This window comes from Solirubrobacter phytolaccae (assembly GCF_027587195.1).
Classification (GTDB): Bacteria; Actinomycetota; Thermoleophilia; order Solirubrobacterales; family Solirubrobacteraceae; genus Solirubrobacter; species Solirubrobacter phytolaccae.
Map to the genome: position 1 here is coordinate 1 of NZ_JAPDDP010000071.1, position 42,755 is coordinate 42,755.

Annotated in this window: 44 protein-coding genes, 1 tRNA gene and 1 pseudogene; 30 read left to right on the plus strand and 16 right to left on the minus strand. The window is 70.3% G+C overall.

Going from position 1 to position 42,755, the window contains the following annotated elements:
- Positions 1-427 (minus strand): annotated as a pseudogene (locus tag OJ997_RS28145) (hypothetical protein); the annotation flags it as partial.
- 40 nt (positions 428-467) lie between these two features.
- Between OJ997_RS28145 and OJ997_RS28150 the strand changes: the two are divergent.
- From OJ997_RS28150 to OJ997_RS28200, 11 genes are all read left to right on the plus strand, one after another.
- Entirely contained in the window at positions 468-1,163 is a 696-nt protein-coding gene (locus tag OJ997_RS28150; RefSeq protein WP_270028645.1) for a flagellar hook-basal body protein, read from the plus strand.
- Positions 1,164-1,199: 36 nt separating this feature from the next.
- Positions 1,200-1,940, plus strand: a complete 741-nt coding sequence (locus tag OJ997_RS28155) for a flagellar hook-basal body protein (protein ID WP_270028646.1) — start codon at positions 1,200-1,202, stop codon at positions 1,938-1,940.
- The gene (locus OJ997_RS28160; protein WP_270028647.1) at positions 1,937-2,197 is read left to right on the plus strand and encodes a hypothetical protein; all 261 of its coding nucleotides are present in this window, start codon (positions 1,937-1,939) and stop codon (positions 2,195-2,197) included. The genes OJ997_RS28155 and OJ997_RS28160 overlap by 4 nt, the downstream gene beginning before the upstream one ends.
- Entirely contained in the window at positions 2,194-2,703 is a 510-nt protein-coding gene (gene flgN, locus OJ997_RS28165; RefSeq protein WP_270028648.1) for a flagellar export chaperone FlgN, read from the plus strand. The genes OJ997_RS28160 and flgN overlap by 4 nt, the downstream gene beginning before the upstream one ends.
- 40 nt (positions 2,704-2,743) lie before the next feature.
- Positions 2,744-4,069 carry a flagellar hook-associated protein FlgK gene (gene flgK / locus OJ997_RS28170; protein WP_270028650.1) on the plus strand — a complete coding sequence of 442 codons (1,326 nt, stop codon included), beginning with the start codon at positions 2,744-2,746 and terminating at the stop codon, positions 4,067-4,069.
- On the plus strand, positions 4,069-4,980 hold the full coding sequence (flgL, locus tag OJ997_RS28175) for a flagellar hook-associated protein FlgL (RefSeq protein WP_270028651.1): 912 nt from the start codon (positions 4,069-4,071) through the stop codon (positions 4,978-4,980). The genes flgK and flgL overlap by 1 nt, the downstream gene beginning before the upstream one ends.
- A gap of 80 nt (positions 4,981-5,060) precedes the next feature.
- The gene (gene fliW / locus OJ997_RS28180) at positions 5,061-5,498 is read left to right on the plus strand and encodes a flagellar assembly protein FliW (protein ID WP_270028653.1); all 438 of its coding nucleotides are present in this window, start codon (positions 5,061-5,063) and stop codon (positions 5,496-5,498) included.
- Positions 5,499-5,541: 43 nt separating this feature from the next.
- Positions 5,542-5,760 (plus strand): carbon storage regulator CsrA, encoded by a 219-nt coding sequence (gene csrA, locus OJ997_RS28185; protein ID WP_270028654.1) that lies wholly within the window; start codon positions 5,542-5,544, stop codon positions 5,758-5,760.
- Between the two features lie 30 nt (positions 5,761-5,790).
- A complete protein-coding gene (locus OJ997_RS28190) occupies positions 5,791-6,465 on the plus strand; it encodes a hypothetical protein (RefSeq protein WP_270028655.1) in 675 nt (224 codons plus the stop codon).
- A gap of 7 nt (positions 6,466-6,472) precedes the next feature.
- On the plus strand, positions 6,473-7,411 hold the full coding sequence (uvsE, locus tag OJ997_RS28195; protein WP_270028656.1) for a UV DNA damage repair endonuclease UvsE: 939 nt from the start codon (positions 6,473-6,475) through the stop codon (positions 7,409-7,411).
- 41 nt (positions 7,412-7,452) lie between these two features.
- Entirely contained in the window at positions 7,453-8,976 is a 1,524-nt protein-coding gene (locus OJ997_RS28200; RefSeq protein ID WP_270028657.1) for a protein kinase domain-containing protein, read from the plus strand.
- 17 nt (positions 8,977-8,993) lie between these two features.
- Here the strand turns inward: OJ997_RS28200 and OJ997_RS28205 are convergent, their stop codons facing one another.
- The 8 genes from OJ997_RS28205 to OJ997_RS28240 are packed head-to-tail and all read right to left on the minus strand — an operon-like array spanning position 8,994 to position 18,770.
- Positions 8,994-9,989, minus strand: coding sequence for a D-alanine--D-alanine ligase family protein (locus tag OJ997_RS28205; protein ID WP_270028659.1), 996 nt, complete (start codon positions 9,987-9,989; stop codon positions 8,994-8,996).
- Entirely contained in the window at positions 9,986-11,788 is a 1,803-nt protein-coding gene (locus OJ997_RS28210) for a Stk1 family PASTA domain-containing Ser/Thr kinase (RefSeq protein ID WP_270028661.1), read from the minus strand. Before OJ997_RS28210 ends, OJ997_RS28205 begins: the two co-directional genes overlap by 4 nt.
- Positions 11,789-11,790: 2 nt before the next feature.
- Positions 11,791-13,179, minus strand: a complete 1,389-nt coding sequence (locus OJ997_RS28215; protein ID WP_270028663.1) for a peptidoglycan D,D-transpeptidase FtsI family protein — start codon at positions 13,177-13,179, stop codon at positions 11,791-11,793.
- Positions 13,176-14,474 (minus strand): FtsW/RodA/SpoVE family cell cycle protein, encoded by a 1,299-nt coding sequence (locus OJ997_RS28220; protein WP_270028664.1) that lies wholly within the window; start codon positions 14,472-14,474, stop codon positions 13,176-13,178. The genes OJ997_RS28215 and OJ997_RS28220 overlap by 4 nt, the downstream gene beginning before the upstream one ends.
- A gap of 1 nt (position 14,475) precedes the next feature.
- On the minus strand, positions 14,476-15,810 hold the full coding sequence (locus OJ997_RS28225) for a Stp1/IreP family PP2C-type Ser/Thr phosphatase (RefSeq protein WP_270028665.1): 1,335 nt from the start codon (positions 15,808-15,810) through the stop codon (positions 14,476-14,478).
- The gene (locus tag OJ997_RS28230; RefSeq protein ID WP_270028667.1) at positions 15,810-16,301 is read right to left on the minus strand and encodes an FHA domain-containing protein; all 492 of its coding nucleotides are present in this window, start codon (positions 16,299-16,301) and stop codon (positions 15,810-15,812) included. Before OJ997_RS28230 ends, OJ997_RS28225 begins: the two co-directional genes overlap by 1 nt.
- A gap of 3 nt (positions 16,302-16,304) precedes the next feature.
- Positions 16,305-17,063: an FHA domain-containing protein gene (locus tag OJ997_RS28235; protein ID WP_270028668.1), complete on the minus strand. Its 759-nt coding sequence runs from the start codon at positions 17,061-17,063 to the stop codon at positions 16,305-16,307.
- Between the two features lie 57 nt (positions 17,064-17,120).
- Entirely contained in the window at positions 17,121-18,770 is a 1,650-nt protein-coding gene (locus OJ997_RS28240; RefSeq protein WP_270028669.1) for a serine/threonine-protein kinase, read from the minus strand.
- 87 nt (positions 18,771-18,857) lie between these two features.
- On the opposite strand from OJ997_RS28240, the gene OJ997_RS28245 reads away from it, so the two are divergent.
- The 5 genes from OJ997_RS28245 (at position 18,858) to OJ997_RS28265 (ending at position 23,736) form a co-directional block, all read left to right on the plus strand.
- Positions 18,858-20,018: a hypothetical protein gene (locus OJ997_RS28245; RefSeq protein ID WP_270028670.1), complete on the plus strand. Its 1,161-nt coding sequence runs from the start codon at positions 18,858-18,860 to the stop codon at positions 20,016-20,018.
- 10 nt (positions 20,019-20,028) lie between these two features.
- Positions 20,029-20,556 (plus strand): DUF4446 family protein, encoded by a 528-nt coding sequence (locus OJ997_RS28250; protein ID WP_270028671.1) that lies wholly within the window; start codon positions 20,029-20,031, stop codon positions 20,554-20,556.
- 154 nt (positions 20,557-20,710) lie between these two features.
- A complete protein-coding gene (gene pheA / locus OJ997_RS28255; RefSeq protein ID WP_270028672.1) occupies positions 20,711-21,553 on the plus strand; it encodes a prephenate dehydratase in 843 nt (280 codons plus the stop codon).
- A 146-nt stretch (positions 21,554-21,699) separates the two neighbouring features.
- Positions 21,700-22,194, plus strand: coding sequence for an HNH endonuclease (locus OJ997_RS28260; RefSeq protein WP_270028673.1), 495 nt, complete (start codon positions 21,700-21,702; stop codon positions 22,192-22,194).
- Positions 22,195-22,239: 45 nt separating this feature from the next.
- The gene (locus OJ997_RS28265) at positions 22,240-23,736 is read left to right on the plus strand and encodes a M48 family metallopeptidase (protein ID WP_270028674.1); all 1,497 of its coding nucleotides are present in this window, start codon (positions 22,240-22,242) and stop codon (positions 23,734-23,736) included.
- Between the two features lie 269 nt (positions 23,737-24,005).
- Here OJ997_RS28265 and gyrA read toward each other — a convergent pair whose 3' ends face one another.
- The 6 genes from gyrA to dnaA form a co-directional block, all read right to left on the minus strand.
- Complete coding sequence (gene gyrA, locus OJ997_RS28270; RefSeq protein WP_270028675.1) at positions 24,006-26,594, minus strand: DNA gyrase subunit A; 2,589 nt, start codon at positions 26,592-26,594, stop codon at positions 24,006-24,008.
- Between the two features lie 14 nt (positions 26,595-26,608).
- Positions 26,609-28,996 (minus strand): DNA topoisomerase (ATP-hydrolyzing) subunit B, encoded by a 2,388-nt coding sequence (gene gyrB / locus OJ997_RS28275; protein ID WP_270028676.1) that lies wholly within the window; start codon positions 28,994-28,996, stop codon positions 26,609-26,611.
- 180 nt (positions 28,997-29,176) lie between these two features.
- Positions 29,177-29,473 (minus strand): DciA family protein, encoded by a 297-nt coding sequence (locus tag OJ997_RS28280; RefSeq protein WP_270028678.1) that lies wholly within the window; start codon positions 29,471-29,473, stop codon positions 29,177-29,179.
- On the minus strand, positions 29,470-30,570 hold the full coding sequence (recF, locus tag OJ997_RS28285; RefSeq protein WP_270028679.1) for a DNA replication/repair protein RecF: 1,101 nt from the start codon (positions 30,568-30,570) through the stop codon (positions 29,470-29,472). The genes OJ997_RS28280 and recF overlap by 4 nt, the downstream gene beginning before the upstream one ends.
- Positions 30,567-31,664 (minus strand): DNA polymerase III subunit beta, encoded by a 1,098-nt coding sequence (dnaN, locus tag OJ997_RS28290; RefSeq protein WP_270028680.1) that lies wholly within the window; start codon positions 31,662-31,664, stop codon positions 30,567-30,569. The genes recF and dnaN overlap by 4 nt, the downstream gene beginning before the upstream one ends.
- A 153-nt stretch (positions 31,665-31,817) precedes the next feature.
- The gene (gene dnaA, locus OJ997_RS28295; RefSeq protein ID WP_270028681.1) at positions 31,818-33,155 is read right to left on the minus strand and encodes a chromosomal replication initiator protein DnaA; all 1,338 of its coding nucleotides are present in this window, start codon (positions 33,153-33,155) and stop codon (positions 31,818-31,820) included.
- A 305-nt stretch (positions 33,156-33,460) separates the two neighbouring features.
- On the opposite strand from dnaA, the gene rpmH reads away from it, so the two are divergent.
- From rpmH to OJ997_RS28365, 14 genes are all read left to right on the plus strand, one after another.
- Positions 33,461-33,604: a 50S ribosomal protein L34 gene (rpmH, locus tag OJ997_RS28300; protein ID WP_270028682.1), complete on the plus strand. Its 144-nt coding sequence runs from the start codon at positions 33,461-33,463 to the stop codon at positions 33,602-33,604.
- A 10-nt stretch (positions 33,605-33,614) separates the two neighbouring features.
- Positions 33,615-33,998 carry a ribonuclease P protein component gene (gene rnpA / locus OJ997_RS28305; protein WP_270028683.1) on the plus strand — a complete coding sequence of 128 codons (384 nt, stop codon included), beginning with the start codon at positions 33,615-33,617 and terminating at the stop codon, positions 33,996-33,998.
- Entirely contained in the window at positions 33,995-34,228 is a 234-nt protein-coding gene (yidD, locus tag OJ997_RS28310; protein ID WP_270028684.1) for a membrane protein insertion efficiency factor YidD, read from the plus strand. The genes rnpA and yidD overlap by 4 nt, the downstream gene beginning before the upstream one ends.
- A 3-nt stretch (positions 34,229-34,231) precedes the next feature.
- Positions 34,232-35,143 carry a YidC/Oxa1 family membrane protein insertase gene (locus OJ997_RS28315; RefSeq protein WP_270028685.1) on the plus strand — a complete coding sequence of 304 codons (912 nt, stop codon included), beginning with the start codon at positions 34,232-34,234 and terminating at the stop codon, positions 35,141-35,143.
- The gene (locus OJ997_RS28320; RefSeq protein ID WP_270028686.1) at positions 35,140-35,601 is read left to right on the plus strand and encodes a Jag family protein; all 462 of its coding nucleotides are present in this window, start codon (positions 35,140-35,142) and stop codon (positions 35,599-35,601) included. The genes OJ997_RS28315 and OJ997_RS28320 overlap by 4 nt, the downstream gene beginning before the upstream one ends.
- A 12-nt stretch (positions 35,602-35,613) precedes the next feature.
- Positions 35,614-36,279: a 16S rRNA (guanine(527)-N(7))-methyltransferase RsmG gene (rsmG, locus tag OJ997_RS28325; RefSeq protein WP_270028688.1), complete on the plus strand. Its 666-nt coding sequence runs from the start codon at positions 35,614-35,616 to the stop codon at positions 36,277-36,279.
- 99 nt (positions 36,280-36,378) lie between these two features.
- On the plus strand, positions 36,379-37,134 hold the full coding sequence (locus OJ997_RS28330) for a ParA family protein (protein WP_270028689.1): 756 nt from the start codon (positions 36,379-36,381) through the stop codon (positions 37,132-37,134).
- Positions 37,127-37,993 (plus strand): ParB/RepB/Spo0J family partition protein, encoded by an 867-nt coding sequence (locus OJ997_RS28335; RefSeq protein WP_270028691.1) that lies wholly within the window; start codon positions 37,127-37,129, stop codon positions 37,991-37,993. The genes OJ997_RS28330 and OJ997_RS28335 overlap by 8 nt, the downstream gene beginning before the upstream one ends.
- Positions 37,994-38,023: 30 nt before the next feature.
- Positions 38,024-38,097, plus strand: a tRNA-Ile gene (locus OJ997_RS28340).
- Between the two features lie 47 nt (positions 38,098-38,144).
- Positions 38,145-38,792 carry a transporter substrate-binding domain-containing protein gene (locus tag OJ997_RS28345; protein WP_270028692.1) on the plus strand — a complete coding sequence of 216 codons (648 nt, stop codon included), beginning with the start codon at positions 38,145-38,147 and terminating at the stop codon, positions 38,790-38,792.
- Between the two features lie 7 nt (positions 38,793-38,799).
- Positions 38,800-39,747, plus strand: coding sequence for a glycoside hydrolase family 113 protein (locus OJ997_RS28350; protein ID WP_270028693.1), 948 nt, complete (start codon positions 38,800-38,802; stop codon positions 39,745-39,747).
- 87 nt (positions 39,748-39,834) lie between these two features.
- Positions 39,835-39,972 (plus strand): hypothetical protein, encoded by a 138-nt coding sequence (locus OJ997_RS28355; RefSeq protein WP_270028694.1) that lies wholly within the window; start codon positions 39,835-39,837, stop codon positions 39,970-39,972.
- Between the two features lie 9 nt (positions 39,973-39,981).
- The gene (locus OJ997_RS28360) at positions 39,982-41,685 is read left to right on the plus strand and encodes an ABC transporter ATP-binding protein (RefSeq protein ID WP_270028695.1); all 1,704 of its coding nucleotides are present in this window, start codon (positions 39,982-39,984) and stop codon (positions 41,683-41,685) included.
- A complete protein-coding gene (locus OJ997_RS28365; protein ID WP_270028696.1) occupies positions 41,682-42,434 on the plus strand; it encodes a serine/threonine-protein kinase in 753 nt (250 codons plus the stop codon). The genes OJ997_RS28360 and OJ997_RS28365 overlap by 4 nt, the downstream gene beginning before the upstream one ends.
- Positions 42,435-42,445: 11 nt before the next feature.
- Here OJ997_RS28365 and OJ997_RS28370 read toward each other — a convergent pair.
- Positions 42,446-42,755 (minus strand): hypothetical protein (locus OJ997_RS28370; protein WP_270028698.1); only part of this gene is annotated, 310 nt, incomplete at its 5' end.

Below are 42,755 nucleotides of genomic sequence, written 5' to 3' on the forward strand. Positions count from 1 at the left end.
CCGGCTGAGCGGGCGTCGCGGCAGCGCCAGGCTGAGCCGGCGTCCCCGGCTTCGCGGGCGCCCCGGCGCCGCCAGGCTGCGCGGGCGCACCCGGCAACTTGATCGGCGGCGCGTACACCCCCGACGGGACCGGCGGCTTCGGCACCGGCGGTCGCGCCGGCGCCGCTTCGCCGCCCGCCTGCGACTGCTCGGGCTCGATCTGCATCCACACGCGCTCGGCGGTGACCTCCTTGACGCGGAGCCGCAGGGTCGCCCCCGCGGGGATCTCCGGCGGCAGCTGGGCGGTGATCGGCATGCCGGCGATGACGATCACCGCGTGGGTCTGCCCACGCGAGGCGACGCGAGCCATCATCGACGCGCCCTCCCGGATCGGCACCTCCGGGAGCTGAGCGCGCAGCAGGGCGGCGGTGACAGCGATCGGATCCATGACTCAAGGATGCCGGTCCGGGCGCCGATGGGAGTCCCGTATGGATCGCGGCCTCTATCTCGCAGCCTCAGGCATGCTCGCCGAGCAGATCCGCCAGGACCAGATCGCGAACGACCTCGCGAACGCGTCGACCGCCGGCTACAAGGCCGAGCGCACCACGCAGCAGTCCTTCGGCGAGATGCTCCTCACCAACTCCGTCACCGGCCAGCGCGTGGGCAACGTCACCACCGCCGTGGCCGTCACGAACACCGTCACCGACTGGACGCCGGGGATCATGAAGGACACGGGCGAGCCGCTCGACTTCGCGATCAACGGCGACGGCTTCTTCGCCGTCCAGACCAACGACGGCACGCGCTACACGCGCAACGGCCAGTTCGCCTCCGACGGCGAAGGTCGGCTGACCACGCTCCAGGGCGATCTCGTCCTCGGCCGCAACAACCAGCCGATCACGCTCGGCGCCGACGGCAAGGTCGATCCGCGCCTGCTCAGCGTCGTGAACCTCAACAACCCGGAGAAGGTCGGCAACTCCTATGTGACCGGCACCCCCGGGAACGTCCCCGGCCAGGTCGCGGGCTCCGTCCGCTCGGGTTCGCTCGAAGCCTCGAGCGCCGATCCGACCCAGTCGATGGTGGACATGATGGCGTCACTGCGCGCCTACGAGTCCGGCCAAAAAGTGATCCAGACCATTGACGAGACGCTCGGCAAGGCCGCCGGCGCCGTCGGTTCCCTGACCTAGTTCAAGTCGTCCGCCCGAAAGCCGATCTAGATATCAATGCTCGAAGGACTCCGAACCGCCGCGGCGGGCATGAAGGCGCAGCAGTTCAAGCTCGACGCCGTCTCGAACGACCTCGCCAACGCCAACACCACTGGCTACAAGCGTCTGCGCGTCGGGTTCTCGGACCTGCTGTACGAGCAGGGCGGGCGCCCCACGATCTCCAACGAGGCGCAGCTCGGCACGGGCTCTCGCGCCGTCCAGGGCGGTCGCACCTTCGAGCAGGGCAACCTGACCCGAACCGACAAGCCCACGGACGTCGCGCTCCAGGGCCCCGGCTTCATGAAGGTCAAGCTCGCCGACGGCCGTGACGCGCTGACGCGCGACGGCAACTTCCACATCGACTCCAGCCGCCGCCTCGTCACGAGCTTCGGCGGGATGCTCAACCCGAGCATCACGGTCCCGGAAGGCACGACAGAGTCCGACATCTCGATCGCCCGCGACGGCACCGTGGCTGCCAAGGGCCAGGCCCTCGGCCGCATCCAGCTCGTCAACGTGCGCTCGCCGCAGAACCTCGAGTCGGTCGGCGACAACGCCTTCACCACCAACGCGCGCTCCGGCAACGCCGTCGCCGCGCCCGCCACGACGACGCTCGAGCAGGGCACGCTGGAAGCCTCCAACACGGACATGGCGCAGGCCATGACCGACATGATCGAGGCGCAGCGCACCTACCAGCTGACGTCGAAGGCGATCCAGACCGCCGACCAGATGATGGAGATCGCGAACGGGGTCAAGCGATGAGCGCGATCAACTCGATCTCCACGACTTCGCTGCCGGCGGACATCCGCGCCGCAGGCACGGACGCGGTCAAGGACTACAAGTCGGCCGTCGGCTTCGAGCAGATGCTCGCCGGACAGCTCGTCAAGAGCATGGTGAGCGAGAGCTCGCTCGGTGAAGGTCCGTACGCGTCGACGATGCAGGACACGCTGACCAGCGCATTGACCGGTGGTCAAGGTCTGGGCCTCGCCCGTCAGATCTACAAGGAGATGCAGTCGTGAGCACGGTTCTCGAGGCCGAGCTGCTGGTCCACCTGGATCAGCAGATCAACTCGGCGCGCCAGCTGCTCAAGCTCGTGCTCGCCCAGGGCGGTGCCATTCGCGAGCGCGACACCGAGGCCGTCCTTGCGCGGCTCGCCGACATCCAGTCCGAGATGGTCCGTCGCAACGGACTCGAGCAGGAGCGCACCAAGCTGCTCCAGCGTGCCGGCATCGCGCTCGGCATGCCCGCCACGAACGTGACGCTCGAGCGCCTGTGCAGCCTGATCACCCCGCCCGCCGCCACCGCGGCGATGCAGCGCTCCGCCGAACTTCGTGGCCTGCTCGCCGAGATCGCTCGCGAGCACGGCATCAACCGCGCCCTGATGCGCCAGGAGCTCACGTTCCTGTCACACCTGACCCGCCTGATCGGCCAAGAGGCCGAGCCGGGCTACAGCGCGCCCAACGGCGCACGCCCCAACGCCGCACCAGCACCTTCTGCCTACCGCGCTCTGGACCTCCAGGCCTGACCCCACCTGAATCCTGATGCCCATCTCATCTTTCTACGGCATGCAGACATCGCTGAAGGGCCTACTGGCTCATCAGCGCATGCTCGACACGACCGGCCACAACATCGCGAACGCGTCGACCCAGGGCTACTCGCGCCAGGAGGTCACCCTCCAGGCGTCGCGCGCCATGCAGCTGACGGTCGCGACCCCGACCGGCGGTGTCGGCGCCCAGCTCGGCTCCGGCGTGGACGTGACCGGCTTCCGTCGCATCCGCGACCAGTTCCTGGACTCGCAGTACCGCGCGCAGAACACGAACCTGAACGAGTGGACCGCGAAGGCCGACGCCCTCGACACGGCTGAGCTCTCGCTCTCCGAGCCGGGCACGGACGGCATCAACGCGCAGCTCGCGACGTTCTGGAACGCCTGGTCGGACCTGGCCGGCGCCGCCAACGACTCGTCGGCGAAGCAGTCGCTGATCCAGAAGTCCAACGGCCTCGCCGACTCGATCCAGTCCGTGCGCGGGCAGATGCTCGCCGCGCAGCAGGGCGCCCAGGGCCAGTACGACGCCATCGCCGGCGCCGGTGGCGAGGTCGAGAAGATCGCGGCCGAGCTCGCGGGCCTGAACAACGTGATCGCGCGCTCCATGACGATCGGCGAGACGCCGAACGACCTCCTGGACCGTCGCGACGTGCTGATCGACCAGCTCTCGGGCTACGGCCAGGTCTCGGTCGAGAACCTCGACAACGGCTCCATGAACGTCTCGTTCGTCGACCGCGGCACGGGCACCTCGTACCCGGTCGTGACCGACCGCACGGCGTCCTGGTCCGGCCCGCCCGTCGGCGGCTGGGACCCGGGTGGAGAGATGGGTGGCCTGCTGGCCGTCGGCAAGTCGCCGGGCGGCACGATCGACGGCTACCTGAACCAGCTCGACACGATCACCTCCTCGCTCGTGAGCACGGTCAACGCCGCGTACGGCGGCGAGTTCTTCAGCGTCGGCACGCCCGCGGGCGCCACGATCAAGGTCGCGGACGCGCTGCAGGCCAACCCGACGTCGGTCACCTCCGGCAGCGGCGCGGCCGGCTCCAACGACATCGCCCTCAAGATCTCCCAGCTGCGCGGCAACGCGTCGATCGACGGCGCCTACAAGTCCTTCGTCGCCAAGGTCGGTGGCGACCTCAACGAGTCCCAGCGCATGCAGGGCAACGCGTTGATCCTCGCCGACTCGGTCGAGAACCGCCGCCAGAGCGTCGCCGGCGTCTCCATGGATGAGGAGATGTCGAACCTCGTCCGCTTCCAGCGCGCCTACCAGGCGTCGGCGCGCGCCATGTCCACGATGGACGAGATGCTCGACGTCCTGATCAATCGCACCGGAAAGGTTGGCCTCTGATGCGCGTCACGACTTCGATGGTTCAGCGCAACGTCCTTGCTGATCTCAACACGCTGTCGGAGAAGCTCTCCAAAACCCAGAGCAAGGCGTCCTCCGGCAAGGAGATCACGCGCCCTTCGGACGATCCGTTCAACGCGGCCCGCGCCATGGGCCTGCGCCAGACGCAGGACGCGAACAAGCAGTACACGCGCAACATCAACGACGCGCAGGGCTGGCAGGACGCGACCGAGTCCGCCCTGGCCTCGATGACCGACCTGGTCGGGCGCGCCAACACGCTCGTCCTGCAGGGCGCGACCGACACGGCCGACGCCGAGTCGCGGCTCGCGATCGCCGCGGAGCTCGACCAGATCATCCAGGGCATCAAGGAATCGGCGAACGCCACCTACGGCGACACCTACCTGATGGGTGGCACCGCCACCGACATCCCGCCGTACAAGCTCGGCGCCGACGACACCTTCCAGGGCAACGAGGCCGGCCTCGACCCCTCGATCCCGGGCATCGTGCGCGAGATCGGCCCCGGCGTGACGATGACGATCAACCTCGTCGGCCGCGAGGTGCTGGGCGACGGCGGTGCCGACGGCAAGCTCCTGAGCACGCTGCGCCAGATCTCGACGAACCTGAAGGCCAACGACGGCCCCGCGCTGCTGGCCGACACCGGCGCGCTGAAGGCGCAGCAGGACACGCTGCTCAACGTCCGCGCCCGCAACGGCTCGATGACGAACCGGCTCACCGCCGCCGCCACGCGCCTGGACCAGATCCAGGGCGCCGTGACCGAGCAGCTCTCCAACACGGAGGACGCCGACATCGTCAAGACGATCATCGACTTCAACTCGCAGTCGGCCGCCTACCAGGCCTCCCTGCGCGCCGGCGCGAACATCGTGCAGACGTCGCTAATGGATTTCCTGCGCTAGGCCGATAGGTCCCTAGAAGCGATCCGCTCCATCCCTCCCTCCTCCGTTCCATTCCCTCCCTCCAGGACCCCTCTTCGCCCATGAGCATCACCATCGACTCTTCGCGCTTCGGCACGCTCGAGATCGCGTCCTCGGACGTCATCGAGTTCCCGACGGGCCTGATCGGCCTCGGCGGCAAGTCCTACGCGCTCGTCGCCCCTTCCGAGGACGGCGCCTTCGCCTGGCTGCACTCGCTCGACGATGCGGAGCTCGCGCTCCCCGTCGCGAACCCCTGGCACTTCTTCAGCGACTATGAAGTCGACCTCTCGGACGAGGCGGCCAAGCCGATCTCCGCCGATCCCGCCGACGTCGCCGTCTGGGTGACCGTCCGCGCCGGGGCCGAGCTCGCCGACTTCTACGCCAACCTGCGTGCCCCGATCCTCGTCGCCGAGGGCAAGGGCCACCAGATCATCAACGAGGCCGCTGACGCTCCCGTCCGCGCCCCGCTGTTCCCCGCCGCTGTCGCGGCGGCTGCCTAAGACCGCAAGTCAAACCCGCCGCAGCTGAATCCAAGGAGGAACCATGCTGCTCATCACCCGCCGTGTCGGCGAGAAGATCATGGTCGGCGACGATGTCGTCGTGCACGTGATGGAGATCGTCGGAAACACCGTTCGCGTGGGCATCCAGGCCCCGCGCAGCACCCCGGTCTACCGCGAGGAGATCTGGCACGCCGTTCGTGAGGAGAACCGCGCCGCGGCCCACGCCGCGCCCGTCGAGTTCCCAACTCCGTCCAAGGCATAGCTCGAAGAGCGATACGGGTACGGTCTTGGCATGAAGCTTGCCAAGACCGCCCGCAACCTCGCGGTTGCTGACATCGCTCTCGCCTTCGCTCGCGATCGCGTTGCGGCGATGGTCCCGGGCGTCGAGCCGCGCAAGAAGCGGCGTCCGGGCGCCAAGACCCTCCTGCTCGGCGGTGGCGTGGCCGCCGCCGTCGCAGCCCTGTTCTTCAAGCGCGACAGCGTCAAGGGCCTCCTGCCCGGCGGATCGAGCGACACCGCTCCCGCCCCGGAGCCCGACGCGTACACCCCGCCGCCGGTGTCCAACTACGACGCCTCCGGTCCCGTCGCCAACACCGCGACCTCCGTGCCGGTCCCGCCGGCCTTCGAAGAGCCGGCGATCGACGAGGCCGCCGAGGAAGCCGCCGCCGCGGCCGAGGCCGCCAACATCGGCGGCAGCGTGTCCGACTACGCCGGCCCGGAAGGCGAAATCGCCGACGAGGCGTTCGCGCCGCTGGCCGAGGCCGGCGAGGGCGAGTCCGAAGGTGAGGAGCAGGCCGAGGACGAGCTGCGGATCGCCGCCGAGTCCGACGAGGGCACGTCTGACGCGCAGCACCAGATCGAGGACGCGATCGAGGCGGCCGACAACCCGACCGAGCAGATCGAGCCGGTCAAGCCGGGCGACGACTCGGAGTGGAACACGTGGTCCGGGCGGTCCGTCAACCCGTAAGGGGGACGTGAAGCTCGGATTCGCGGTCAAAGTCCTGGGTGAAGGCGGGCTGCCGAGCCACGACGCGCGGCGCTGGCAGTCCGGTCCTCACCTGCGCCACTCGCTGGAGCACCTCACCGCGATCCTGGAGTACCTCGGGCGCCACGACATCCGGATGTACCGGATCACCTCGGACCTGGCGCCCTACGCGACGCATCCCGACCTGCCCCAGTTCCACCGGCAGGTCGAGGAGTGCGCGGACGAGCTGGCGCGGGTCGGCGCCCTCGCCCGCGAGCTCGACATCCGCCTCTCCAGCCACCCGGGGCAGTACATCGTCCTGAACTCGGAGAACGACCGGGTCGTCGAGGGGGCCGCCCGCGACCTCGAGGTGCAGGCCGCGCTGCTCGACGCGATGGGCTGCGGGCCCGAGGCGGTCGTCGTGCTCCACGTCGGCGGTGGCCAGGGCGACGCGCTCGGGCGCTTCGAGGCCGGCTTCGAGCGCCTCTCGGACCGCGCGCAGGCGCGGCTGGTGATCGAGAACGACGACCGCACGTTCGGCCTGCGAGACGTGCTCGGCCTGCACGAGCGCACCGGCCTGCGCGTGGTCTGGGACATCCTGCACCACCACTGCCACGACCCGGACGGCATCCCGGACCGCGAGGCGCTGGAGCTCGCGCTCGCGACCTGGCCGGACGACGTCACGCCCAAGATCCACTACTCCACGCCCAAGACGGCGATGGAGGAGCGCAAGAAGAAGGTCGGCCGCAAGACCGTGACCGAGTGGGTGCTGCCGCAGCTGCGCGCCCACGCGGACCTGATCGACCCGATCGCGTTCGGCCAGTTCCTGCGCGAGATCGCCACGGGCCTGGACTTCGACGTGATGCTCGAGGCCAAGGGCAAGGACCTGGCGCTTTTACGCCTTCGTGAGCAAATCGAGCGGGAGATGGCGAAGCCGCAGCGAACTTAACGCGAGCCCGTGCCCGGATCGGCCACAATACGACGCATTCCATGAGCACGCTCGTGGGCATGCAGCTCAGTGGCCGGTACCGGCTCGACGCCCAGATCGGCGCGGGAGGGATGTCGACGGTCTATCGGGCGTTCGACCAGAACCTGGAGCGTCGGGTCGCGATCAAGCTCCTGCACCGGGAGATGTCCAGCGACTCCGACCAGCTGGAGCGCTTCCGGCGCGAGGCGCGCGCGGTCGCGCAGCTCTCGCATCCGCACGTCGTCGGCGTGATCGACACGGGCGAGGACGAGAACCGCCCGTACATCGTCTTCGAGTACGTCGAGGGCGAGACGCTCAAGGACCGCATCCGCCGGCTCGGGCGGCTGCCCGTCGACGAGTCGCTGGCGTACGCGATCGAGATCGCCCGCGCCCTCGGCTCCGCGCACGCGCACGACATCGTGCACCGCGACGTCAAGCCCCAGAACGTCCTGCTGGACCCCGAGGGCTCGGCCAAGGTCACGGACTTCGGCATCGCCCGCTCCCTGCGCGACGACGGGCTCACCGCGGACGGCCGCGTGCTCGGGACGACGGACTACGTCTCGCCCGAGCAGGCGCTCGGCCACGACGTCGACGGCCAGTCCGACATCTACTCGCTCGGCGTCGTGCTGTTCGAGATGCTCACCGGCGACGTCCCGTTCGGGGGCGAGAACCAGATCGCGGTGGCGATGAAGCACGTCCGCGAGGACCTCCCGGACATCCAGGCGCTGCGGCCGGAGGTCTCCGCGACCACCGCCGCCGTCCTGGACCGGATGACGGACAAGGACCTCGCGCACCGCTACCCCGACGTGCCGGCGCTGATCGCCGACCTCGAGGACGCGCTCGCGATCGAGGCCGCACGCTCCGGCACGTCCACGGGCGAGGCGACCGCGGTCATCCGCACGCTCCCGGCGCGCACGCAGCGGCGGCTGCCGTTCCGCATGCGCCACTCGATCCCGCTCCTGGGCGTGCTGGCGCTGATCGGCGTCGGCGTGGCGATCGTCGCGATCCTGGCCGGGATCGGCGACGTGCCCGAGCGCGTCGAGCGCGGGACGGGTCCGGGCCGCGTCGAGTCCACGCCGCAGGGCACGAAGACCGTCTCGGTTCCGCGTGGCTCGGCCCAGGACTACGACCCGCTGGGCGACGAGGAGGAGCACTCCGAGGAGGCCAACCGCGTCGTCGACCGCGACGATGGCACGACCTGGACGACCGAGACCTACGAGGCCGGCATCGAAGGCGCCGGCAAGGCGGGTGTCGGCATCTACATCGACGCCCGGCCCGAGGTCGAAGCCGTCGCGATCCAGGTCAAGACGCCCAAGCCGGGCTTCAAGGCGACGATCTACGCCGCGCCCGCCGGCACCGCGCCCAAGTCCGTGCCGGACGGCTGGACCAAGGTCGGCGGCGGCACGGTCAAGGACAAGGACCAGCGCTTCAAGCTCGACACGGGCGGCAAGAAGTACCGCTACTACCTGGTCTGGATCACGGATCTCGGCGACAGCGACAGCGCCGAGATCTCCGAGATCCGCCTGTTCCAGGAAGTTGCGGCGTAAATAAAGACCCAGGGCCTTTAGAAAGCGACCGAGCGCTCGGCTTCAAAGCGCTCGATGGCCAGCGCGATCAGGCGATCGCAGAGCTGCGGGAACGGCACGCCGGTCCGCTCCCAGAGCTTCGGGTAGACGCTCGTCTTGGTGAAGCCCGGCAGCGTGTTGAGCTCGTTGACCAGCACGCGGTGGCCGTCCTCGACGAAGAAGTCCACGCGGGCGAGGCCGGAGCAGCCGACGCGCACGAACGTGTCGATCGCCAGCCGGCGCACGTCCTCGAGCACCGCTTCGTCCAGGCGCGCGGGGACGACGAGCTCCATGCCGCCGTCCGTGTACTTGGCCTCGTAGTCGTACCAGTCGGCGCCGCCGGTGAGGACGATCTCGCCGGGCACCGACGCCTCGGGCTCGGTGCCGAAGCCGAGCACGGCGCACTCGACCTCCAGGCCGGGCGAGAAGCCCTCGACGATCACGTGGCTGTCGTGGCCGAACGCGGTGTCGAGCGCCGGGCCGAGCTCGGTCTCCGAGGACACCTTGGCGATGCCGACCGAGGAGCCGAGCCGTGCCGGCTTGACGAACACGGGCGTGCCCAGCGCGGCCAGCTCACGCAGGACGGCCTCGGGCTCGGCGCGCCAGCGCGCGAGGTGGACGCCCGCGTACGGCACCTGCGGCACGTCGGCCGCGGCGAGCACCTCTTTGAAGACGACCTTGTCCATGCACAGCGAGGACGCGAGGACCCCCGCGCCGACGTAGGGCACGTCCAGGAGCTCCAGGAGGCCCTGCAGCGTGCCGTCCTCGCCGAACGGGCCGTGGAGGACCGGGAAGACGACGTCGGCGTCGAGCAGGCCGCCCCCGGGTGTGAGGGCCAGCGTGTCAGCGCCATGACGCCATTCGCCACTGCGCTCGATCAGCACGTCGACCACTTCATGGCCCGCGGCGGCGATGCCCTCGCGGACGGCCGCGGCGGAGTTCAGGGAGACGTCGTGTTCAGAAGAACGACCGCCGGCGAGGACGACGATCCTCATGGCGTGGGGGTGGCGGTCGGGGTGGCGTTGGGGTCAGGCACGACGGCAATGGTGACCGTGCCACCGGTCGAACGCCGCGTTCCGGCCGCCGGCGACTGCCCGATCACGCGGCCGACAAGCGACGGATCGCCTTGGCGCTCGACCGTCTTGACCTTGTAGCCCGCGTCCTCGAGCGCCTGCGTCGCCTCCTCGACCGTCGGGTTGTCGGTCGTCACGTCCGGGATCTGCGGGCGCTCCTTGGCGACGACGATCGCCACGGCCGAGCCCGGCTCGACGGTCGCGCCGCTCGCCGGGTTCTGCTCGAGCACCGTGCCGGGCGGCTCCGAGCTCTCGCGCTCGGTCACCTGCGCGGTCAGCCCGGCGCTCTGGAGCGCCTGCTCGGCACCGTCGCGCGTGTTGCCGACGACGCCGGGCACGGTGACGCCCGCCTTGCCACGGCTGACGGTCAGCGTGATCGTGCGGCCCTTGGACACCGCGCGCCCCTGCTCGGGCGAGGCGCTGATGACGTCGCCTTCGGGGACGGTGTCCGAGTACTCGCGCTCCACCTTGCTCTTGAAGCCCGCGTCCGCGAGCGCCTGCTCCGCATCGTCCTGGGAGGAGCCGACCACGGCGGGCACGGTCACCTGCTCGCGGCCGGCGGAGACGCGGATCTCGACGGAGCCGCCCTCGCGCACCTCCGAGCCGGCGTCGGGGTTCTGCGAGATGACCTCGTCGCGCGGGACCTCGTCGCTGACGACGTTCTCGATGTCCGGCTCCAGCCCGCGGCGCTGCAGGATCGCGATCGCGTCGTCGGCGTTGCGGCCGACGAGGTTGGGCACCGTCACCTTCTCGCCGCCGGCGAGGGCGAAGTACGCCGCGACGGCGATCCCGACGGCCACGAGCGCGACCAGCGCCCAGATCCACCAGCGCGACCGGCGCACTTCCTCCTCGGCCCACGGCTCGACGGGCGGAGGCTCGACGACGATCGGCCGGGTCGGCGCGTGGCGCGCCTGCTCGAGCGCCGCGATGAACTCCTCCGCGCTCTGGAAGCGCAGGTTCGGGTCCTTCTCCAGCGCGCGCAGCACGACCGCCTCGAGCGCCGGCGGGATCCCGGGACGCAGCTGGCCGGGCGGGACGGGCCGCTCGTTGACGTGCTTGAGCGCGATCGAGACCGGCGCCTCGCCGTCGAAGGGCACCTGGCCGGTGAGCAGCTCGTAGAGCACGATCCCGGCCGAGTACAGGTCCGAGCGGCGGTCGACGGGATGGCCGTTGGCCTGCTCGGGCGAGAGGTACTGGACCGTGCCGACGATCGACCCGGTCTGCGTCATCTCCGAGTGGCCGGCGCGGGCGATCCCGAAGTCGGCGACCTTCGCCTCGCCCTCGGGGTCCAGGATCACGTTCTGCGGCTTGATGTCGCGATGGACGATCCCACGCCGGTGCGCGTAGGCGAGCGCCCGCAGGATCTGCTCGACCAGCCCGACCGCGATGTGCGGCGGCAGCGGGCCGCGCTCGGTCACGAGCTCCTTGAGCGTCTGCCCGTCCACCAGCTCCATCGCGATGTAGGGCGTGCCCTCCCACTCCGAGCGGTCGAAGACGCCGACGATGTTCGGGTGCGTAAGCCCGGCGGCGGCCTGCGCCTCGCGGCGGAAGCGCTCGCGGAACTCGGGGTCGGAGGCGTAGCGCCCGCCGAGCAGCTTGAGCGCGACGCGGCGACCGAGCACCTCGTCCTCCGCACACCAGACCTCGGCCATGCCGCCGGCGCCCAGGCGTTTCATCGCCCGGTAGCGGCCGTCGATGATGGTGTCGCGGGAGACGATCATCGCTATTGCCCCAGCGCCTGCAGGACTTGCTTGGCGATCGGTGCCGCGACGGTACCGCCCTGGCCCTGCTCGCGCTCGATGATCACGGCCACGGCGACGTCCTCGGTGAAGCCGATGAACCAGAGGTCGTTGATGCGCTGGGCGATGTTGATCTCCGCGGTGCCGGTCTTGCCGGCGACCTCGACGCCCTGCAGCGCGGCCGCGGTGCCCGAGCCCTCGCGCACGACGGACTTCATCATCGTCCCGACCTTCGCGGCCGTGTCCTCGGACATCACCCGCGTGGCCTCCTTGGGCATCGGCTCGTCCACGGTCCGCCCGTCCGGGTCCACGACCTTCGCCACGAGCCGCGGCTCCATCCGCACGCCGCCGTTCGCGATCGTCTGCGCGACGGTCGCCATCTGCAGCGGCGTGACGAGCAGCAGGCCCTGGCCGATCGCGGTCCGGCCCACGTCCACCCGGCCCGACGACATCGGGATGAGCTCGTTCTTGACGGTGTCCCGCGGCCCGCTGGACTGCATCTGCTCCTCCGGGTAGTCCAGCGGCGGCTTGGAGCCGAACCCGAACCGGTCCATGTACTCCTGCATCCGGTTGCGGCCGAGCTTCACGCCGACCTCCGCCCACACCGTGTTGACGGAGTTCGTGAGCGCCTCGGTGAGGGTGATGTCGCCATAGTCGCGCTGTCCGAAGTTGTTCAGCGGCGTACCCGAGATCACCTTCCCGTTCTTGCCGTTCACGCGCGAGTCGGGTTCGTAGCGGCCGCTGTCGATCGCGGCGGTCGCGGTCACCGTCTTCATCGTCGAGCCGGGCGGATACAGGCCCTGGGTCGCGCGATTGAGGACGCTCTTGGCGTCCTCGGGGTGGTCCGGGTCGAACGACGGCGTGCCCGCCATGACCTTGACCGAGCCGTCCTTGATGCCGAGCGCGACGACCGCGCCCTGGTGGCCCTGGAGCAGGTCGTAGGCGAGCTCCTGGGCGCGCGGGACGAGCGTCGTCTGCAGGTCGTCGCCGATCTGCGTGTCCTTGGTCAGGGAGTCGATCAGGCTCGTCAGCTCCTGCTTGCGGCCGACGAGCGCGTCGTTGTAGTACTTCTCGATCCCGGCCCGCCCGAACCGCACGTTGTCGTACCCGACGGGCAGCGCGAACAGGCTCCCGGTCGGGTAGCGGCGGCCGTAGCGGTCGCCCGACAGCCGCGTGCTGCCGGCCAGCACCTCGCGGTTCGCGGCCCGGATCACGCCGCGCTTGATCCGCTGCTCCTCGATCCGCACGCGCGCGTTCTTCGGGTTCTCGCGCAGGCGCTCGGAGCCGAACACCGCCCAGCGCGACGTGAACCCGATCAGCACCGCGAACAGGACGAGGAAGACGACGTAGAGGCGCAGGATCGGGGCGTTCATGCCGGCGTCCTCGCGCGGTTGGAGATCAGCAGCAGCAGCGCCAGCAGGATGAAGTTGGCGACGATCGACGAGCCGCCGTAGCTCACGAACGGCAGCGTGACGCCGGTCAGCGGGATCACGCGGGTGACGCCGCCGACGATCACGAACACCTGCAGCGCCATCACGGCGGTCAGGCCCGTGGCCAGCAGCTTGGAGAAGCTGTCCGCCGCGAGCGTCGCGATCTTGAAGCCGCGCTCGGCGATCAGCATGTACGTGGCGATCACACCGAGGCCGCCGACGAGCCCGAGGTCGTTGACGATCACCGCGTAGATCATGTCCGTCTCCGGCGCCGGGATCAGCGGCCCGCCGTCCGGCACGCGCAGCACCGCGGCGCCCAGCCCACGGCCGAAGAGCCCGCCGTCGGCCATCGCGAACATGCCGTTGGCGATCTGGTAGGAGCCGCCTTCCGCGTCATAGAGCCCGGGCGCGAACGGGTTCAGCCAGACGTCGATGCGGTCCTGCACGTGCCCGACGGTGGAGGCGAAGAAGTAGGCGCCGGCCGCGAACATGCCGAGCCCGATGACGACGAAGCTCAGCCGGTTCGTGGCCACGTAGATCAGCGCCAGGAACGCGCCGAAGTACATCAGCGACGAGCCGAGGTCGCGGATGAACACGAGCATGAACATCGCCGCGCCCCAGACCACGAGCAGCGGGCCGAGGTGCTTGAACGGCGGGATCGTGACGCCGAGGAAGCGGCGCGAGCCCTGCACGAGCACCTGGCGCGTGTCGCGGAGGTAGGCGGCGAGGAAGATGACGATGGCGATCTTGCCCAGCTCTGCGGGCTGGAACGAGACCGGCCCGATCCCGACGCCGAGGTAGGCGCCGTTGACCTGCTGGCCGATGCCGGGCACGCGCGGGAGCAGCAGCAGCGCGAGGCCGGCGAGCGCGATCGTGTAGCGGTAGCGCTCCAGCACGCGGAAGTCGCGCAGCAGGAAGATCGTCGCCACGAAGGCGATCAGGCCGATCACGAACCACTGCGCCTGGTCGCGCGCGAGCACGTCGTCGATCCGGTAGATGACGACGAGCCCGAAGCACGCCAGGACCGCCACCAGCGGGAACAGGTACGGATCCGCGTACGGCAGCGTGAAGCGGATCACGAGGTGCGCGACGAAGCACAGGCCGAGGAAGATCCCGCCGTAGGTCAGCGAGACGTTCGAGAGCAGCTCGTTGCGTTGGATGAAGATCGCGGCGAACCCCAGCGTCACCAAGAGGGACGCCGGGATGAGCGCCAGCAACTCGCGGTTGCGGGCGCTCATATCAGGAGATTTCGCCGTCCTCGAGGGCCTTCAGCAGCGCTTCGGCGTCGTCCTTGGACCGCAGCTTGTGGTCGGTGAAGGTCGAGCGCCGCGCGGGCGGGACGTTCTGGATCGTCACGCCCGATGGACGAACCGGCTGGTAGAGCTCGATGCCGAGCGGGAGGTCGTACGGCAACCCGTGGTAGAGCGTCACGACGTCCCCACCGGCCTTGTCGACGCCGACGAAGTACACCTGTCGGGTCGCGAGCCAGAACGCGGCCAGCAGGCCGAAGAGCGAGCCCAGGACGATCAGCTTCCCGGGCGAGAACAGGCGGAAGCGACGGCGCCTGCGGGGCGGCGCCTCCTCCCGGCGGGGAGGCGCGTGCGGACGCTCCTCCTCTTCATCGATCGGCTGCGCGCGCGGACGCACCGCGGAGAGCGCGACGGTGCCCGAGGCGCGGTACGCGGCCTCCCGGGCGACGGCCTCGTCGCCCGTGCGCGTGTGGCCCGTCGGGCGGCTCACGCCCTGGCGCGGCTCGGCGACCGCCTCGCCCGTGAACGTCTGGTACTCGTGCGTGTCCCCGTCGTTGGGGATCTCGTAGGCCTCGGTGGGCTGGTCGAGCGACGAGCCGCCCACGGGGATCTCTTCGATCCGGAAGAGGATGATCGTGATGTTGTCGCGCCCGCCGGCGTCGTTGGCGGCGGCGATCAGCGCCCGGCCGAGGTCGGCGAGCGGGCGCTCGGAGTCGGCCAGCAGCGCCTTGAGCTCGGGCTCGCGGACCATCGCGGTGAGGCCGTCCGAGCAGACCATGAACAGGTCGCCGGCGTGGGCGGGCTCCTCGAAGACGTCGACCTGCACGCTGGGCTCCGGCCCGAGCGCGCGCGTGATCACGGAGCGCTGCGGGTGCGTCTCCGCCTGCTCCTCCGTGAGCTTCTCGCGATCGATCAGCTCCTGCACGAGCGAGTGGTCCTTCGTGATCCGGCGCAGCTCGCCGTCGCGCAGCAGGTAGCAGCGCGAGTCGCCGACGTGGGCGACGGTCACGGTGCGCTCGCCGACGTACGCGGCGGTCACGGTCGTGCCCATCCCGTGGCGACCCGACTGGGTACGGGAGCGCTCGTGGATGGAGCGGTTGGCCTCCTCGATGATGCGCTTGAGGCCCTCACCGGGCGGGCCGCCGTCGGGCAGCCCGGGGGCGAACGACTCGACCGCCATCTCCGAGGCCACCTCGCCGGCCTGGGCGCCGCCCATGCCGTCGGCGACGACGAACAACGGCGCACGCACGAAGTAGTTGTCTTCGTTGCCCGTGCGCTGGAGGCCGAGGTCCGACCCGTGCCAATGCTCAGCGATTCGCAGCATCACCGCTCGTAGGAGAAGACGCTGTCGCCGATCCGGATCTTGTCCCCGGCATGCAGAGGCTGAGGCCCGCGCAGCGGCTCCTCATTGAGATACGTGCCGTTCGTGGACCCGAGATCCTCCAAGACCATCACATCTCCCTGCGGGGTCAGCCGCGCATGCTTTGAAGACGCGAACCCGTCCTCGAGGCGAATGTCCGCTTGGTCACCACGACCGAGCAGCGCCCCCTCGCTGAGATCATAGGCGGAGCCGGCCGCCAAGCCCGCCGCGATGTCGACCCGCAGCTTCGGTCGCCCGATGTCCCGCGCCATCGGCGTCGACGCGCTGTACATGCCCGTCGCGCCCTCGTCGTAGTCCGCGCTGGGCCCGCTGTAGGCCGGTTCCGCGCCGCGCCGCAGGTCCTTCAGGGCCGAGCGGGCGACCCACAGCAGGAACAGGTACAGCACGGCCAGGAACCCGAACTTGAGCGCGACGGAGATCGGTTCGAGCTCCATCCGCTACTCCAGCTCGAAGGTCACGCGTGAGGTCCCGAGCTCGATCACGTCGCCGGAGCGGATCGACTGCGGGCCATCGACGCGGCGGCCGTTGATCTTGATGCCGTTCGTGGAGCCCAGGTCGTTGACGATCCACGATCCTCCGGACGGCCGCACCTCGGCGTGACGCCGGGAGACGTTCGCGTCGTCGAGCACGACCTCGCAGTCCCGGCTGCGGCCGAGCACCGCGCCGCGCGCGGACAGCTCGACGGTGCCGCCGTGCTCGACGTGCAGGACCGCGTGGCCGCGCTGCGGGTTCGGCTCGCGCAGGGGCTCGGAGAGCCGCGCGGACGCCGAGTAGACCTGCGTATGCCCTTCGTCGCCCTGGCTGGGCGCCTCGTGCTCGCGCGCGGGCGGCTTCACGAGCCGCGCCTGGATGCCGAACTCGCCGAGCCGCAGCCGGTCGTCGGTCCGGAACGTGATCTGCGGGCTCGTCATCAGCGCGATCCGCTCCCGGCGCGCGTGCTCGAGCAGGTAGCCGGACAGCTCACTGGCGAGCTCGTCCTCGTAGCCCTCGAACTGCTGGCGGTCCTGCTTGGACAGCCAGACCGCGTACTCGTTCGGCGCGTAGACCCGCGAGAGGGACTGCACCTTGTGCTCGTCCATCTCCTTCGTGAGCTTGCGCGCGATCTCCACAGGCCGCACCTCGGACTTGAAGGCACGCGAGAACGTGCCCTCGACGAGCCCAGCGAGCTTGGATTCGAGGTTGCGCAGTACGCTCATGCGCCGCTACGCGGATGGGAAGGCCATGATTGCCGGTGCACAGTATCCGCCTCGGCGTCACGGCTCCACCACCCCGGGCCGCCGGACGTGTGGGATCGCCACCGCCACCGCCCCGGCAAGGACGCTCGCGAGGATGACGCTGCGTGGCTCTGGAGCGCCGATCGCGTCCGTCACGGCGATCGTCGAGGCGCCCAGCGCGGCGGCCCAGGCGGACGCGCCGACGAGATCGAACGCGAACCACCGGCCGCGGACGATCCAGGGCAGGACGGCCGCGGCGACCGCCCAGACGGCGAGGTGCAGCAGTGCGCCGCTCTCGAAGATCGGCGCGAGCACCCGGTCCACCGCGTCGTCGGCCGTGGCCGGCGTGGCCGTGGGGGTGCCGGTGAAGAGGTCGCGGGCGACCAGCGGGGCCGCGAGCAGCGTCCACCAGGCGCCCAGCGCGCCGAGCGCGGCGCGCGTGAACCAGCCGCGGGCCCGGCCCGCCAGCGCGGGATAGGCGAGCGCGACGGTCGCCACACCGAGCAGCGGCGCGGCGGCGGGCAGCGTCCACGTCATCCCGTGGTGACGGAGGAGCAGTGGGACCGGGGCGAGCGCGCAGACGGCGAGCACCGCGGCGCCGGGCTGCTCGACCGAGACCGCGCCGATCGTCACGGCCGCGACCACGAGCCAGCCGAGGCGCGGGAAGAGCGCGACGGCGAGCACCGCGGCCAGGGCGCCGAGCGCGGGCTGCTCGGCCCAGGCGAGCGCGAGTGCGGACAGCCCACCGGCCGCGGCGGCGGCGAGCCCGCGCGCGAGGCCGCGGGGCAGCGGCGGCGCTTCACCCTCGAGCGGGTGACGGGCGACGGTCCCGCCCTCGTCGGAGACCTCGTTGAGCGCCGCGGCGAGCTCGTCGGCCAGCTCGTCGAGCGTGCCGCGCTCGGCGGGCTTGGGCCGGAGCGCGCGATCGATCGCGGCGCACAGCTCGGGCGGGAGGTCCTTGCGGGCGCGCTTGAGCGGCGGCAGGACGCTGCCGAGGCGCTTCGCGGTCGCGGCGGGGGAGCCGGCGCGCACGGGGTTGACGCCCGCGAGCGCCTCGTAGAGCACGAGCGCGAGGCTGTAGAGGTCGCAGCGATGGTCGATCCGCTTGCCCTCGGCCTGCTCGGGTGCCATGTACGCCAGCGTGCCGACGACGTCCCCGGTTCGCGTGAGCGGCTCGTCGCCCGCGAGGTGCGCGACCCCGAAGTCGGCGAGCTTGGCGACCCCCGCCGCGGAGCGGGGCGCGTCCGGGATGAGCACGTTCTGCGGCTTGACGTCGCGGTGCACGACGCCGCGCTCGTGCGCGTGGCTGAGCGCGCCGCACAGCGCCAGGCCGATCCGCAGCACGTCGCGGTCGCTCAACAGGCCGTCGGCGCTGAGGTCGTCGACGGTGCGCCCGTAGATCAGCTCGGAGACCAGGTACCGCGCCTGCTGGTCCTGCCCGGCGTCGAAGATCGCGACGATCCCGGGGTGGTCGAGGCGGCCGGCGGCGAGCGCCTCGCGCTGGGCCCGGACCGGATCACCGTGTCCGCCCGACGGGATCACCTTGACCGCGACGGCACGCTGGAGCCGCTCGTCCGTCGCGGCGTAGACCGTCCCGAACCCGCCGGCGCCCAGGCGCTGGCCGAGCCGGTAGCGGTTCAGGACGAGGTCGGCCGCGAACGTCGCCGGGAGCTCATCCGTGATCTCCATTGCAGGCGATTTCGCCGCAAAGGCGTACTTCCCTCCGATACCCCTGTCATCCTGGGACAACCAGCCGCCGCTGAGGAGACCCCTACTTTGTCCTTCTTCGACGAGGACGACGAGCCCACTCGCACCACCTCGCGTACACGCACCCAGGCGCGTGTCCGTCCCCGCTCCGCCCGGCCTTCCGGCTCTGGCGGCGCTCCCGATGCCCAGGCGCTGCTCGTGCGCCGCATCGTGGCGGTGGTTGCCGGCGCGTTCCTGCTGTTCGCGCTGTTCTTCATCGTGAAGTCGTGCAACAGCAACCGGCATGAAGCCGCGCTCAAGGACTACAACCGGCAGGTCGCGAACATCGCGACGGCGTCGCAGCAGACCGGCGACTCGCTGTTCAAGGCCCTCAGCGAGGCCGGCTCCGGGTCGCCGAACGACCTTTACCAGCGGATCATCGCGATGAAGAGCTCGGCCGACGGCTCGCTCAAGCAGGCGCAGGAGCTCAAGGTCCCCGGGGACATGACGGACGCGCAGCAGTCGCTGCTGATCGCGCTCGAGCTGCGCCGGGACGGACTGGAGGCGATCGCGGCGAAGATCCAGCCCGCGCTGGGCGACGAGGGTCAGGTCGCCAACGACGCGATCGAGGCCATCGCCGGTCAGAACCGGTCGTTCGACGCCTCGGACGTCCTGTACCAGGCACGCGTGCAGCGCTTCATCGACGACGCGCTCAAGAGCTCGGGCATCGGCGGGCAGACGCGGGCGAACTCGCAGTTCATGCGTGACATCTCCTGGGTGTCGCCCACGTTCGTGGCCTCCAAGCTCGGCAAGACGCTGTCCACGGACGGCGGTGACGGCGAAGGCAACACCGCGAGCGACGAGCCCACCGGGCCCGGCCTGCACGGCTCGGGGCTCAACGGCACCTCGTACGGCAACGTGAACCTGCAACCCGGCACGCCGAACCGGATGGTCTACACGGCCGACCAGCCGTTCACGGTCTCGTTCACCAACCAGGGCGAGAACGAGGAGTTCAACGTCGACGTGACGCTGAAGATCGCTCGCACGAGCGGCGGCGGCGGCACGATCACGCTGAAGGAGACCGTGCCCAAGATCTCCCCGCAGGAGAAGGTCACGGTGTCCCTGCCGCTCACCAAGGAGCCGGCGGCCGACACCGCGCTCACCATCACGGTCACCGTCGCCAAGGTCCCGGGCGAGGAGAAGACCGACAACAACAAGGCGACGTACCCCGCGATCTTCAGCCAGGGGTAGCCTCCGAGCCGTGTCGGAGTTCTCGGACGGGCCAGGCATCGTCGCGCTCGCCGCCGCGGGGGTCGCGGTGGTGGCGTTGGTCTGGCTGCTCGTCCTGAGCCTCCGGTTCCGGAAGCTGCGAGCGGCCCAGCGGCTGGTGCTCGGCGAGCACGGCCAGCAGGACCTCATCGCCCACGCGAGCGAGCTGCAGCGCGCCTTCTCCGCGCTGCATGCCCGCGTCGACGAGGTGTCCGAGCACCTCGCGGAGCGGATGGCGGCGGCCGAGGATCGCCTGGACGGCTCGATCGCCTACCGCGCCCTGGTGCGCTATGACGCGTACAACGAGATGTCCGGCCACCAGTCCACCACGCTCGCCCTGCTCGACGCCGATCACAATGGCGTCGTGATGTCGTCGATCGTGCACCGTGACTCGGCCCGCCTGTACTGCAAGCAGGTGCACGGCGGCCGCGGCGAGCACCAGCTCTCACCCGAGGAAGAAGAGGCCATACGCCTCGCGCTCGCCGGCGAGGTCGGCTCCGTGATGTTGGAGACGCACTAGCGGTGCCCGGCACAAGTACGGCGCATCGCTCGCGACTGCAACGGTCGTCGCTGCCGGTGCATCGTGGCCGGTCGCATACTGGTGGTACGTGTCCGGCCGCGGGGTGCCGGCAGCGGCGGGCGGGGCTCGCGAGAATGCGTCGTACTTGGGCTGGGTGCCGCTCTTGAGAGTTGCCTACCTGGGGCCGCCAGGCACGGTCAGCGACGAAGCCTTGACCGCGGCGGCGCCAGCTCTCGAAGGCGTGCCGCTGCCGACGCTGCGGGACGTCGTGATGTCCGTGCAGGAGGGCCGCTTCGAGCGGGCGCTCGTGCCGATCGAGAACGCGCTCGAAGGCGGCGTGGACCCCGTGCTGGACTGCCTCGCGCTCGAGGCGCACGACGTGGCGATCATCGGCGAGGTCGTGCACCCGGTCTCGTACTGCCTGGCGGCCGGCCGCGAGCTCGCGTTCGACGAGGTGACCGTCGTCCTCTCGCACCCGCAGGCGCTCGGGCAGTGCCAGACCTGGATCGCGACGAACCTGCCCCACGCCCGGGTCGTGCCCGCGGTGTCGACCGCCGACGCCGTGCGCGAGGTCGCGACGGACACGACCGGCACGCGCGTCGCGATCGGGCCGCGGCTCGCCGCCCGGCACTACGGCGCGTTGATGCTGGCCGAGGACCTCGAGGACGATCCCGGCAACGCCACGCGGTTCGGCTGGCTCGCCCGCGCGGAAGCCGCCCCGGCACCACCGCCGGACGGTCCCGGGAAGACGATGTTGATCTTCTGGGGCGCCGGCTCAGCCTCACCCGGGTGGCTCGTCTCCTGCCTGGCCGTGTTCGCCTTCGCGGGCGTGAACCTCGTGCGGATCGAGTCGCGTCCGTTGCGCCGGAAGATGGGCGAGTACATGTTCTTCCTCGATCTCGAAGGCTCGACGGGCACGCCCGCCGTGGAGAGCGCCGTCGCAGATCTCCATAAGCACGCCGAGGTGGTTCGAGTCCTCGGCTCGTTCGGGACGTGACTTCGCGGTCCGGAAGGACCGCTACACTCCCGCAGCAGATGGCTACAGCCGTCCCCCCAGGCCCACTGGGGTCCGTGCCGCCTGATGACCACCAGCGGCGCGGACCTGATACCGACGGCTCGCCAAGCCGTTGGAGCGGTGGTCGTGTGCTGGTGCTCAACGCTACGTACGAGCCCATCAACGTGTGCACGGTGCGGCGTGCCACGGTCCTTCTGCTGAAGGACAAGGCCGAAGTCGTCGAGGTCGGCACGGTCGACCTGCACTGGGCCACCGGCTCGCTGCCGCGCCCGGTCGTCATCCGCCTGGTCACCTACGTGCGGATCCCGCGGGACTCGCACAAGCGCAAGATCACGCGCCGCGCCGTGTTCGCCCGCGACGGCTGGATGTGCCAGTACTGCGGCGCCCGCACGAGCCTGACGGTCGACCATGTGATCCCCCGCTCCAAGGGCGGCGGGTCCGGCTGGGACAACATCGTCGCGGCCTGCGCGCCGTGCAACCGCCGCAAGGCCGACCGCCTGCCGCACCAGATCCACATGCACCCGCGGACCAAGCCGCACACCCCGGGCGCCCACATCTTCATCCAGCTCGCGTCGCCGACCATCCCGGCGACCTGGCGGCAGTACTTGCCCCAAGCCGCCTGAATTCCGGCGTAGTGCCACGCGCTCTGGGGAACTAGAGCGCGTGCAATGGCTTCGACACCCTCACCTGCCGCGGGGCCTTCTCTCGCGGGTCGTATCGCCGCCGCGATCGCGCTGACGATCGCGTTCTACGTGCTTGCCCTCGTCATCGGCGTCGGGCTGATCGCCGGCCCGATCATCGGCTGGGCGAACGGCACGGGCAACATCTTCCTCACGATCACCGCGTTCTTCCTCGGCGGATCGATCCTGTACGCGATCGTGCCGCGGCGCAGCCAGTTCGTGCCACCCGGCGTCAAGCTCACCGACGCGACGGCGCCGGACCTGATGCGGCTCATCCGCGAGGAGGCCGAGGCCGGCGACGAGCCGATGCCCGACGATGTCTTCGTGGAGCTCGGGGTCAACGCGGCGGTGACGCAGGCCAAGGGCGGACGGCGCGTGCTGGTGGTCGGCCTCTCGCTGGTCCAGGCCTTGACCGAGCGGGAGCTGCGCGGCGTGATCGCCCACGAGTTCGGGCACTACCGCGGCGGCGACCTGAAGGCCGGCCCGTTCATCTGGCGCACGCGCGCCACGATCGGCCGGACGATCGACCAGCTCAGCGACGAGGACGGCAGCGAGTCGTGGACGCAACGGCTCGTCCGGCTCCCGTTCATCTGGTACGGGAAGGCGTTCATGCGGATCACGTCGGCGATCTCGCGCCGGGAGGAGTTCGCCGCGGACCGCTGCGCCGTCGAACGGGTCGGGCGCGATGTGCACTGCTCCGCGCTGCGCAAGGTCCGTGGCCAGGCCGCCGCGTTCGACGCCTACTGGCAGCAGGAGGTCGTCGCCGTGCTGGAGGCCGGGCGCCGGCCACCGATCGCCGAGGGCTTCATGCGCTTCATGGCCGACGAGGAGGTCCGCGACTCACGCGACGCGTTCGTCGAGGAGTCGCTGAAGCGCAAGACCGACCCGTACGACTCGCATCCGTCCCTCGCGGAGCGGATCGCGGCGGTCGACTCGCTGCCCGCGGGTGAGCCCGACCACTCGCCGCCGGCCGTGGCGCTGCTCGCCGACCCGGAGACGCTCGAGCGCGACGTCCTGGAGGACCTGATCGGCGAGCAGGCGGCCGAGTTCACGTCCGTGAGCTGGGACGACGTCGGCGTCGAAGTGTACGGCGCGCGGGCCCGCGCCAACGCGGAGCAGTTCGCCGACTTCCTCGAGGGCGCGACGATCGGGACCGTCCCCGAGACGCTCGAGACGGTGCCGGCGACGGCCTACGAGCTGGTGGACCGCGACACGGACCAGCAGCCGTACGCCGAGCACGTGCTGACCTCGGTGCTCGGCGACGCGGTCCTGGCCACGCTCCACGCGCACGGGTGGGACCTGCACGCCCCGCCGGCCGAACCGGTCAGAGCCGTGCGCGGCGAGCACGCGTTCGTGCCGATGCAGACCGTCCACGCGCTGCGCGACGGGAAGCTGACCGCGGACGCGTGGCGGGCGCAGGTGGCCGGGCTCGGCGTCACCGACCTGCCGCTCGGCGTCGGCGCGCGCCAAACGGCCACCGCTTAAAAGGACGAGGCCCCCGTCGACAAACGGGGGCCTCGCGAACAACCTGCTGGACTTCTGCCGTCGCCGAACTTTCTAGCGGCCAGAGGGACTACTCCTGGCATCGACTACGGCGGTGCACCGGTGTGGATTCCGCTAAACGCGGGGTCCAGCGCCGGCTGGTCTAGCGGCCGGGCACCTCCAGGGTCCCACAAGAACTGTCACTCAACTTCGGACCACCCCCTTTCTCTGGTGATTCGAAGAGTACAGAACCAGCCGACGGAAAACGACGGTTAGGTCGTCTCCTGACCATCCTGGTCGTCCGACGGGGTCTCCGGAGTGTCCTCACTGACCGGCTCGGACGGCTCCGCGCCACCCTCCTCGACGTCGATCTGGATCGGCAGCTCCTCGTCCGGCACCGCGGCGGTGGTGGACGACTCGCTCTCCACGACCAGCGCGACGGCGGACACGCTGTCGCCGGCGCGGAGGTTCATCACCTTCACGCCCTGAGAGGCCCGGCCGTAGCGGTTGATGCCGCGCACCGAGGTCCGCTGGACCATGCCGTTCTGGGAGATGAAGACGAGCTCCTCGTGCTCGCGGACCACCAGGGCACCGGCGAGCAGGCCCTTGGTCTCCGTGAACGTGATCGTCTTGACGCCCTTGGCGCCACGCGACGTGAGCCGGTACTCGTCCACGGACGTCCGCTTGCCGTAGCCACCCTCGGTCACGACGAGCAAGTCCTGGCCGGGGCGCGCGACGTCCATCGCCAGGACGTAGTTGTCCTTGTCGGCGACGTCCATGCCGCGGACGCCGCTGGTGTCGCGGCCCATCGCGCGGGCGTCCGACTCCTTGAAGCGCACCGCGAGGCCGGCGTGCGAGACGATCAGGATCTCGTCTTCCTCGTCCACGCGCCGCACGGCGACGAGCTCGTCGTCCTCGCGGATGTTGATGGCGATGATGCCGTCGGCGCGGATCGGCGTGTTGTACGCCTGGAACGCGGTCTTCTTCACCGTGCCGTTGCGGGTGGCGAACATGATGTACGGGGCTTCCGAGAAGTCCCGCGTCGCCAGCACCGACTGGACCCGCTCGCCCTCGCGGAGCGGCAGCACGTTGCCGAGGAAGCGGCCCTTGGAGGTGCGGCTCATCTCGGGCAGGTCGTAGACCTTGGACCGGTAGACCTTGCCGCGGTTCGTGAAGAACAGCAGGTAGTCGTGGGTCGAGGACACGAACAGGTGCTCGATGAAGTCCTCGTCCTTCATGTCCATGCCGATGATCCCGACGCCGCCGCGCCGCTGGGCGCGGTAGGTGGCGAGCGGCAGGGACTTGATGTAGCCCGTGTTCGTGATCGAGATGACCATCTGCTGGTCGGCGATCAGGTCCTCGATGTCGATGTCGTCCTCGGACGGGGCGATCTTCGTGCGGCGCTCGTCGCCGTAGCGGTCGGAGATCTCCGTGAGCTCGGTCTTGATCAGCTCGAGGACCATGTCCTCGTTGCCGAGCAGCTCCTTGAGCTCGCGGATGCGCTCCATCTTGTCCGAGTGCTCCTGGCGCAGCGTGTCGGCCTCGAGGCCGGTGAGCTGCTGCAGACGGAGCTCGAGGATGGCCTGGGCCTGCACGTAGGAGAGCTCGAAGCGCTCCATCAGGCCCGTGCGCGCAGTGTCGCGGTCCCGCGAGGAGCGGATGAGGGCGATGATCGCGTCGATGTGATCGAGGGCGATCAGCAAGCCCTCGAGCACGTGGACGCGGCGCTCCAGGCCCTTCAGCTCGTGCTTGGCCCGCCGCACGATGACCTCGCGCTGGTGGCGGACGTAGTACTTGATGACGTCCTTCAGGCCCAGCAGGCGCGGCACGTTCTCGACGAGCGAGACCATGTTCACGCCGAACGTGGTCTGCATCGGCGTGTGCTTGTAGAGCTTGTTGAGCACGACCTTCGGGTTCGCGTCGCGCTTGAGCTCGATCACGACCCGCATGCCGTTGCGGTCCGAATGGTCCTGGACGTCGGAGATCTCGGTGAGCTTCTTCTCCGCGACCAGCTCGGCGATCTTGCGGATGACGCCGCCGTCGCCGCCCTTCTTGACCATGAACGGCAGCTCGGTGACGACGATCGCCTCGCGGTTGCCGCGGATCTGCTCGTAGTGCGCGGTCGCGCGGACACGGACACGGCCGCGGCCGGTCTCGTACGCGTCGCGGATCCCGCTGAGGCCGAGGATGACGCCGCCGGTGGGGAAGTCCGGGCCCTTGATGTGCTGCATCAGCCCGGTCGTGTCGATGTCCGGGTTGTCGATGAACGCGATGGTCGCCGCGATCGTCTCTTTGAGATTGTGCGGCGGGATGTTCGTCGCCATGCCGACGGCGATGCCGGACGAGCCGTTGACGAGCAGGTTCGGGAACCGCGCCGGCAGGACGAGCGGCTCCTGCTCGGAGCCGTCGTAGTTCGGGCCGAAGTCGACGGTGTCGGCGTCCAGGTCGCGCAGCAGCTCGCGCGCGATCGGCGCCAGCCGCGCCTCGGTGTACCGCATGGCCGCGGCCGGGTCGTCGTCGACCGAGCCGAAGTTGCCCTGGCCGTCGACGAGCGGGTAGCGCAGGGAGAAGTCCTGCGCCATGCGGACGATCGTGTCGTAGATCGCCGAGTCGCCGTGCGGGTGGTACTTGCCCATGACGTCGCCGACGATGCGGGCCGACTTCACGTACGGGCGGTTCGGCTGCAGGCCGTTCTCGTGCATCGAGAACAGCGCGCGGCGGTGGACGGGCTTCAGGCCGTCACGGACGTCGGGCAGCGCGCGCCCGACGATGACGGACATCGCGTAGTCGAGGTAGGAGGAGCGCATCTCCTCCTCGAGCCCGCGGGGCTCGACGTTTCCGGACTGAATGGTGGTCGACATGCTTTACCTGGGAGCTAGACGTCGAGGGTGGCGACGCGGGCGTTTTCCTCGATGAACTCGCGGCGTGGCTCGACCTTGTCGCCCATCAGCATCGTGAAGAGGCGGTCGGCCGCGGCGGCGTCGTCCATCGTGACCTGCGCGAGCGTCCGCGAGGTCGGGTTCATCGTGGTGTCGGCGAGCTGCTCGGCGTTCATCTCGCCGAGGCCCTTGAAGCGCTGCAGCTTGACGCCCTTGGCCGCCACGGTCATCACGGCGCGGCGCAGCTCCTCGAAGGAGGCGGCCTCGTCGGTCTCGTTGCCGAGCTTGACGCTGAACGGCGGTGCGCCGGCGAGCTTGAGCAGGTCGATGTGCACGCGCAGCAGCTGGCGGTACTCGTTGGCCGTGAACATCGACGTTCGCAGGCGATGCGTGCGGGCCAGGTTGGACCGGCGCTCCGTCGCCTTCACGCGGATGAGGTTCTCGTCCTGCGAGATGAGCTCGGTGAAGAACGGGTCGGTCTCGATGACCTCGCGGCCCAGCAGCTCGAGCAGCGCCTCGGGGGTGCGGATCTCGTTGTCGAGGATCTGCGACTCCTCCAGGAACTGCACGACCTCGTGGCCGTGCTCGGCCCTCAGCGCCGACGACCAGCCCTCGTACTGCTTGAGCAGGCGCGAGTAGCGCTGCCAGCGCACGTCCGTGAGCTTGAAGGCGCGGCCCTCGTTGTCGGCGATCTCGAACTTCTCGAGCTTGTCGTTGAGCAGGATCGCCTCCAGCTCGGAGTCCTTCTCGATGTAGCGGTCCTGCTTGCCCTGCGTGACCTTGTACAGCGGCGGCTTGGCGATGTAGATGTGGCCGGCCTCGACCAGATCCTGCATCTCACGGAACAGCAGCGTGAGGATGAGCGTCCGGATGTGGGCGCCATCGACGTCGGCGTCCGTCATCAGGATGATCTTGTGGTACCGGAGCTTGCTGATGTCGAACTCGTCACGCACGCCGGTGCCGAACGCGGTGATCATCGCCTGGATCTCCGTGTTCTGGAGGACCTTGTCGATGCGCGCCTTCTCGACGTTGAGGATCTTGCCGCGCAGCGGGAGGACGGCCTGCGTGGAGCGGTCTCGCCCCTGCTTGGCCGAGCCGCCGGCGGAGTCGCCCTCCACGATGAAGAGCTCGGCGATCTCCGGCTCCTTGACCATGCAGTCGGCGAGCTTGCCCGGGAGGCCCATGCCGCCCAGCGCGGACTTGCGGACGGACTCGCGGGCCTTGCGGGCCGCGGCGCGAGCGCGGGAGGCGTCGACGGCCTTGCGGACGATCCGGTCGGCTTCCTTCGGGTTCTCCTCGAGGAACTCGGCCAGCTTCGCGTTCACGACGGAGGCGACGAAGCCCTGCATGCCCGGGTTGCCGAGCTTGGTCTTCGTCTGGCCCTCGAACTGCGGCTCCTCGAGCTTGGCCGAGATGACCGCGGCCAGGCCCTCGCGGATGTCCTCGCCCTCGAGCGCCTTGTCCTTGTCCTTGAGCAGGCCGGAGCTGCGCGCGTAGCGGTTCAGCGTGCCGGTGAGCGCGGAGCGGAAGCCCGACAGGTGCGAGCCGCCCTCATGGGTGTTGATGTTGTTCGCGAACGAGAACACCGACTCCTGGTAGGTGCCGTTCCACTGGAGCGCGACCTCGACGGCGCCGTTGCGGTCGTCCTCACCCTCGAAGAAGATGACCTTGCCCGCCGGGTCCTTGTTTTCGTTGATGTAGTGGACGAAGTCCTCGATGCCGCCCTCGGCGAAGAACTCGCGGCTCTTCTTCTCCTCGCCGCGCTCGTCCGTGATCGTGATCCGGAGGCCGCGGGTGAGGAAGGCGGTCTCGCGCAGGCGCTGCTCGAGGGTGCCGTAGTCCATCTCCAGCGTCTCGAAGACGTCGCCGTCGGGACGGAAGTGGATGGTGGTGCCGGTCTCCTCCGTCGCCTCGCCCTGCACGAGCTCCGCCTGCGGGAAGCCGCGGACGTAGGTCTGGCGCCAGGCGTAGCCGTCGCGCATGACGGTGACGTTGAGCTCGTCCGACAGCGCGTTGACGACGGACACACCCACGCCGTGCAGACCGCCGGAGACCTTGTAGCCGCCACCCTCGCCGAACTTGCCGCCGGCGTGCAGGACGGTGAGCACGACCTCGAGGGCGGACTTGCCCTCCTTCTCCATCTTCGCGACCGGGATGCCGCGCCCGTTGTCCGTGACGGTGACGGAGTTGTCCGGGTGGATGGTGACCGTGACCGTGTCGCAGTAGCCGGCCAGCGCCTCGTCGACCGAGTTGTCCACAACCTCATACACGAGGTGATGCAGACCACGGACACCGGTCGAGCCGATGTACATGCCCGGCCGCTTGCGAACGGCTTCGAGACCCTCCAGGACGGTGATGTCCTGGGCGTCGTAGCCGGGCTGCATATTGCCGTTCTGGGGATCGCCGGTGCTCAAGGGTCTCCTTCGTCCACACACAAGCGACGCCCCGGCCGGACAGTGCGTCCGAGGCCGGGGCGTGGCCAATCGTTGCGGCAAATATTAGCAGTCCACCGGGATCGAAATAACGACGCGCGCGCGTACCACACGATTCCGGTTTGTCAAGACTTAGGAGCGGTTCGCCTGAGCTTTGAGTCGGGTGATCGCGGGCTGCCCGAGCGCCGCGTTCAGACGCTCCACGACGAGCTCCGACATCAGCTGGAGCTCGTTCGCCTGGACCGAGCTGTCACACGCCACGACGAGCTCTCCGTCGCGTTCGTAGCGCGGTTCACACGTGTTCGCGAACGCCCCGGCGACCGCGGGCCAGTGGCGCTGGATCTTGGCCAGCAGCGTCGCCGGCTCGAGCCGATCGCCGACCACGTCGAGCGCGAACGAGATCGGGCGTGGGCTTCGCCGGCGCCTCACACCGGGAGCTCGGATCGAATCTCGCCGTCGACGATCTCGATGCGGGTCACGTCGGGCTCCTCCCCGCCGGGCACGTGCTCGAGCTCGGTGGTCGTGATCACAGCCTGCCCCTCGCGGCGCAGGAGGTCCACCAGACGGCCGCGGCGGGTCGCGTCCAGCTCCGACATCACGTCGTCGAGCAGGATCAGCGGAGCGGCCCCGTGCTCGGCGGCCAGCTCCTCGCGCTCGGCGAGCAGCAGCGCGAGCAGGCCGAGGCGCTGCTGACCGCGCGAGCCGTAGGACCGCAGCTCACGCCCTTCGCGCTTGAACCCGAGGTCGTCGCGGTGCGGCCCGTGGCCGGTGAAGCCGCGTTCGAGGTCGGAGTCCACGCGCTCGGCGAGCTCGGCGGCCAGCGCCTCCGCGGTGTCGGCCGACGACCGCGGCTTGAAGCGCAGCTCGACCACGCCCTCGAGGCCCAGCGCCTGTGCATGCTGTGCATAACGAGGGCGAAGCCTGTCGACGGTGGCGGCGCGATCGGCCATCAGCGCCACGCCGTGGCGGGCGAGCTCCGCGTCCCAGGCCGGCAGCGAGGCCCGTGACGCGCGGCCGGCGCGGATGCTGGCGAGCAGCGCGTTGCGCTGCGCCAGGGCGGCGCTATAGGAGCGACGCGTGCCCGCACGCGAGGGCCAGAGCGCCGCGACGACCTGGTCCAGGTGGGCGCGACGCAGCGCCGGGGCGCCGAGCACAAGCTCCAGCCGGTCGGGCAGGAAGACCGAGACGAGCGGCCGCGCGCCGGTGCCGACGAGGTTCTCCACCGGCGCGCCGTCGGCCTTCAGCCGCTTGGCCTCCCCGGGCTTGAAGCCGACCGTCACCTCGTGGCGGCCGAGCCCGTCCTCGCTCGTGAGCTCCAGCCGCGTCAGCTCCGCGCCGAAGCGGACGACCTCGCGCTCGTTCGACGTCCGGCACGAGCGGGCGGTGCAGGCGAAGTAGATCGCCTCCAGCAGGTTCGTCTTCCCGGCGCCGTTGCGGCCGGTGATGACGGTGAGTCCCGGGCCCAGCCGGACTTCCGCAGCGGTGTATGTGCGGAAGTCTCGGAGGCTAAGCCCGGTCAGGATCAAACGTTGAGGCGGATTGGCATCAGGAGGTACTGGAACCCGGCACCGTCATCGAGGAGGCCGGGGCGCAGCGGCGAGATGAGCTTGATGATCACGTCACCGTCGATGGCGTCCAGGCCGTCGCGCAGGAACTCCGGGTTGAACCCGATCTCCAGCGGCTCGCCGGCGAACGGGACGGGGATCGTCTCGCGCGCCTCGCCGACGTCCGGCGTGCGGGCCGACACCGTCAGCTCGCCCTCGGTGAACGCGAGCCGCAGCGGCGCGTTCTTCTGCGCCAGCAGCGAGATGCGCCGGACGACCTCGCCGACCTCGCCACCGGCAAGGCGCAGCTCGTGCTCGTACGTGTCGGGCAGCAGCTGGCGGTAGTTCGGAAACTGGCCGTCGATCAGCCGCGAGGACAGCACGATGCCGCCGGCCGCGAACACGACCTGGTTGGCGCGCACGGAGACGTTGAGGATCTCCGCGTTCTCGTGCTGGACGATGCGCGTGAGCTCCTGCAGCGCACGAGCCGGCACGTTGGCCTCGAAGCTGCCGGCCAGCGGCGCTTCGAGCTTGGTCTCCTTGACCGAGAGCCGGTAGGAGTCGGTCGCGACCATCCGCAGCTCGTCGCCCGCGGCCGAGACGAGGATGCCGGTGAGCACCGGGCGCGTCTCGTCGCGTGACGCCGAGCGGGCGACCATGTTCACGGTGCTGACGAACGCGGCGCCCGGAACCTCGACGACGTCGCCGTCGACCTCCGGGAACGGCGGGAAGTCCTCCAGCCGCAGCGTGCGGATGTGGAACGAGGCGGTGCCGCCGAGGATCTCGACGTCCTGCTCGACGGGCCGCAGCTCGAGCGAGACCTCCTTGCCGGGCAGGGCGCGGACGACGTCCACGACCAGGCGGGCCGGGAGCACCAGGGAGCCTTCGCGGACGACTTCGCCTTCGAGCGGCACGCGCAGGCCGATCTCCATGTCGGTCGCGCGCAGCTCGATCCCGTCCTTGGTGGCGAGGAGCTGAACGCCGGACAGCGCCTGGACGGCGCTGCGCGTGGATGCGGCGCGCGTGACCGTCTGCAGCTGGGCGAAAAGCGCGTCGCGCCGGGTGGTGATCTTCATTCGGCTGCCGCCTTACGCGTCGAGATCGGGTGATGAATCAGTTCAGTGGTCATCGAGGCTGTTCAGTGTGTGCACAAGCCTGACGAAGCCCGCTCCAGAGCGGACGTGGCCTGTGCATGAACTGTCGAAGTCTGTCAGGAGTGCCGGACCGCATCAGTGACCACCCAGTGACCGGAGCAGGTTGTGCACAGCCTCGTAGGCCTCGCGGTCGGACGCCATCCGCTCCGTGGTGCGGCGGCAGGCGTGCAGGACGGTGGTGTGGTTGCGGTTCCCGAACGCGCGTCCGATCGTCGGCAGCGTGGCGCCGGTCAGCTCGCGCGCGAGGTACATGGCGACCTGGCGGGCGAGTGCGGCGGGCTGGGTCCGGCTCGAGGAGAGCAGGGCGTCCATCGAGACGCCGAACGCCTCACACGCCTGTTCCTGGATCTCCTGGATGGTCGGGATCGCCTTCTTCTTGGTCAGCTCGGGGTAGAGGCCCGCGAGAACCTCGCGGGCGAGCTCGGCGGTGACCGGCCGGCCTGTGAGCGAGCCGAAGGCGACCACGCGGATGAGCGCGCCCTCGAGCGCGCGGATGTTCGCGTCCACGCGGTCGGCGATCAGGTCCAGCGCGGCCGGGTCGACCTCGCCGACGTCATCCTGCGCGACCCGCTTGCGCAGGATCGTCAGGCGCGTGGCGTGGTCGGCCGGCCGGACGTCGCACACGAGCCCGGCCTCGAAGCGCTCGCGCAGCCGGTCCTCGAGCGCGTCCATATCGCGCGGGAGCCGGTCGGAGGTGAGGACGAGCTGGGCGCCGGCCTGGTGCAGGACGTTGAAGGTGTGGAAGAACTCCTGCTCGGTCTTCGCCTTCTGGGCCAGGAACTGGACGTCGTCGACGAGCAGGACGTCGACGCCGCGGTACGCGCCTTTGAAGGCCTCCATGTCCCCGCCCTGGATCGCGGCGACGAAGTGGTCGGTGAACGCCTCGGCCGTCGTGTAGCGGGCGGTCATGCCGCCGCCGTGGTCGTGGACGTAGTTCGCGATCGAGTGCAGCAGGTGGGTCTTGCCGAGGCCGGGTGGCCCGCAGATGAACAGCGGGTTGTAGGCGAGGCCCGGGGTCTCGGCCACGGCCAGGGCGGCCGCGTGCGCGAGCCGGTTGCTCTCGCCGATGACGAACTGGTCGAAGGTCAGGCGCGGGTTCAGCTGCTGCGACGCGGGCGCCTGCACGCGGGGGGTCGGGGCGGCCGGCGTCGCGGGCGGCGCCTCTTCGGGGTCGGCGATCCGGACCGTTGCCCCGGGCCCGAGCACGGTCTCCGCGCAGGCGGTGAGGACGCGGCCGAACCGGGTCTGCGCCCACGAGCGGACATCGTCGGGCGCCTCGAGGACGATCGTCGTCCCGTCGATCTCCCGGAAGCCCATGCGCTCGAGCCAGATGTGCCAGGTGGACTCGTTGACCGCCTTGCGGAGCTCACCGCGGAAGCGGTGCCAGACAGTGGCGGAGTCGAGGGCTGACACGGGCGCGGAAGAACCTCCTCGGCGGGACCGAGGACGGGGATGAGGCTGGAAAAGGGGGCCGCGAGACGGCCGGAGCGCGAACATAGCAAAGGGTCGGGAGCCCGATACGCCCCTTCCCCGGAGGGCTCCGCAAATCGCGCACGAATGTGAACGCGGACGTTGTCCACATCTGTCCGCAGCATGTGCATTGCCCTGTGCACGGGCTCGGCGTTGTATCCTTCTTCGCCGCCGCGCAGCGTGCTCGGCTCGGTGCTGCGCCGAGCCACGCGAACCATCCCGGCCCGCGGCTAAGGAGTCCACGAACTGTGAAGCGCACCTATCAGCCCAAGAAGCGCAAGCGCGCCCGCACCCACGGGTTTCGTCAGCGTATGAGCACCAAAGCGGGTCGCATCGTCCTGAAGCGACGTCGCGACAAGGGCCGCAAGCGGCTCAGCGTCAGCGACAAGTAGCCCAAGACCGTTGCGCGATCGCGCCCCCCGTCGCCGCAGGTTGTCCCGCAGCGCGGAGTTCGAGCGCGTCTATCGCCAGGGTCGTTCCAAGGGCAACCGCTTTCTCGTCCTCTACGCGTTCCCACGCGAGGAGGACGAGCGCCGTGAGGAGCAGGACGGGCCGCGTCTGGGCCTGTCCGTCTCCCGCAAGGTCGGCGGCGCCGTCGACCGCAACCGGGTCAAGCGCGTGCTGCGCGAGGCGTTCTGGCAAGAGGCCGAGCGGCTGCCGGCCACCTCGGACTACGTCGTCGTCGCGCGCCCGGACGCGAAGGACCTCGCCGAGCGTGAGGGCACCGAAGGTGTGCGCCTCCAGCTCGCGGAGCTCGTGGACGGCCTTGGCGGCACGTCCGCGTGAAGGTCCTGGCCCTCGGCCCGATTCGCTTCTACCAGCGGTTCATCTCGCCGGCGTTTCCACGCCGGTGCAAGTATCACCCCACTTGTTCGCAGTACGCGGTCCAAGCCATCCAGCGCTATGGCATCCTGAGGGGCGGCGCCCTCGCGGCGTGGCGTCTCCTGCGCTGCAACCCGTTTAGCCACGGCGGTTACGACCCCGTGCCCGTCCGTGACACCTCTCCCGTTAGCTAACTCGTGATCAACCTCTTCGCTGATGCCCACGGTGGCACGCCGATCATCCAACCGCTGATCGACTTCTTCCACTGGATCCTGCTCTTCATCCACGACGAGCTGATCGGTTCCTGGGGCTGGTCGATCATCGCCCTCACCGTGCTCGTGCGCGCGTGTCTTCTCCCGCTGACCTTCAAGCAGTTCCACTCGATGCAGCGCCTTGCGCACCTGCAGCCCGAGATGAAGAAGGTCCAGGAGAAGTTCAAGGGCGACAAGGAGCGCATGAACCAGGAGATGATGAAGTTCTACCGCGAGAACAAGGTGAATCCGTTCGCCTCGTGCCTGCCGATGCTGGCGCAGTTCCCGGTCTTCATCTCGCTGTACTACATGCTCCGCATCGATCTGCGGTACGACATCTGCCCGCAGATCAACAACGGCCGCGAGAGCCCGATCCCGTGTGGATCGGACGACGCGTCGCAGTTCCTGTTCATCAGCGACCTGACGGACAAGGCGACCGGCGGCACCCTCGCGATCCTGATCATCCTGTACGTCGGCTCGCAGCTGCTGTCCACGCTGCTGATGTCGACGACGACGGATCGCACGCAGCGCCTGATCTTCATGGCGCTGCCGTTCATCTTCGTCCTGTTCGTCATCCAGTTCCCGGCCGGCCTGCTGGTCTACTGGATCACGACGAACATCTGGACGATCGTGCAGCAGGCGATCATCAAGAAGCGCCTCGGCCCGATGCGTCCGCCGCTGGCCGAGGGCGAGAAGCCGCCGAGCCTGTTCGACAGCTTCAAGCAAGCGAGCCCGGCGACGGCCGCCGTGCCCGAGAAGAAGCCGAAGGTCCGCGGCGAGGAGCCCAGGGGCAAGACGGCCGGACCGCCGCCGAGATCACCGCGTAAGAAGAAGAAACGTTCTGGGAGGCGTCGATGAGCGATTCCGCCGATCGCGTGCGGGACCTGCTGGAGCACGTGAGCGATGCGCTCGCGCTGGATGCGGACGTCGTCATCGAGGAGGAGGGCCGGATCATCAAGGCCACGCTCGAAGGCGACGACCTCGGTCTGTTCATCGGCCGTCACGGCCAGACGATCGATGCCGTCCAGCACTTGGCGTTCAAGACCGCGACGCGGGATCAGCCGCCGTCCGCGGGTGTGCGCGTGGTCGTGGACGCCGCCGGCTACCGGGAGCGTCGCGAGCTCGCGCTGCAGCGGCAGGCCGATGAGGCCGCTGCCGAAGCGGTGCGCTCCGGCCGTCCGGTCGCGCTCGACGCCATGAGCGCGACGGAGCGCAAGGTCGTGCACGAGTACCTGAAGGACCGCGAGGACGTGGAGACCTACTCCGAGGGCGCTGAGCCCGATCGTCACCTCGTGGTTGCTCCGCTGGACAGCTAGTCCGCGTTTCACGTGAAACGTCTCGAGGAGGTCGCGCCGGCGCACGCCGTCGAGCCGCTGGCGCGGATCCTCGGGCTGCAGTCGGTCGACCCGACCGCGTCGACCACGGTCCGTGACCCGGCCGAGGCGGTCGGCCGACACGTTGCCGACTCGCTCTCCGCGCTGCCGTTGCCCGCGGTGAGAGGCGCCCGGCGGATCGCGGACCTTGGCTCCGGCGCCGGCTGGCCCGGTCTCGCCCTGGCCGCCGCCCTGCCCGACGCCCACGTGTGGCTCGTCGAGAGCGCGATCCGCCACTGCCGGTACCTGGAGCGGGCCGTCGAGATCAGCGAGCTCACGAACGTGAGCGTCGTGCATGCCCGGATCGAGGAATGGAGCGGCGAGCACGACCTCGTGACGGCTCGCGCGCTGGCCGCGCTGCCGGTGCTCGTCGAGTACGCCGCGCCGCTGCTGGAGCTCGATGGACACTTCGTCGCGTGGAAGGGCGCCGTGTCCGAGGAGGAGGCGGCCGCCGGCGCGCTGGCCGCGGACATCGTGGGCCTCGAGTTGGTCGAGCGCGTTGCCGTAGCCCCGTACGCGGGCGCGCGGGACCTTGCCCTGCACGTCTTCCGCAAGATCGCTGTCACGCCCGATCGCTTCCCGCGGCGGGCCGGCATGGCGACCAAGCGTCCGCTGGCCTGAGCTCCGCGCAAATAGCGCGTTTCACGTGAAACGCTCGGCGGGGTGTTTCACGTGAAACACGCGGGTCCGACCGAACCCGCCGCTAGCTTCGGAGTCCGCATGGGCACCATCTACGCGATCGCGAATCAGAAGGGCGGGGTCGGCAAGACGACCACCGCGGTGAACGTCGCCGCGTGCATCGCCGCCGCCGGCTACGAGACGCTCGTCGTGGACGTCGATCCGCAGGGCAACGCCACCGTGGGCTTGGGCGTCGCCCGAGAGGGCGTGGGGGTCTATGACGTCCTCGGAGGGGACGTTTCCGCCCGGGAAGCCGTCCGCGCGACGGACATCGAGCGGCTCTCCATCCTGGTCTCGACGCCCGACCTCGCCGGCGCGACCATGGAGCTGCCGCGGCTCCCCGGGTCCGAGCGCCGCCTGCGTGAGGCGCTCGAGCCGCTCCGCGAGGACTACGCGTTCATCCTCCTGGACTGCCCGCCGTCCCTCGGGCCGTTGACCGTCAACGCCCTGGTCGCTGCCGAGCGGGTCATCGTCCCGGTTCAGACGGAGTACTTCGCGCTGGAGGGCCTCGCCGGCCTGCTGGACACGCTGTCGCTGATCCAGCGCGACCTGAACCCGCGCCTGACGGTCGCGGGGATGCTCCTGACGATGCACGACGCGCGCACGAAGCTGGCCCAGGATGTCGAGCGCGAGGTCCGCGCCCACTTCCCGGCGCTCGTGTTCGACACCGTCATCCCGCGGAACGTCCGCCTGGGCGAGGCGCCGAGCTACGGCATCCCCGTCATCCATCACGATCCGCACTGCTCCGGGGCCGAGGCCTACTTCGAGCTCGCCAAGGAGGTGGCCGCGCGTGGCTGAGCGTCCCCGCGGCATGGGTCGCGGCCTCGCCGCGATTCTCGCCCCCACCGAAGGTGTCGCGCCGGCGGCGGAGCTGCGTCAGCTCCCGGTCGACCTGATCGCGCCGAACCCGCGCCAGCCGCGGCAGGTGTTCGACGAGGCGGCACTCCTGGGCCTCTCGGAGTCGGTCAAGGAGCGCGGCGTCCTCCAGCCCGTCCTCGTCCGGCCCTGTCCGGGTGGCTCCTACGAGCTCATCGCGGGTGAGCGCCGGTGGCGCGCCGCCCAGCTCGCCGGCCTGGAGGTCGTTCCGGCCGTCGTCCAGCCGCACGAGGACCGTGAGTCGCTCGAGATCGCCCTGATCGAGAACATGGCCCGCGAGGACCTCAACCCGATCGAAGAGGCCCGCGCCTGCTCGCTGCTCGTGGACGAGCTCGGCCTCACCCGGGAGGAGGTCGGCCGCCGCGTCGGCCGCTCTCGCGTCGCCGTCTCGAACCTCCTGCGCATCCTGGACCTCCCGGACGAGGTCCTGGACATGCTCATCGAGGGTCGGCTCACCGAGGGCCACGGGCGCGCGCTCCTGATGGCGCCCGATCACGGCGACCGCCGCCGGCTCGCCCGTAGCGCCGCCGACGAGGAATGGACGGTCCGCGAGACCGAGGCCCGCGCGCGGGAGACCACACGCCCGGCTGAGCCCGTAAAGGCCGGCCGTGAGCTGCATCCGGACCAGGAGGAGGCCGCATCCCGGATCGGCGACGTCTTCCTACGGGCGTTCGGCGCCGACGTGAAGGTCAAGCCGCGAGGTGCGGGCTACACCGTGGCTCTGACCTTCGAGTCCCTGGACGAAGCTCTGGAACTCGCGTCACGATTCGACCGCGCATAAGGCCTCAGGGTCGCTATCATGCCGCCTCGCGGGCGATTAGCTCAGTCGGTTAGAGCGCTTCTCTGATAAGGAAGAGGTCCCAGGTTCGAATCCTGGATCGCCCACTCGCAAGGCCACCCCACGGGTGGCCTTTCTCGTGCTTGGGGTGCGTATGCGTTTCGCCTGGATCGACGAGCGGCCGTTCAACTACGAGGGACCGAACGGGCTCACAGGCTGTGACGTCGAGCTGGCCAAGGCGGCCTTCGCCGCCGCGGGGTTCACGTTCGAGCCGGTGCACACGACGTTCCAGGAGCTGCTGCCCGGGCTGCTCGATGGTCGGTGGGACGTCACGACCGGGATGTTCATCACCGACGAGCGCCAGACGCAAGCGCGGTTCACGCGTCCGATCTGGACGCTGCGCGACGGTCTGCTCGTCCGCCGTGAGTGCGTGGAGGTCGACGGCTGCGCGGCGCTCGCCCGTGAAGGGCTCACGCTCGCCGTCCTTGGCGGCCAGGTCCAGGCCGACCACGCGCGGCGGCTTGGCGTCGCTCCTGGCGCGCTCGTGGAGTTCGACACCTACCCCGACGCGGCCGCGGCCGTGCTGGACGGCCGCGTCGACGCGTACGCCAGCGTGGCGCTCGCGCATCGGCAGCACCTCTCGCTGCTTGGCGGCGAGTTGCGGTGCGTGACGGTCCCCGACGGCGAGGTCCCGCCGGCGCTCGGTGCCTTCGCCTGCGCCTCTGACGAGGTTCGCGCCGCGCTCGACGGCCCGCTCGAAGGGCTCCTCGGACCCGGAGTCCCGGGCGAGCCTGCGGCATGATCGGTGGATGGAGCTGCGTGGGATCTCGTACGCCACGGACGCCGGTGGCGACACGGCCCGCGATCTCGGCGTCATCCGCGAGGAGCTGCACTGCACCGCGGTGCTGCTCTACGGGTCCGATCTCGAGCGGCTGAGTGAGGCGGCGCGGCGCGCGCTCGACGTCGGGCTCGACGTGTGGTTCCAGCCGCGGCTCGCCGACCGGCCACGCCGCGCGCTGCTCAGGCATCTCGCTCGCGCCGCTGAGGACGCGGAACGGCTCCGGGTCGAGCATCCCGGCCGCGTGGTGCTCGTCGCCGGCTGCGAGTTCTCGCTGTTCACGCGCGGGATGATCCCCGGCCCACACACGATGATCCGGCTGCGCATGCTGCGGTTCATGCCGCGGCTGCGGCCACGGGTCACACGGAAGCTGAACGCGTTGCTGGCTCGGGTGGAGCCGCTCGTGCGGGCGCGGTTCAACGGGCCGGTGACGTACGCGGCGGCGTTCTGGGAGGACGTGGACTGGTCTCGGTTCGACCTGGTCGGCCTGAACCTCTACCGGATGGGCTGGAACGCAGCTGTCTACGAGGACACGGTGCAGGCGCAAGTCGGGGACAAGCCGGTCGTGATCACCGAGTTCGGGTGCTGCGCGCACGTCGGCGGCGAGCTTTCCGGACCAGGCGGGTTCATGATCGTCAGGTGGCTCGGGTCGCAGCCGTCGATCCGGCCCGGACACGTGCGCGACGAGCAGGTGCAGGCCCGGTACCTCGAGGAGTGCGTGGAGGTCTACGAGCGCGCCGGCGTCCACGGGGCGTTCGCGTTCACGTTCGCGATGCCGGACTTCCCGCACCGGCCCGACGACCCGGAGCACGATCTGGACATGGCGGGCTTCGGGGTCGTGAAGGTCGCGCCGGACGATCCCTCGCGATGGGCGCGAAAGGCCGCATTCCACGCTCTGGAGCGGAAATTCGGTACGTGAGAAGTCTCTAATCGGTTCCTCACGGTCGGCTTACGGCGCGAGGGGATTCTCCTCTCACACCGTCAAACCACCCACGGGAGGAACCCCATGGCTCACCGGTCTTTCAAGGCCATCACCGCCGCGGCGCGCATCTCCAGCGCCAACTCGGACTCCAACAGCAACACCGGCCGTCGCCGCAAGAAGGTCCGGCGTCGCCGGCGTCGCCGCAACCGCTCGAACACCTAAGCACCGACCGTGCGCCTGCTCGACCGCCTCAGCGCCGCGCTCGCGCCGGCCGCGGACGACGACCAGTTGGTCGCCGCCGCGCCGGCGCAGCGGGTGCGCGGGATCGTCCGCCGCTTCTGGCCGCTCGCTCGCCCCTTTCGGCGCAAGTGGATGGCCGGCCTGGTGCTGGCCGCGTTGCTGCCGGCGGTGGAGGCGGTCGAGATCTGGCTCTTCAAGTCCGTCGTCGACGGGGTCCTCGTCCCGGCGGACCTCGGCGCCCTGTGGCCGCTCGCCGCCGCCATGGCGGGGCTCGCGCTGATCGGCGCCCTGCTCTCGTTCGGCGACGAGTACATCGCCACCTGGGTGGGGGAGCGGTTCACGCTCGCGATGCGCGGCCGCGTGTTCGCGCACCTGCAGTCCCTCGAGCCCGACGCGCTCGACAAACGCCGCCACGGGGACGTCCTGTCCCGCCTGACCGGTGATCTCCACGCGATCGAGACGCTGCTGCTGTCCGCGCTCGCCGAGGCCGTGCAGGCCGCGGCGCGGCTCTTCTTCTTCGTCGGCGCGCTCTTCCTGCTCTCGTGGAAGCTCGCGCTCGCGTCGCTGATCGTGATCCCGCCGCTCTATTGGGCCGCGCGCCGCTTCGGGCGACTCGCGCGCCGTGCCGCACGGGAACGCCGACGGCGCTCCGGGACGGTCGGCGCCGTGCTCGAGGAGGCGCTCGCCAACACTGCGCTCGTCCAGACCGCCAATACGCAGGCTCGCGAACAGGCGCGGCTACGGCGCGAGAACGAGGGCGCCATGGAGGCCGAGCTGGCCGGCACGCGCATCGCCGGGCTCTTCGCGCCCGTGATCGACCTGATCGAGCTCTTCGGCGCGATCCTCATCCTCGCGCTCGGCACCTGGGCGCTGAGCTCCGGCGACCTGACCCTCGGCGGCCTGCTCGCGTTCCTCGCCTATCTCTCCCAGCTCTACCGCCCGCTCCGGGACCTCTCACGGCTCTACCAGCAGGTCTTCGAGGCCACCGCGGGCGCCGAGCGCGTCATGGAGCTGCTCGACACGCCCCCGAGCGTCACCGAGCGCCAGGGCGCGCGTGAGCTGTCGCGCGCCCGTGGGCGGCTGGAGCTGCGCGGCGTGCACTTCACCTACGATCGCCAGGCGCTCGCCGGCGTGAGCCTCACGGTGGCGCCGGGGCGCTGCATCGCGCTCACCGGGGCGAGCGGCGCGGGCAAGTCCACCGTCGCCAAGCTGGCGGTGCGCTTCCTGGACCCGGACGCCGGCACGGTCCACCTCGACGGGCATGACGTCCGCGACCTCACGCTCGAGTCCTTGCGTCGCAACGTCGCGCTGCTGCTGCAGGACGCGCCGCTGATCGACGGCACGATCGGCGACAACGTCGCGTACGGGAACGACGCGAGCGAGGCCGACGTCCGGCGCGCGCTCGCCGCGATCGGGCTGGACCTGCCGCCCGACACGCCCGTCGGGCAACGGGGCCGCGCGCTCTCCGGCGGCCAGCGCCGCCGCGTCGCGATGGCGCGCGCGCTGCTGCAGGACGCGCCCGTCCTGATTCTCGACGAGCCGACTGCCGGGCTGGACCCGGAGGCGGCCCGCGCGCTCGTCGGCCCGCTGCGCGAGCTGGCGCGCGACCGGGCGACCTTGATGATCACCCACGACCGCGAGCTGGCGGCCGCCGCCGACGAGGTCGTCGTCCTGGATGGAGGCCGGCTCGCATGACGGGCTACGCGACGATCGCGCACCTGAACCGCTCGAACCGCTACGACACCTACGAGGTGTGGAGCGCCGAGCGCCTGTGCTCGTGCGTGGCCAAACGCCCGCGCGCCGACGCGCCGAAGAAGACCGCCGGTGAGCTGCGGCTCGAGGGCGAGCGGCTGGTGGCGCTCTGCCACCCGCACATCGTGCGCGGCTACGAGGTGCTCGAGGAGGGCCCGACCGTGATCATGGAGACCCTCGACGGCGAGACCCTCGCGCACCTGATCGCGGCCCAGACGCTGGAGGCGGACGAGGTCGCGTGGCTCGGGCTCCAGCTCGCCTCCGCGCTCGAGTACCTGCATCGCCAGGGCCTCCTGCACCTCGACGTCAAGCCCGGGAACGTGATCGCCACCGGCGGGCGCGCCGTGCTGATCGACCTGTCGCTCGCCCGCGAGCCCGGCCGCTACAAGCGCGGCCTCGGCACCTGGTGCCACCTCTCGCCCGAGCAGGCCCGCGGGGACGCACTGACGACGGCTGCGGACGTCTGGGGGCTCGGCACGGTGCTGCTGGAGGCTGTGACCGGGCGGCCGGCCTTCGAGCAGGAGGAGCCCGAGTTCCCGCAGCTCGTCCACGCGCCGCCCCGCGCGGAAGGACCGCTCGGCGACGTGATCGCCGCCTGCCTGGCCTTCGAACCGCACGCTCGCCCGTCCCTGACCGAAGTCGCCGCCGCGCTGCGTCCGCACGCGCCCGGCGCCCGACCCTGGAGCGACTGACCCATGCGCCGCTACGCCCTGACGATCGCCGGCTGCCTGATCGTGCTCGGAGGTGCGCTCGCGTTGATCGGCGGCGCGCGCGGGTCCAGCACGCCCGCCCCGATCCAGCTGCGGGCGACGGTCACCTCGACCCCGACCCCGACCGCCTCGCCCACCGCCTCGCCCAGCCCGACGCCCACCCGCGAGGCGAGGGAGCGGCGGGAGCGATCGCGTGAGCGCCCCCGCCGGACCGCGACGCCCGCGCCGAGGACGGCGGCGCCGAGCCGGGCGACGACACCCGCGCCCACCGCGGCGCCCCGTCGGACCGCGGCCCCGCAGCGG

Coding starts and splice junctions, on each gene's coding strand:
- OJ997_RS28150 (WP_270028645.1), top strand. CDS start 468: ATGGATCGCGGCCTCTATCTCGCAGCCTCAGGCATGCTCGCCGAGCAG.
- OJ997_RS28155 (WP_270028646.1), top strand. CDS start 1,200: ATGCTCGAAGGACTCCGAACCGCCGCGGCGGGCATGAAGGCGCAGCAG.
- OJ997_RS28160 (WP_270028647.1), top strand. CDS start 1,937: ATGAGCGCGATCAACTCGATCTCCACGACTTCGCTGCCGGCGGACATC.
- flgK (WP_270028650.1), top strand. CDS start 2,744: ATGCAGACATCGCTGAAGGGCCTACTGGCTCATCAGCGCATGCTCGAC.
- flgL (WP_270028651.1), top strand. CDS start 4,069: ATGCGCGTCACGACTTCGATGGTTCAGCGCAACGTCCTTGCTGATCTC.
- fliW (WP_270028653.1), top strand. CDS start 5,061: ATGAGCATCACCATCGACTCTTCGCGCTTCGGCACGCTCGAGATCGCG.
- csrA (WP_270028654.1), top strand. CDS start 5,542: ATGCTGCTCATCACCCGCCGTGTCGGCGAGAAGATCATGGTCGGCGAC.
- OJ997_RS28190 (WP_270028655.1), top strand. CDS start 5,791: ATGAAGCTTGCCAAGACCGCCCGCAACCTCGCGGTTGCTGACATCGCT.
- OJ997_RS28200 (WP_270028657.1), top strand. CDS start 7,453: ATGAGCACGCTCGTGGGCATGCAGCTCAGTGGCCGGTACCGGCTCGAC.
- OJ997_RS28205 (WP_270028659.1), bottom strand. CDS start 9,989: ATGAGGATCGTCGTCCTCGCCGGCGGTCGTTCTTCTGAACACGACGTC.
- OJ997_RS28210 (WP_270028661.1), bottom strand. CDS start 11,788: ATGATCGTCTCCCGCGACACCATCATCGACGGCCGCTACCGGGCGATG.
- OJ997_RS28215 (WP_270028663.1), bottom strand. CDS start 13,179: ATGAACGCCCCGATCCTGCGCCTCTACGTCGTCTTCCTCGTCCTGTTC.
- OJ997_RS28220 (WP_270028664.1), bottom strand. CDS start 14,474: ATGAGCGCCCGCAACCGCGAGTTGCTGGCGCTCATCCCGGCGTCCCTC.
- OJ997_RS28225 (WP_270028665.1), bottom strand. CDS start 15,810: ATGCTGCGAATCGCTGAGCATTGGCACGGGTCGGACCTCGGCCTCCAG.
- OJ997_RS28230 (WP_270028667.1), bottom strand. CDS start 16,301: ATGGAGCTCGAACCGATCTCCGTCGCGCTCAAGTTCGGGTTCCTGGCC.
- OJ997_RS28235 (WP_270028668.1), bottom strand. CDS start 17,063: ATGAGCGTACTGCGCAACCTCGAATCCAAGCTCGCTGGGCTCGTCGAG.
- OJ997_RS28240 (WP_270028669.1), bottom strand. CDS start 18,770: ATGGAGATCACGGATGAGCTCCCGGCGACGTTCGCGGCCGACCTCGTC.
- OJ997_RS28265 (WP_270028674.1), top strand. CDS start 22,240: ATGGCTTCGACACCCTCACCTGCCGCGGGGCCTTCTCTCGCGGGTCGT.
- gyrA (WP_270028675.1), bottom strand. CDS start 26,594: ATGTCGACCACCATTCAGTCCGGAAACGTCGAGCCCCGCGGGCTCGAG.
- gyrB (WP_270028676.1), bottom strand. CDS start 28,996: ATGCAGCCCGGCTACGACGCCCAGGACATCACCGTCCTGGAGGGTCTC.
- dnaN (WP_270028680.1), bottom strand. CDS start 31,664: ATGAAGATCACCACCCGGCGCGACGCGCTTTTCGCCCAGCTGCAGACG.
- OJ997_RS28320 (WP_270028686.1), top strand. CDS start 35,140: ATGAGCGATTCCGCCGATCGCGTGCGGGACCTGCTGGAGCACGTGAGC.
- OJ997_RS28330 (WP_270028689.1), top strand. CDS start 36,379: ATGGGCACCATCTACGCGATCGCGAATCAGAAGGGCGGGGTCGGCAAG.
- OJ997_RS28345 (WP_270028692.1), top strand. CDS start 38,145: ATGCGTTTCGCCTGGATCGACGAGCGGCCGTTCAACTACGAGGGACCG.
- OJ997_RS28350 (WP_270028693.1), top strand. CDS start 38,800: ATGGAGCTGCGTGGGATCTCGTACGCCACGGACGCCGGTGGCGACACG.
- OJ997_RS28355 (WP_270028694.1), top strand. CDS start 39,835: ATGGCTCACCGGTCTTTCAAGGCCATCACCGCCGCGGCGCGCATCTCC.
- OJ997_RS28365 (WP_270028696.1), top strand. CDS start 41,682: ATGACGGGCTACGCGACGATCGCGCACCTGAACCGCTCGAACCGCTAC.